Origin of the sequence: Xanthomonas sp. CFBP 8152 (assembly GCF_014199025.1) — a bacterium.
Classification (GTDB): domain Bacteria; phylum Pseudomonadota; class Gammaproteobacteria; order Xanthomonadales; family Xanthomonadaceae; genus Xanthomonas; species Xanthomonas arboricola_B.
Genome location: NZ_JACHNO010000002.1, coordinates 337,660 through 394,753 on the forward strand (window position 1 = coordinate 337,660; position 57,094 = coordinate 394,753).

Annotated in this window: 49 protein-coding genes, 1 pseudogene and 1 riboswitch (2 of these 51 running past the window's edge); of the genes and pseudogenes, 24 read left to right on the forward strand and 26 right to left on the reverse strand. The window is 66.5% G+C overall.

Features of this window, described 5'->3' with window-relative positions:
• Both FHT09_RS09175 and ubiH read right to left on the reverse strand, forming a co-directional pair.
• A protein-coding gene (locus FHT09_RS09175; protein ID WP_104604210.1) for a UbiH/UbiF family hydroxylase crosses the window boundary here: on the reverse strand, positions 1-1,095 show its 5' portion. The gene continues 87 nt to the left of window position 1, outside the view; 1,095 of the gene's 1,182 nt are visible here — the first part of the coding sequence; it begins with the start codon at positions 1,093-1,095; its stop codon lies off the left edge, out of view.
• Complete coding sequence (gene ubiH, locus FHT09_RS09180) at positions 1,092-2,300, reverse strand: 2-octaprenyl-6-methoxyphenyl hydroxylase (RefSeq protein WP_104604209.1); 1,209 nt, start codon at positions 2,298-2,300, stop codon at positions 1,092-1,094. Before ubiH ends, FHT09_RS09175 begins: the two co-directional genes overlap by 4 nt.
• Positions 2,301-2,582: 282 nt before the next feature.
• Between ubiH and FHT09_RS09185 the strand changes: the two genes are divergently transcribed.
• From FHT09_RS09185 to FHT09_RS09225, 9 genes are all read left to right on the forward strand, one after another.
• Positions 2,583-3,161 carry a hypothetical protein gene (locus FHT09_RS09185; RefSeq protein ID WP_104604208.1) on the forward strand — a complete coding sequence of 193 codons (579 nt, stop codon included), beginning with the start codon at positions 2,583-2,585 and terminating at the stop codon, positions 3,159-3,161.
• Position 3,162: 1 nt separating this feature from the next.
• On the forward strand, positions 3,163-3,720 hold the full coding sequence (locus FHT09_RS09190; protein WP_104604207.1) for a cob(I)yrinic acid a,c-diamide adenosyltransferase: 558 nt from the start codon (positions 3,163-3,165) through the stop codon (positions 3,718-3,720).
• Between the two features lie 37 nt (positions 3,721-3,757).
• On the forward strand, positions 3,758-4,666 hold the full coding sequence (locus tag FHT09_RS09195; RefSeq protein ID WP_104604206.1) for a histone deacetylase family protein: 909 nt from the start codon (positions 3,758-3,760) through the stop codon (positions 4,664-4,666).
• Positions 4,667-4,790: 124 nt separating this feature from the next.
• Positions 4,791-7,220, forward strand: a complete 2,430-nt coding sequence (lptD, locus tag FHT09_RS09200; RefSeq protein ID WP_104604205.1) for an LPS-assembly protein LptD — start codon at positions 4,791-4,793, stop codon at positions 7,218-7,220.
• A complete protein-coding gene (locus tag FHT09_RS09205) occupies positions 7,217-8,617 on the forward strand; it encodes a peptidylprolyl isomerase (protein ID WP_104604204.1) in 1,401 nt (466 codons plus the stop codon). The genes lptD and FHT09_RS09205 overlap by 4 nt, the downstream gene beginning before the upstream one ends.
• 4 nt (positions 8,618-8,621) lie before the next feature.
• On the forward strand, positions 8,622-9,590 hold the full coding sequence (gene pdxA, locus FHT09_RS09210; RefSeq protein WP_104538469.1) for a 4-hydroxythreonine-4-phosphate dehydrogenase PdxA: 969 nt from the start codon (positions 8,622-8,624) through the stop codon (positions 9,588-9,590).
• Between the two features lie 115 nt (positions 9,591-9,705).
• A complete protein-coding gene (rsmA, locus tag FHT09_RS09215; protein ID WP_104604203.1) occupies positions 9,706-10,494 on the forward strand; it encodes a 16S rRNA (adenine(1518)-N(6)/adenine(1519)-N(6))-dimethyltransferase RsmA in 789 nt (262 codons plus the stop codon).
• Positions 10,495-10,530: 36 nt separating this feature from the next.
• On the forward strand, positions 10,531-10,914 hold the full coding sequence (apaG, locus tag FHT09_RS09220; RefSeq protein ID WP_104538471.1) for a Co2+/Mg2+ efflux protein ApaG: 384 nt from the start codon (positions 10,531-10,533) through the stop codon (positions 10,912-10,914).
• Positions 10,915-10,942: 28 nt separating this feature from the next.
• Positions 10,943-11,902 (forward strand): symmetrical bis(5'-nucleosyl)-tetraphosphatase, encoded by a 960-nt coding sequence (locus FHT09_RS09225; RefSeq protein WP_104538472.1) that lies wholly within the window; start codon positions 10,943-10,945, stop codon positions 11,900-11,902.
• Positions 11,903-12,108: 206 nt separating this feature from the next.
• Here FHT09_RS09225 and FHT09_RS09230 read toward each other — a convergent pair whose 3' ends face one another.
• The 7 genes from FHT09_RS09230 to FHT09_RS09260 all read right to left on the reverse strand — a co-directional run bounded on the left by FHT09_RS09230 (position 12,109) and on the right by FHT09_RS09260 (position 17,245).
• Positions 12,109-12,603: a dihydrofolate reductase gene (locus FHT09_RS09230; protein WP_104538473.1), complete on the reverse strand. Its 495-nt coding sequence runs from the start codon at positions 12,601-12,603 to the stop codon at positions 12,109-12,111.
• A gap of 62 nt (positions 12,604-12,665) precedes the next feature.
• A complete protein-coding gene (locus tag FHT09_RS09235) occupies positions 12,666-13,460 on the reverse strand; it encodes a thymidylate synthase (protein WP_104538474.1) in 795 nt (264 codons plus the stop codon).
• On the reverse strand, positions 13,457-14,347 hold the full coding sequence (gene lgt, locus FHT09_RS09240; protein WP_104604202.1) for a prolipoprotein diacylglyceryl transferase: 891 nt from the start codon (positions 14,345-14,347) through the stop codon (positions 13,457-13,459). Before lgt ends, FHT09_RS09235 begins: the two co-directional genes overlap by 4 nt.
• Before the next feature lie 54 nt (positions 14,348-14,401).
• Entirely contained in the window at positions 14,402-14,893 is a 492-nt protein-coding gene (locus FHT09_RS09245; protein ID WP_104604201.1) for a TPM domain-containing protein, read from the reverse strand.
• Positions 14,893-15,789 carry a TPM domain-containing protein gene (locus tag FHT09_RS09250; protein WP_184416921.1) on the reverse strand — a complete coding sequence of 299 codons (897 nt, stop codon included), beginning with the start codon at positions 15,787-15,789 and terminating at the stop codon, positions 14,893-14,895. Before FHT09_RS09250 ends, FHT09_RS09245 begins: the two co-directional genes overlap by 1 nt.
• A 191-nt stretch (positions 15,790-15,980) precedes the next feature.
• Entirely contained in the window at positions 15,981-16,604 is a 624-nt protein-coding gene (locus tag FHT09_RS09255) for a LemA family protein (protein ID WP_104607381.1), read from the reverse strand.
• Between the two features lie 260 nt (positions 16,605-16,864).
• Positions 16,865-17,245: a diacylglycerol kinase gene (locus FHT09_RS09260; RefSeq protein ID WP_104607379.1), complete on the reverse strand. Its 381-nt coding sequence runs from the start codon at positions 17,243-17,245 to the stop codon at positions 16,865-16,867.
• A 318-nt stretch (positions 17,246-17,563) separates the two neighbouring features.
• Here FHT09_RS09260 and FHT09_RS09265 point away from each other — a divergent pair, with 318 nt between their 5' ends.
• Positions 17,564-18,265, forward strand: coding sequence for an SGNH/GDSL hydrolase family protein (locus FHT09_RS09265; protein WP_104607378.1), 702 nt, complete (start codon positions 17,564-17,566; stop codon positions 18,263-18,265).
• A 238-nt stretch (positions 18,266-18,503) separates the two neighbouring features.
• Here the strand turns inward: FHT09_RS09265 and FHT09_RS09270 are convergent, their stop codons facing one another.
• The 3 genes from FHT09_RS09270 to FHT09_RS09280 form a co-directional block, all read right to left on the reverse strand.
• Entirely contained in the window at positions 18,504-19,775 is a 1,272-nt protein-coding gene (locus tag FHT09_RS09270; RefSeq protein ID WP_104607377.1) for a HAMP domain-containing sensor histidine kinase, read from the reverse strand.
• Between the two features lie 144 nt (positions 19,776-19,919).
• A complete protein-coding gene (locus FHT09_RS09275) occupies positions 19,920-20,633 on the reverse strand; it encodes a response regulator transcription factor (RefSeq protein WP_002811889.1) in 714 nt (237 codons plus the stop codon).
• A gap of 104 nt (positions 20,634-20,737) precedes the next feature.
• On the reverse strand, positions 20,738-21,406 hold the full coding sequence (locus FHT09_RS09280; RefSeq protein WP_181141462.1) for an arylesterase: 669 nt from the start codon (positions 21,404-21,406) through the stop codon (positions 20,738-20,740).
• 91 nt (positions 21,407-21,497) lie between these two features.
• Here FHT09_RS09280 and FHT09_RS09285 point away from each other — a divergent pair, with 91 nt between their 5' ends.
• The 7 genes from FHT09_RS09285 (at position 21,498) to FHT09_RS09315 (ending at position 29,090) form a co-directional block, all read left to right on the forward strand.
• Positions 21,498-22,115 carry an ATP-binding cassette domain-containing protein gene (locus FHT09_RS09285; protein ID WP_258077291.1) on the forward strand — a complete coding sequence of 206 codons (618 nt, stop codon included), beginning with the start codon at positions 21,498-21,500 and terminating at the stop codon, positions 22,113-22,115.
• Entirely contained in the window at positions 22,112-24,595 is a 2,484-nt protein-coding gene (locus FHT09_RS09290; protein ID WP_104607374.1) for an FtsX-like permease family protein, read from the forward strand. Before FHT09_RS09285 ends, FHT09_RS09290 begins: the two co-directional genes overlap by 4 nt.
• Positions 24,596-24,795: 200 nt before the next feature.
• A complete protein-coding gene (locus FHT09_RS09295; RefSeq protein WP_104607373.1) occupies positions 24,796-25,713 on the forward strand; it encodes a TauD/TfdA family dioxygenase in 918 nt (305 codons plus the stop codon).
• Between the two features lie 85 nt (positions 25,714-25,798).
• On the forward strand, positions 25,799-26,842 hold the full coding sequence (locus tag FHT09_RS09300) for an ABC transporter substrate-binding protein (RefSeq protein WP_104538485.1): 1,044 nt from the start codon (positions 25,799-25,801) through the stop codon (positions 26,840-26,842).
• Positions 26,843-26,845: 3 nt separating this feature from the next.
• Entirely contained in the window at positions 26,846-27,685 is an 840-nt protein-coding gene (locus FHT09_RS09305; protein ID WP_104607372.1) for an ABC transporter ATP-binding protein, read from the forward strand.
• Positions 27,682-28,566 carry an ABC transporter permease gene (locus tag FHT09_RS09310; protein ID WP_104607371.1) on the forward strand — a complete coding sequence of 295 codons (885 nt, stop codon included), beginning with the start codon at positions 27,682-27,684 and terminating at the stop codon, positions 28,564-28,566. The genes FHT09_RS09305 and FHT09_RS09310 overlap by 4 nt, the downstream gene beginning before the upstream one ends.
• Before the next feature lie 170 nt (positions 28,567-28,736).
• Positions 28,737-29,090, forward strand: a complete 354-nt coding sequence (locus tag FHT09_RS09315) for a DMT family protein (RefSeq protein WP_039408585.1) — start codon at positions 28,737-28,739, stop codon at positions 29,088-29,090.
• A gap of 138 nt (positions 29,091-29,228) precedes the next feature.
• On the opposite strand, the gene FHT09_RS09320 is transcribed toward FHT09_RS09315, so the two are convergent.
• From FHT09_RS09320 to FHT09_RS09340, 5 genes and pseudogenes are all read right to left on the reverse strand, one after another.
• Positions 29,229-30,152, reverse strand: coding sequence for a DUF6607 family protein (locus FHT09_RS09320; protein WP_104607370.1), 924 nt, complete (start codon positions 30,150-30,152; stop codon positions 29,229-29,231).
• A 27-nt stretch (positions 30,153-30,179) separates the two neighbouring features.
• On the reverse strand, positions 30,180-30,812 hold the full coding sequence (locus FHT09_RS09325) for a Hemin transport protein (RefSeq protein WP_104607369.1): 633 nt from the start codon (positions 30,810-30,812) through the stop codon (positions 30,180-30,182).
• A gap of 14 nt (positions 30,813-30,826) precedes the next feature.
• Positions 30,827-31,294 (reverse strand): annotated as a pseudogene (locus FHT09_RS09330) (TonB-dependent receptor plug domain-containing protein); the annotation flags it as partial.
• 157 nt (positions 31,295-31,451) lie between these two features.
• Positions 31,452-31,691 carry a hemin uptake protein HemP gene (locus tag FHT09_RS09335; protein ID WP_024938306.1) on the reverse strand — a complete coding sequence of 80 codons (240 nt, stop codon included), beginning with the start codon at positions 31,689-31,691 and terminating at the stop codon, positions 31,452-31,454.
• Positions 31,692-32,009: 318 nt separating this feature from the next.
• Positions 32,010-32,978: an aldo/keto reductase gene (locus FHT09_RS09340; RefSeq protein ID WP_104607368.1), complete on the reverse strand. Its 969-nt coding sequence runs from the start codon at positions 32,976-32,978 to the stop codon at positions 32,010-32,012.
• 1,253 nt (positions 32,979-34,231) lie between these two features.
• Here FHT09_RS09340 and FHT09_RS09345 point away from each other — a divergent pair.
• The 4 genes from FHT09_RS09345 to FHT09_RS09360 all read left to right on the forward strand — a co-directional run bounded on the left by FHT09_RS09345 (position 34,232) and on the right by FHT09_RS09360 (position 38,863).
• Entirely contained in the window at positions 34,232-35,530 is a 1,299-nt protein-coding gene (locus FHT09_RS09345) for a nucleoside transporter C-terminal domain-containing protein (RefSeq protein ID WP_104607365.1), read from the forward strand.
• 78 nt (positions 35,531-35,608) lie between these two features.
• Positions 35,609-36,565 carry a ribokinase gene (locus tag FHT09_RS09350; RefSeq protein WP_016903834.1) on the forward strand — a complete coding sequence of 319 codons (957 nt, stop codon included), beginning with the start codon at positions 35,609-35,611 and terminating at the stop codon, positions 36,563-36,565.
• 443 nt (positions 36,566-37,008) lie between these two features.
• Positions 37,009-38,007, forward strand: coding sequence for a tRNA dihydrouridine synthase DusB (gene dusB / locus FHT09_RS09355; protein ID WP_104607364.1), 999 nt, complete (start codon positions 37,009-37,011; stop codon positions 38,005-38,007).
• A 28-nt stretch (positions 38,008-38,035) separates the two neighbouring features.
• Positions 38,036-38,863, forward strand: coding sequence for a class I SAM-dependent methyltransferase (locus FHT09_RS09360; protein ID WP_104607363.1), 828 nt, complete (start codon positions 38,036-38,038; stop codon positions 38,861-38,863).
• 59 nt (positions 38,864-38,922) lie between these two features.
• Here the strand turns inward: FHT09_RS09360 and FHT09_RS09365 are convergent, their stop codons facing one another.
• Entirely contained in the window at positions 38,923-40,011 is a 1,089-nt protein-coding gene (locus FHT09_RS09365) for a metal-dependent hydrolase (protein WP_104607362.1), read from the reverse strand.
• A 722-nt stretch (positions 40,012-40,733) separates the two neighbouring features.
• Here FHT09_RS09365 and metK point away from each other — a divergent pair.
• Positions 40,734-41,945, forward strand: coding sequence for a methionine adenosyltransferase (gene metK, locus FHT09_RS09370; protein ID WP_104538497.1), 1,212 nt, complete (start codon positions 40,734-40,736; stop codon positions 41,943-41,945).
• Positions 41,946-42,229: 284 nt separating this feature from the next.
• On the opposite strand, the gene FHT09_RS09375 is transcribed toward metK, so the two are convergent.
• From FHT09_RS09375 to FHT09_RS09400, 6 genes are all read right to left on the reverse strand, one after another.
• Positions 42,230-43,432, reverse strand: coding sequence for an OmpA family protein (locus FHT09_RS09375; RefSeq protein ID WP_104607361.1), 1,203 nt, complete (start codon positions 43,430-43,432; stop codon positions 42,230-42,232).
• Between the two features lie 326 nt (positions 43,433-43,758).
• Complete coding sequence (locus FHT09_RS09380; protein ID WP_184416923.1) at positions 43,759-45,783, reverse strand: alpha/beta fold hydrolase; 2,025 nt, start codon at positions 45,781-45,783, stop codon at positions 43,759-43,761.
• Complete coding sequence (locus FHT09_RS09385; RefSeq protein ID WP_104607360.1) at positions 45,780-46,817, reverse strand: DUF4105 domain-containing protein; 1,038 nt, start codon at positions 46,815-46,817, stop codon at positions 45,780-45,782. The genes FHT09_RS09380 and FHT09_RS09385 overlap by 4 nt, the downstream gene beginning before the upstream one ends.
• Positions 46,814-47,386, reverse strand: coding sequence for a TetR/AcrR family transcriptional regulator (locus tag FHT09_RS09390; RefSeq protein ID WP_016902213.1), 573 nt, complete (start codon positions 47,384-47,386; stop codon positions 46,814-46,816). The genes FHT09_RS09385 and FHT09_RS09390 overlap by 4 nt, the downstream gene beginning before the upstream one ends.
• Positions 47,387-47,518: 132 nt before the next feature.
• A complete protein-coding gene (gene ppc / locus FHT09_RS09395) occupies positions 47,519-50,233 on the reverse strand; it encodes a phosphoenolpyruvate carboxylase (protein ID WP_184416925.1) in 2,715 nt (904 codons plus the stop codon).
• 389 nt (positions 50,234-50,622) lie between these two features.
• Positions 50,623-53,148, reverse strand: a complete 2,526-nt coding sequence (locus FHT09_RS09400) for a prolyl oligopeptidase family serine peptidase (protein ID WP_146096552.1) — start codon at positions 53,146-53,148, stop codon at positions 50,623-50,625.
• 138 nt (positions 53,149-53,286) lie between these two features.
• A riboswitch (S-adenosyl-L-homocysteine riboswitch) is annotated at positions 53,287-53,400 on the forward strand.
• A gap of 31 nt (positions 53,401-53,431) precedes the next feature.
• Here FHT09_RS09400 and ahcY point away from each other — a divergent pair.
• Positions 53,432-54,874 (forward strand): adenosylhomocysteinase, encoded by a 1,443-nt coding sequence (gene ahcY / locus FHT09_RS09405; protein ID WP_104606755.1) that lies wholly within the window; start codon positions 53,432-53,434, stop codon positions 54,872-54,874.
• 399 nt (positions 54,875-55,273) lie between these two features.
• Here ahcY and FHT09_RS09410 read toward each other — a convergent pair whose 3' ends face one another.
• Positions 55,274-55,831, reverse strand: coding sequence for a DUF3228 family protein (locus tag FHT09_RS09410; RefSeq protein ID WP_104606756.1), 558 nt, complete (start codon positions 55,829-55,831; stop codon positions 55,274-55,276).
• Between the two features lie 57 nt (positions 55,832-55,888).
• Positions 55,889-56,434, reverse strand: coding sequence for a DUF2058 domain-containing protein (locus FHT09_RS09415; RefSeq protein ID WP_104606757.1), 546 nt, complete (start codon positions 56,432-56,434; stop codon positions 55,889-55,891).
• 408 nt (positions 56,435-56,842) lie between these two features.
• Between FHT09_RS09415 and FHT09_RS09420 the strand changes: the two genes are divergently transcribed.
• Positions 56,843-57,094, forward strand: partial view of an alpha-amylase family protein gene (locus FHT09_RS09420; RefSeq protein WP_181141377.1) — the start only. The gene runs 1,119 nt beyond the window's last position; the window shows 252 of its 1,371 coding nt (coding positions 1-252); its start codon is at positions 56,843-56,845; its stop codon lies beyond the right edge, outside the window.

The window sequence follows — 57,094 nt, forward strand, 5'->3', positions numbered from 1 at the left end:
GGTCAGGTGCATGTCGTCGTTGGAGAACACCGTATTGATCGCATCGAAGCCATAAGCGGCCACGGTGTTCTCGCTGCGGCGGGTGCGCGCCCAGCGCTGCAGCCGATGCGGGGCAGCCCAGTCAGCACGCCTTGCCAGCGCATCACGCACCTCGGCGCGCAACGCAGCGACATCGCGCAGGCCCAGATTGACACCCTGCCCGGCCAACGGATGCACCACATGCGCAGCATCGCCCAAGGTCAGCACGCGGCCGCGGATGTACTGCTCCACCAATTGCCGTTGCAGCGGAAACGCCGCGCGCGCGGAGACCACCCGCACCTGCCCCAGCCGCGCTGCGAAGGCCTGGGTCAGCTCGCGCGAGAAGTCGGCATCGTCCAGCGCCAGCACGCGCGCGGCCTCGGCATCCGGCAAGGTCCATACGATCGAACTGCGGCCATCGGCAAACGGCAGCAATGCCAGCGGGCCGGTGGTCAGAAAGCGCTGCCAGGCAGTGGCCTGATGCGGCTGCTCTGTCTCCACGAAGGCGACCACGCCGCGCTGCGCGTAGGCATGCCGCGACACCGGCACACCGGCGAGCTCGCGCAAGGTCGATGCGGCGCCATCGGCGGCAATCGCCATCGCCGCTTCCAGGCGGCTGCCATCGTCCAGGCGCAGGCGCACGCTGCTTGCATCCTGTTCCAGCTCGACCACGCGTGCCGGGCAATGCACCTCGATGCCGGCCGCATGCACGGCGGCCCACAAGCGATCGACCAGCACCGCGTGTTCGATGATCCAACCGAGTTGTTCGCGGCCCAATGTGTCGGCATCGAAGCTCAGTTCGCCGCCACCTGCCGCGTCCCAGACCCGCATGCGCCGGTACGGCTGCACGCGGGCAGCGCGCACCGAGGCCCATACGCCCAGGCTGTCCAGTAACGCGGCATTGTCGGCGGCGAAGGCATAGACGCGCAGATCGGGCTGGTCGGCCCGCCAGCGCGCGGGCTCGCGGCCTTCGACCAGCGCCACGCTCAGGCCGGCATCGGCCAAGGCCAACGCGCAGGCGGCACCGACCACGCCGCCACCGACGATCAACGCATCGCGGGTACCACGGCGACTCATGCGACTCCCCTGCACAATTGCGGCACATCGCCACGGAAACCCATTGCCCCGCCGACCAGCATCGACTGCAACGGCGCCGCCTGCGAGGTGGCGAGCAGGCCGAGGCTGCGCAACGGCCTCAGCAGCGGCGCCGGGTTGCCGGTGAGCCGCGCCAGCCCGCTGGAGAATCCAATGGTCTGCTCGCGGTCCACCCGTCGACGTGCCAGATACTTGGCCAACAGTGCCCCTGCACCGGCATCGCTGCGATCGTGCTCGATCAATTCGGCCAGCGTCAGTGCATCGCGCAAGCCGAGGTTGAAGCCTTGCGCGCCGATCGGATGCAGCGTCTGCGCGGCGTTGCCGAGCAGCACCACACGCTCGGCGACCAACTCATTGGCCAGCACCTGCACCAGCGGGTACGCGCTGCGCTCGCCGCTGGCGACAAAGCGCCCGGCGCGCCATCCAGCCGCCCGCTGCAACCTGGCCAGCCATCCGGTCTCGTCGAGCGCGGCCACCGCCGCGGCCTCGGCGCGCGCCACGCAGTGGATCGCGCCGTAGTGGCGATCGCCGCGCGGCAACAGCGCAGTCGGCCCGTGCTCGCCGAAGCGCTCCCAGGCGGTGCCATCCGGTGGGCGGGAGGCACGCACCCGCGCCACGAACAAGGTCTGCAGGAAGTCGTGCGCATCGCTGCCGATATGCAGCAGCTCGCGCACTGCGCTATGGGTGCCGTCGGCGCCCACCACCAGCCGGGCCTGCACGCGCTGCTCGCCATCGGCGGTGGCAATCCGCAGCGCGCGCAGACCGTCCTGTACCGGCTCGACCCCGATGCAGCGTGCCGGGCGATAGCGGCGCAACCGGGTCAGCTCGTCCAGGCGTGCCGCCAATGCCTCGCCGAAATCGCGCGCCACCACCACCTGGCCGAAGCTGTCGCGACCGTAATCGGCCGCATCCAGCTGCACCCGGCCGAAGTCGCCGGCCCGGCTGACGTGGATGCGCCGGATCGGCCCGGGGGGGCTGCGCAGCTTGGCCATCACCCCCAGCACGCTCAGCGCATTGACGGTGGCGGCGGCAAAACTCAGGTTGCGCTGGTCGAACACCGCTGGCGGCGTGCCGGCCGGGGTGGCTTCCACCAGCCCGACATCCAGGCCGATGCGGTCCAGCGCAATCGCCAGGCTGGAGCCGACCAGGCCGCCGCCGACGATCAGAACGTCATGTGGATGTGTCATTGCCACATGATAAGCCTTCGCCCATGACCCGTTGCCGCGACCGGGGGACAGCTTGCCGCGCCCGGGCTGGCGTGGTGCGGCCGGCTGCTCGCGCGGGGAGCGCTGCCCGACGCTTGCCGGTGCAGGGCGTATCCAGACGTCGAGCCGTTTGCGTCCGCAGTGTTCGGCAACGGGGGGCTAGGCGGCCGCTTGCGCCAGGCGGCTTCCGCAAGACCGCCCATGGCGCGGGCATGCCGGGTTCCACGCTACACTCGCCAGCCTGTGATCCAGCCACCTCCGCGCATGACTCCTCGCTCGCACGACACCCTGATTCTGAGCCTGCTCGCCGTCCTGATGGCGGCCACGCGGATCAATCACTTCGCGCCGGTCCCGGACGCGTCCTGGGCGGTGTTCTTCATCGGCGGCTTTCATCTGGCCGCGCGCACCAGGCTGGCATTCCCGCTGCTGATGCTGCTGGCGGTGGCGGTGGATTGGCTGGTGATCACCAACCAGGGCCTGAGCTTCTGGCAGCACTACTGCGTATCGCCGGCGTACTGGTGCCTGATCCCGGCGTACTTCGCGCTGTGGGCCGGTGGCATGTGGCTGCGGCGGCAGTACCACGGCGCGCAGTGGAGCACGCTGGCCAAGCTGGTGCCGGCGCTGTTGCTCTCCGTGGCGCTGTGCCAGTTGATCGCCCAGGGCAGCTTCTACTGGATCAGCGCCAGCGTGGCCGAGCCGACCGTGGCCGGCTGGTTCAAGAACTACACCGACTGGCTGGGGCCGTATCTGCGCAGTGCCGCGCTGTATGTCGCCGCTGCCGCGGCGGTCCAGGTGGCCGCCGAGCGCCTGACCAGCGCGCCCGGCCAGGCCCAGGCCGGCTGAGATGGGCAACCGGCTCTCGCGGATCTATACGCGCACCGGCGACGACGGTAGCACCGGGCTGGGCGACGGCAGCCGTACCGGCAAGGATGCGCTGCGTGTCAACGCCTACGGCACCGTGGACGAGGCCAATTCGGCCATCGGCGTGCTGCTGGCCGCCCCCGGCGTGCCGGAACCGATCGCCGGGCTGCTGACCACCATTCAGCACCAGTTGTTCGATCTGGGCGGCGAGCTGTGCATGCCCGGCCGTGCGGCCGTCGAGAGTGCCGATATCGATGCGCTGGAGCGCCAGCTGGACCTTTTCAACAACACGCTTCCCCCGCTGAAGGAGTTCATCCTGCCGGCCGGTGGCGAGGCCGCCGCGCGCTGCCATCTGGCCCGTACCATCGTGCGCCGGGCCGAGCGCGAGACCGTTGCGCTGTCACGCCAGGAGACCGTGCGCAGCGAAGCGATCGGCTATCTGAACCGGCTGTCCGACCTGCTGTTCGTGCTGGCGCGCGTGCTGGCGCGTGCCGATGGCCAGCAGGAAGTGCTGTGGCGGCACGACCGCCGGCGCGGCTGACCTGCACATGGCACGACGGACAGGCTAGATTTGCCCCATGTTGGTCTTTACCCATCCCGCCTGCCTCGGTCACGACACCGGCCCCGAGCATCCCGAGAGCCCCGCCCGCCTGGAAGCGGTGGTGGAGGCGCTGCGCGACGCGTTCCCGGACCTGGACTGGCGCGAGGCGCCGTTGGCCAAGCTCGGCGACCTGTGCCGGGTGCACGAGCGCGAACAGGTGGACGCGGTGCTGGAAACCGCCTTCGAAGGCCATCACCGGCTCGACGTGGACACCGTGATGTCGCCCGGCTCGCGCGCGGCGGCATTACGCGCGGCCGGTGCCGGCATCGCCGCAGTGGACGCGGTCATGCAGGATGCCACCCGCACCGCCTTTTGCGCCGTGCGCCCACCCGGGCACCACGCCACCGCGCAGGTGTCGATGGGCTTTTGCCTGTTCAACAATGTCGCAGTGGCCGCCGCGCATGCGCGCGATCGGCATGGGCTGGAACGGATCACCATCGTGGATTTCGACGTCCATCATGGCAACGGCACGCAGGCGATCTTCGAACGCGACCCGAGCGTGCAGTATCTCAGCACCCACCAGTCCGGGCTTTATCCGCACTCGGGCAGCGTTTACGAGCGCGGCATCGGCAACATCCACAATCTGCTGCTGCAACCAGGCAGCGACGGGCTGCGCTTCCGCAATGTGTGGGAGGACGAGATGCTGCCGCTGATCGATGCCTTCCGCCCGCAGCTGATCCTGATCTCCGCCGGCTTCGATGCGCATCTGCGCGATCCGCAGGCCGATCTGCTGCTCGATGCCGACGATTTCGGCTGGCTGACCGCTGCGCTGCGCACCCTGGCCGAGCGGCATGCCCGTGGCCGGGTGGTGTCCATGCTGGAAGGCGGCTATGACCTGCAGGCCTTGCGCGAAAGCAGCGTGGCGCACGTGGCCGCGCTGCGCTGAACCCCGGCGGCCGCTTGCTCGTGCCCCATTGCGATGAACCTCGCCCTCCCGACCCGGGCGCTCGTCATTGCCCCTATGCGGGGTATACGGCAAGCTAGTGGCCATTTTATTGGTTGAATCACGCGTGCGCCGAGCTCTCCGCCTGCTGCCCCTGCCTTTGAGCATCGCCATCTGCCTCCCGGCCATGGCTGCCGACAAGCCGTTGAACTGGGGGCTGTGCCCGGCGGTTGATCCGTTGCCAGGGTTCGACGGCGCGCCTGCCGCAGATGCCAAGGCCGCCGAAATGCGCCAGCAGTTGCCGACCGACATCGAAGGCGACCAGCTGTCCGGCACCAGCACCACCCCGCAGTACCAGGGCAATGTGGCGCTCAAGCGCGGCGACCAGTTCCTGGGTGCCGACAACCTGCGCATGGACACCGAGACCGGCAACTACATCGCCGAAGGCAATGTCCGCTACCAGGACACCTCCTTCCGCATGGTCGCCGACCGCGCCGAAGGCAACCAGGACACCGACGCCCACAAGGTCACCAACATTCGGTACCAGTTGGTGGACCGGCGCGGCAATGGCGCGGCCGAATCGGTGGATCTGCAGGGCCAGGTCGGGCAGATGCACCGCTCCACCTACACCACCTGCGATCCCTCGCAGCCGATCTGGCGCGTGCGCGCGCCGGAGATCGACGTCGACAACGAAGAAGGCTTCGGCACCGCCCGCAATGCCGTGCTGCAGATCGGCAAGGTGCCGGTACTGTACTTCCCCTGGTTCAAGTTCCCGATTGACGACCGTCGCCAGACCGGCCTACTGTTTCCGCAGTTCGGCCTGTCCGGCCGCAATGGCTTCGACTACCTGCAACCGATCTACCTGAACCTGGCGCCGAACTACGACGCGACCCTGCTGCCGCGCTACATGAGCAAGCGCGGTTTCATGTTCGGCACCGAGTTCCGCTACCTGTACGAAAACGGTCGCGGCGAGATTACCGCCAACTACCTGCCCAACGACAAGTTGCGCGACAAGGACCGTGGCAGCGTCTTCTACAGCGGCTACCATGACATCAACAAATACTGGCAGGCGCGCAGCAGCATTTCATGGGTCAGCGACACCCGGTATGTGGAAGACTTCACCAGCCGCCTGAACGGCATGGGCTCGGCCTCCAGCTTGCAGAGCACCGTGGGCATCTACGGGACCGGCGAGACCTGGACCGCCGGCCTGATGGCCGACCGCTGGCAGCTCACCGACTACACGCTGGACGAGCAGGCGCTGCCCTACAACCGGCAGCCGCGCGCCTATTTCACCTGGGACAAGCCATTCGGCATCTTCGAGGCGGGGGTGTACGCCGAGGCGGTACGGTTCACCCACGACGATTCGTACCAAGTGGTCTACACGCCCAACAGCGGCAACAGCGACGCCAACGGCGACGAATACGTCCGCACCAATATCCGCAACAAGGAATACGGCAGCGGCTCGCGCTTCGACATCAAGCCTTACATCTCGATGCCATTGTCCGGCGCAGCCTGGTTCTTTACGCCCACCGTGGCTTGGCGCTACACCACGTATCAGCTGGATTCGACGCTGGCCAAAACTCCGCCGCTGGCCGGCGACCGGTCTCCCTCGCGCAGCCTGCCGATCGCATCGGTGGACGCCGGTCTGTATTTCGATCGCGAGACCTCGCTGTTCGGCACCAACTATCTCAATACGCTGGAACCGCGCATGTACTACCTGTACGTGCCGTACCGCGACCAGGACGATCTGCCGGTCTTTGATACCCGCCCGTTCACTTTCAGCTACGGCCAGTTGTTCCGTGATTCGCGCTACACCGGTGCCGACCGTCAGAACGACGCCAACCAGCTGACCCTGGCGGTGACCTCGCGCTGGCTGCGCCAGGACGATGGCCGCGAGAAGTTGTCGCTGAGTGCAGGCCAGATCCTGTACTTCAACGATTCGCTGGTTACCATCAACAACAGCACCAATTCGGCCGCCGGCAGCGAACAGCCCATCGAGCAGGGCAAGTCCGCCTGGGTGGCCGACGCCAATTACATGATCAACGACCGCTGGTCGATGGGCGCCACCTATCAGTGGAACCCCAACTCGCGCAAGGAAGACCTGGCCAGCCTGCGCACGCGCTATCTGCTCAACAACGACGGCATCGTCAATCTGGCGTATCGCTACCGCCGTAACCCGACCAACAATAGCGACCAGCTCGAGCAGGCCGATTTCTCCTTCCTGTACCCGATCAACCCCAGCTGGAGTGCGGTCGGCCGTTACTACTACTCGCTCCTGGATCGCAAACCGCTGGAGATGATCGGTGGCGTGCAGTGGGACAGCTGCTGCCTGGCGGTGCGCGCATTGGTCCGCCGGTTCGTGCGCAACCGCGACGGCGAGATGGACAACTCCATCCAGGTGGAGTTCGTGCTGAAGGGCTTGAGCTCGTTCGGCCAGAACACGGACCGCACTTTGCGCCGTGCTATTCTCGGCTATTACCGCGACGACCTGTACCTGGTCCCGCCCAGCAATACCACGACTAATCCGGACGATTACGATCCGAACTTGATTCCATGACCAAGCCTTTCTCTGTTGTTCTCGCCTCGCTGCTGGTACTCACCAGCACGCTCTCGCCGTTGGCCTCGGCACAGCAATCCCAGCCGCTGGATCGCATTGCCGCCATCGTCGATGAAGACGTGGTGCTGCAGAGCGAACTCGATCGCGCCGTACGCAACGTCAAGTCGCAGTACGCCGGCAGGGAAAACCAGCTGCCGCCGGACGATGTCCTGCAGCGTCAGGTGCTCGAGCGTCTGGTTCTGGTCAAATTGCAGGTCGGCCGCGCCGATGGCAGCGGTATACGCGTCAGCGACGAGGAACTCAACCGCGCCATTGCCAGCATTGCCCAGCAGAACGGCACCACCGTGGACGGCTTGCGTCAGAAACTGGCGGCCGACGGCATGGGCTATGGCGATTTCCGCGCCTCGGTCCGCGACGAAATCATCGTGCAGCGCCTGCGGCAAAGTTTTGCGCAGAGCCGCATCAGCGTGAGCGAAGGGGAAGTGGACACTGCGCTGGCGCAGCAGGCCACCACCGGCAGTCAATATCACCTGGCGCACATCCTGGTTGGCCTGCCGGAAGGCGCGACGGCCGATCAGATCGCCACCGGCCAGAAAAAGGTCGATGGCGTGAAGGCATTGATCGACAAGGGCGAGCTGGACTTCTCGGCAGCGGCCGTGCGGTACTCCGACAGCCCCAATGCGCTGGAAGGCGGCGATCTTGGCTGGCGCAGCCTGGATGAAATCCCGAATGCATTCGCACAGCTGATCCGCGACATGCAGCCCGGCCAAGTCGCCGGCCCGCTGCGTGGTCCGAGCGGCTTCCAGTTGCTCAAGTTGGTGGAAATGCGCGACGCCAATGCCGGCGGCGAGAAGAAGCTGGTCACCGAATACAGCGCACGCCACATCCTGATGCGCGTCGGCGACAACCAGACCGAGGCGCAGGCCAAGGCCAAGATCGACACGCTACGTGCGCGCATCACTGGCGGCGCCGACTTTCAGGCCACCGCGAAGGAATCTTCCGAAGATACCAACAGCCGTGGCCAGGGTGGCGATCTGGGCTGGTTCCCGGCCGATGCGTTCGGCCCTGACTTCGGCAAGCAGGTCGAAGGCCTGGCCGACGGCGCGGTGTCCGAACCGTTCCGCACCCAGGCGGGTTGGCACATCGTGCAACGCGTGGGTAGCCGTCAGACCGACGTCAGTGCCGAAAGCCAGCGTGCGCAGATCCGTGAAACGATCGGCCGTCGCAAGCTGGAAGAAGAGTACAACCGCTATCTGCAGGAGCTGCGTGGCGAAGCGTATGTGAGCTTCCGTACCGGCGACCGCGCCGACGGCGATGCCACCGCCGCTCCAGCCAAGCCGGCCGACCCTGCGGCGCCTGCCGCACCGACACCGCCGCCGGCGCGGCCGACGCGCTGATTCGATGCTCCCGTCGCTCGCGCTGGTGCCAGGCGAGCCGGCCGGGATCGGGCCGGAGCTGTGCGTCCGGCTCGCCCAACGGCCGCGCTCGGACGCCCACCTGATCGCCTACGCCGATCCGGACACCCTGCACAGCGCCGCAAAGGCGCTGTCTTTGTCTGTGCGGCTGCTCGATCCGGACCAGCGCGCGCGCGCGCCCGGCGACTTGCCGCTGCATCCGATCCGCCAAGCCGTGCCTACCCACTTCGGGACACCTGATCCCGCCAATGCGGCAGCGGTCATTGCCGGCCTGCGTGGCGCTGCCGGCGACTGCCTGTCCGGCAAGCTGCAGGGCATCGTCACCGGCCCGGTACACAAGGCAGCGATCAATGCCGGTGGCATTCCCTACACCGGCACCACCGAGCTGCTGGCCGAACAGGCGGGCTGCCCGGTGGTGATGATGCTGGCAAATGCCGTCGTGCGCGTCGCCCTGGTGACAACCCATTTGCCATTGCGCGCAGTCGCCGATGCGATCACCGCCGACGCGGTGACGCGCTGCCTGCGCATTACCGATGCCGCGATGCGACGCGACTTCGGCCTGGAACGCCCGCGCATCGCGGTGCTTGGCCTCAACCCGCATGCCGGCGAAGACGGGCACCTGGGCCGCGAGGAACTGGACATCATCATCCCGGTACTGGAGCAGCTACGCGGCGACGGCATGCAGCTGATCGGCCCGCTACCGGCCGACACTGCATTCTTACCGCAGAAACTCACCGGCTTCGATGCGGTGGTGGCGATGTATCACGACCAGGGCCTGCCGGTGCTCAAGTACAGCGGCTTCGAACAAGCGGTCAACATCACGCTCGGCCTGCCCTACCCGCGCGTGGCGGTCGATCACGGCACTGCACTGGAGCTGGCCGGGCGCGGTATCGCCGACCCGTCCAGCCTGATGGCGGCGACCGACCTGTGCGCGCGTCTGGCAGCACGCCGCTGAGCGAGAGGCGATTGCCTGCGTTGGACGATGCGCATCGTGCACGCATCCCATCTGCCGCGTCTCCCAGGTGCAGGACCGGCACCGCGTGCAGGCGCTGCCACGTTAAACTGCGCGCATGAATCATTCTTTCAGCGCACCGGCCAAGAAGTCGCTTGGCCAGCACTTTCTTGCCGACCGGTATTACATCGACCGCATCGTGCAGGCAGTGGACCCGCGCGCCGGCCAGCACCTGGTCGAAATCGGCCCCGGCCAGGGCGCGATCACCTTTCCGCTGCTGCGCAAGCACGGCGCACTGACCGTGATCGAGTTCGACCGCGACCTGATCGCACCATTGACCGACGCCGCTGCACCGCTCGGCGCGCTGAGCATCATCCATCGCGATGTGCTTGGCGTGGATTTCACGGCGCTGGCCGATGGCACGCCGATCCGGCTGGTCGGCAACCTGCCCTACAACATCTCTTCGCCGATCCTGTTCCATGCGCTGGACCATGCCGGCGCGGTGGCCGACATGCACTTCATGCTGCAAAAGGAAGTGGTCGACCGCATGGCCGCCGGCCCCGGCAGCAAGGTATACGGGCGCCTGAGCGTGATGCTGCAGGCCTATTGCGAGGTCACCGCACTGTTCGTGGTACCGCCGGGCGCATTCCGGCCGCCGCCGAAGGTGGACTCGGCGGTGGTACGGCTGGTGCCGCGCGATCCGGCCACGGTGCTGATCAGGGACCGGCGTCGCTTTGCCGACGTGGTGCGCGCCGGTTTCGGTCAGCGCCGCAAGACCCTGCGCAATGCCTTGTCCAACGTCTGCGAGCCCGCCCATTTCGAGGCCGCGCAGGTGCGCCCGGATGCGCGCGCCGAACAACTCGAGGTCGCGGATTTTGTCCGTCTGGCCAATGTCGAGCTGGCTTGAGCGCCGCTCCCACACGGTTTTATTTAGACTTTCCGCATGCACGATGATCCGCGCTACCGGGTCGAGGTCGAGGTGTCGCCCCGCTTCCTCGCCCATCAATCGACCCCCGACGAAGGCCGCTACGCCTTCGCCTACAGCATCCGCATCCACAACGCGGGCGTCGTGCCTGCGCGCCTGATCGCACGTCATTGGCAGATCACCGACGCCAACGGACGCACCGAACGAGTGGATGGCGAAGGCGTGGTCGGCGAGCAACCCTGGCTACGCCCCGGCGAGGCATTCAGCTATACCTCTGGCGTGCTGCTTGAGACCGAGCAGGGACAGATGCAAGGTCATTACGACATGGTGGCCGACGATGGCACCGAATTCACCGCCCCGATCGCCGCCTTCGTGCTGAGCGTACCCAGGACGCTGCACTGATGGATGCTGGACTGATGGAGCGCAAGCGATGAGCGTCTGGGCGATTGGCGATCTGCAGGGGTGTTACGACATCACCCAGCGCCTGCTGGAAAAAATCAACTTCGATCCCGCGCAGGACACGTTGTGGTTCTGCGGCGACCTGGTCAACCGGGGCGGCCAGTCGCTGGAAACGCTGCGCCTGGTGCATTCGCTGCGCGCACATAGCGTGGTGGTGCTGGGCAACCACGATCTGTCGCTGCTGGCGATCGGCGCGCGTTCTGAAGAAGAGCAGCGCAAGGTCAATCCGGATCTGCTGCGCATCGTGCTGGCCGAAGACCGCGACCTGCTGCTCGACTGGCTACGGATGCAGAAGCTGGCACACCTGGACCGCGAACTGGGCTGGATGATGATCCACGCCGGGCTGGCGCCGAAGTGGACCACGCAGATGGCCGAGAAACATGCGCGCGAGGTCGAGCAGCAGCTGCAGGGCGGCGGCTATCGCAAGCTGTTGCGCAACATGTACGGCGATCAGCCGGGCTGGTCGCCGGGCCTGAGCGGGTACGACCGCAGCCGTGCGATCATCAACCTGTTCACGCGTATGCGCTATTGCACCCCACGCGGGCGCATCGCCACCGACGACAAGGGCACGCCGGGCACGCAGGCGCAGGGCCTGTATCCGTGGTTCGAAGTACCGGGCCGGGTCGAGCGCGATCTCAAGATCGTGTGCGGGCATTGGTCCGCACTCGGGCTGACCATCACCCAGGGCGTGCACGCCATCGATACCGGTGCGGTATGGGGCGGCAAACTCACCGCCCTGCAGCTGGATACCGACGAACTGCGCGTGGTGCAGGTGCCGGGAATCCCGATCACGCAGCCATCGCAGACCGCGCAACGTAGCCGGTCGCCGCGCCGTCGACAACGCCAGCGCGGCGGTGGCGGGGACAATGCGAATGCGAACGCCGGTTCCACCGCACCCGGTGCCGCTCCGCCCGCTGCCGCTGCGGACTGAATAACGGGCGCGGTCGGCGCACTGCTGCAGCATGCCGAGGCAGTGCCTCGGCGCTTGCGATCAGCCGATCGTGCATCCGCCACGCGACTGGCACGCTTGCACATTGGGCCTTCCGGCATGCGAACGCACTGATTCGCATCGCTGCCTCAAAACCGCCGGACTGCATGCACTCGGCAGCACCATCGTGCATGCGCGGCTAACTGAGTTCAGCGCCGCCGATAGTCCACGTAATCGAATGCGAAGGCATGCCGCGCATCGACCGCGTGCGACTCGCGTTGCACCGGCTCCCACACGGCCGGGTCGATCGGCGGAAAGTAGGTGTCGGCCCGTTCCACGGTGGTGTCCACTTCGGTGACGGCCAGCAGGTCCGCACGCTCCATGGTCAGGCGATAGACCTCACCGCCACCGATCACGCACAGCTCCTGTGCACCGGCCGCCTCGGCCTGCGCAATCGCCTCATCGAGCGACACCACCGCCTGCATGTCCGCGAACGGCACCTGCCCCGAACGCGTCAGCACCAGGTTCACTCGCCCCGGCAAGGCACGCCCCAGCGACTGCGCGGTCTTGCGCCCCATCAGGATCGGCTTGCCCAAGGTCAGCGCCTTGAAGCGCTTGAGATCGTCCGGCAACTTCCACGGCAATGCGTTGTCGCAGCCGATGGCATTGTTGCGGTCGAAGGCGACGATCAGGGTCAGTTTCATACGGCCGACAGTATCCCTTCGAACATCAAATCCACGTGTGGCATCACTCAGCGAAGCGACGCTTACACCGCCACCGGCGCCTTGATCGCCGGATGCGGGTCGTAACCCTCGATGGCGATGTCCTCGAAGCGGAATGCAAACAGGTCGGTCACGGCAGGATTCAGGCGCAAGGTCGGCAGCGCACGCGCGCTGCGCGCCAGTTGCTCGCGTGCCTGCGCGAAGTGATTCGAATACAGGTGCGCATCGCCCAGCGTATGCACGAAGTCGCCCACGCCCAGGCCGGTGGCCTGCGCCACCATGTGCGTCAGCAGTGCGTAGCTGGCGATATTGAACGGCACGCCGAGAAAGATGTCGCCGCTGCGCTGATACAGCTGGCAGCTGAGCTTGCCGTTCACCACATAGAACTGAAACAGGCTGTGACACGGCATCAGGGCCATCTGCGGCAGCTCGCCGACGTTCCAGGCGCTGATCACCAGCCGGCGCGAATCCGGGTTGCGCTTGATCTCGTCCACCAGCCATTGCATCTGGTCGATCTCGACGCCGTCCGGGCCGGTCCAGCGCCGCCATTGCTTGCCGTACACAGGGCCGAGATCGCCGTTGTGGTCGGCCCATTCGTCCCAGATCCGAACCTGGTGGTCCTTGAGATAGCCGATGTTGGTGTCGCCCTGCAGGAACCACAGCAGCTCGTGGATGATCGAGCGCAGGTGCAGCTTCTTGGTGGTCACCAGCGGAAAACCGTCGTTGAGGTCGAAGCGCATCTGCCAGCCGAACACGCTGCGCGTGCCGGTGCCGGTGCGATCGGACTTCTCGGCGCCATGGTCCAGCACATGCTGCAGCAGGTCCAGATAGGGCTTCACTTGGCCGCCTCCGCGCCCGCGGTCTGCACCAGTACCGGCTGCAACACCGGCGCGCGGCGCGACATCGCCAGCAACACCAGGCCGCCGATGATCAACGGCAGGCTCAGGATCTGCCCCATCGTCAGCCAGTTGAAGGCCAGGTAGCCGATCGGTGCATCCGGCACGCGCACGAATTCCACGATGAAACGGAACACGCCGTACAGCAGCGCGAACATCCCCGACACCGCATAGCGTGCGCGCGGTTTCATCGAGAACGTCCACAGCACCACGAACATCACCACCCCTTCCAGCGCCGCTTCGTAGAGCTGCGAAGGATGCCGCGCGAACCGGTTCAACGCACCGGCGGCGTACTGCGCCTGAATCTGTGCAGGCAACGTGCCGGCCAGTTCCGGCGCAAGCGGGAAGATCACGCCCCAACCGGCATCGGTGAACTTGCCCCACAACTCGCCGCCGACGAAATTGCCGAGCCTCCCGAAGCCCAGACCCAGCGGCACCAGCGGCGCCACGAAATCCATCACGTCGAAGAAGTGCAGCCGGTGCTTGCGCGCCCACAGCCCGCACGCGATCAGCACGCCCAGCAGGCCGCCGTGGAAGCTCATGCCACCCTGCCACACCTTGAACAGGATCAACGGGTTGGCCAGCAGGCTGTCGAACGCATAGAACAGCATGTAGCCGATGCGCCCGCCCAGCACCACGCCGAGCATGCCGTAGAACAACAGGTCGGAAAATCCGTCCATGTCCACACCCGGCAAGCGGCCACGCAGGATGCGCGAGCGCCCCAGCGCCCAGGCAGAGAAGAATGCGGCCAGGTACATCAACCCGTACCAGTGCACCTGCACCGGTCCAAGCGAGAAGGCGATGGGGTCGATGGCGTGCAGATAGATCATGCGGACCGCGGATCACAAAAAAGCGAGGCGTCTATTCTGACACCTCGCACGCGTTCAGCCTAAAAGATGTGGACGATCGGGCAGCTCGTCTTCATGCTGGACGCCATCAGTTGTGGGGAACTGCTCGGCCAACAGCACGGTCACCGCCTCGATCCCGGCCAGCACCGCCGCCTCGTGCTCGCCCTCGCGCAGGAACTGCTGCATGCGCCGGCACACCTCTGCCCATTGCGCCTCCGGCACCCGGCTGCGCAGCCCGCGGTCGGCGACCACTTCGATGGCGTGGTCGGCCAGCAGCAGATAGAGCAGCACCCCGTTATTGGCCTCGGTGTCCCAGGTGCGCAATTGCGCGAACGCCTGTTCGGCACGCTGGCGCGCGGTGTGCCCGCGCCATAGCGCGTCCAGCGGCAGGTCGGCTTCCACCGCCACCATGACCTGACCGGTGTGGGTGCGCTCGCTGGCGGCAACCGCCGCGGCGATCGCATTCATGCAGCCGGCAGGGAAACTGCGCTGCGCCGAGGGCGCGAAGACATGCCTGAGCCACCGCATTACCAGCTCCCCGAGGCGCCACCGCCTCCCGATGATCCACCACCGCCACCCCAGCCACCGCCGCCGAAACCGCCGCGGCCACCGCCTCCAAAGCCACCGAATCCACCACCGCCCCAGCCACCGCCACCGACAAAGCGCCCCGGCGAACCGGACGCCAGGCCTGCCAGCAGCCCGATCACCGCAGCGCCGGCGCTGGCGAACAGCAGCGAAGTAAACAGCAAGGCGGCGCCACCGGCGGCGACGCCGGTCAGCAACGCGCGCAGCGGCCGTGGCAGGGCACCGAGAATGCCGCGCGCCACCATCGCGACCACAAAACCGATGAACAAGGCCATGATCCAGCCGCCGCCACCCGAACCGTTGCCGGCGCCGCCATCGGCGTGCCCGCTGACCGGCGCTGGCAGGGCCTCGCCTTCGATCAGGCCGGCGAGCGTCGCAGTCGCAGCGCTGATGCCGCCTGCGTAGTCGCCCTCACGGAAGCGCGGCGCCAGGTACTCCTGAATGATGCGGTTGGCGGTGATGTCGGGGACCGCGCCTTCCAGCCCGTAGCCGGGCTGGATCCGCACCCGGCGATCGTCCTTGGCCACCAGCAGCAACACACCGTCGTCCACGCCCTTGCGGCCGATCTTCCACTGGTCGAACACGCGCTGGGTGTACTGCTCGATCGCCTCCGGCTGCGTGGTCGGCACGATCAGGACCTGCAACTGCGCGCCCTTGCGCTGCTGCAAGGCCAGCGCCTGCTGCTCGAGTTGCTGGACCTGCGTAGCGTCCAAGGTGCCGGTGGTGTCGACCACGGGCGAGCGCAGTGGCGGAATGGCTGCCAGATCCTGCGCCAGGAGCGAGGCCGGCAGCAGCAACAGCGCCACCATCCAGAACACCCGCATGTAGTTCTTCCGCATTCGCAACTCCTACCTGATGAGCACTGGCGCTTCATCGGCACTGGCACTTGGTTGACCCTTCTACCTGCGGGAGAAGCTGCCCCGAAGGGGCGGATGAGGGGACGAGCCAAGCCTTGTGTCATTGGACAACCCAAAGGCTTCGCCCCGTCCCCTCGCCCCAACTCCTCTCACGATGCGCAGGTTGCGATGGCTTACTGCGCAGGTTGCGGCTGCGATTGCTGCGGCGCCTGCTGATTGCCGAAATCCACCTGCGGTGCGCGCGAAATCTGCGCTTCGTTTTCCACGCTGAAATTGGGCTTGGCCTGATAGCCGAAGATCTTGGCGGTGATCACCTGCGGGAACGAACGGATGTAGGTGTTGTAGTCCTGCACCGTCTGGATGTAACGACCGCGCGCCACTGTGATGCGGTTCTCGGTGCCTTCCAGCTGCACCTGCAGATCGCGGAACGACTGGTCGGATTTGAGTTGCGGATAGTTTTCGCTGACCACCAACAGGCGCGACAGTGCGCTGCCGAGCTCGCCCTGCGCCTGCTGGAATTGCTTCAACGAGGCTTCGTCGTCGGCGTTGACCTGGATCTGCCCCACACGCGAGCGCGCATTGGTCACTTCGGTCAGCACCTGGCGCTCCTGCTGGGCGTAGCCCTGCACGGTGCGCACCAGATTGGGAATCAAATCGGCACGACGCTGATATTGGTTCAGCACCTCCGACCAACCTGCCTTGACCCCTTCTTCCTTCTGCTGGATTGCGTTGTAGCCGCAACCGGACAGCGAGACGGTCAGCATCAGCAACACCAGGGCGCGAATCAGGACGGGCATGCAGGCGATTCCGTTGAAAGAGAGCTGCAGCATGCCACGCGGCGAGTCAACCCGGCATGCACATGCGCCCGCCTGACGGACGATCCGGGCCCAGCGCGGTGGGCCTGGCAACAGAAAGAAGCAGTCGCAGCATGCTGCGTGGCCGGGGACGCGTCGCTGGTGCCTAGGTGCGGCGCATCGCCATGACCGCCGCCACGCAGCCGACAATCCAGTCGCCTACAGAAGCATGGCAGCTGCAGGTCGCGCAGACGCAGCGCTCCTCAGAACAAGCGCGGCAGCAGGATCAGTCCCCAGCACAGCAGCACATTGATCAGCAGCAGGAACACTGCCGCCGAGCCCATGTCCTTGGCGCGGCCGGCCAGTACGTGGTGCTCGGGGCCGTAACGTTCGATCACCGCCTCGATCGCCGAATTCAGCAGTTCGGCGGCCAGCACGATCAGCAGCGGCGCGATCAGCGCGATGCGTTCCAGGCCGGACTGGCCGAGCCACAGCCCCAGCGGCACCAGCACTACCGCCAGGCACACCTCCAGCCGGAACGAGGATTCGTGCAGCCATGCCGCGCGCAATCCCTGCCACGACCAGATCGCCGCCTTGAGCATGCGGCGCGGGCCGCGCGGCACGTGTCCCAGTTGATCTGCCATGCGTCAGTGCTTCCGGCCGCAAGGGCGTGTCTGGGGACGGCTCGAACGCATGGCGTGGTCACTGCTGAGGAAAGTGCGAATCTTGCACCGTCATGCAGCGCGCCGCCAGGGAGTGACCCGGTGCCGCAACAGCTGGCGTTGGGCCTGCAAGGCCGACAGATGCTGCCGCATGGCGCAATCTTTTCCACATTGTCGATGCAGGCCCGGTGGCACGCTCTGCTTCCAACCCATGACAAGCGCTGCAAGCCCACCGGTTTGCCCTACGCTTCCAGCCTGTCGCACCATGGTGGTCCGCTTCGCTGTCGCAGGTTCTTTCGCATGACCAAACATCCCTTGCGCACGCTGCTGTGCGTCCTTGCCTTGTTATCCGGCCATGTCCACGCCGCCGCACCGCACACCGCGCCACAGATACCCGCGCAGGTGTCCAATGCCGCCTGGGAAGACGACATGCGTCGCTTTTCCGACAGCGATGCGCAACAACCGCCGCCCAGGCACGGCATCGTCTTCGTCGGCAGTTCGTCGATGCGTTTCTGGGACACGCTGGCGCAGGATTTCCCCGGCATGCCGGTGATCAATCGCGGCTTCGGCGGTTCGGAAGTGCGCGACAGCACCTGGTATGCCGACCGTATCGTGGTCCCGTATGCACCGCGCCAGGTGGTGCTGTATGCCGGCGACAACGATCTCAACAGCGGCCGCACGCCGCAGCAGGTGCGCGACGATGTACTGGCATTCGTCAAGCGCGTCCGCCGTGATCTGCCCACCGCGCGCATCAGCTATCTATCGATCAAACCCAGTCCATCGCGCGCGCGTCTGCTGCCGGCGATCGTCACCGCCAATCGCCTGATCAAGGACGCACTCGCGCCGTTGCCGCACGTGGACTACGTGGATGTCTACACGCCGATGCTCGATGCCGACGGCAAACCGCGCGCCGAGCTGTTCCGCCAGGACATGCTGCACATGACCGCCGAGGGTTATGCCATCTGGCGCAAGGCGGTGGCCCCGGTGTTGGGGCAAAAGTAGCGATCGACAGGTCGCGCTGGCGACGCACTCGCCAGCGCGATCGATTGATTGATTGCGGCACCCCGATCACGCCGATACATCTGGCGCCTGCGCGTAACGGCAAGGCGGACAGCGTCAATGCCAGGTAGTGGAAAACCCCATCATCGGCAGACGCAACCGGTTCCCCAGGCGCGTGCAACGTGTTCCCCCGCCTGGGCCGAGACCAAGCAAACCACATGCCGTTAAGGCCACCACTCCCTCAGGCCACCACCACTGCAACCGATGTACCGACACCCGACTCGCTATGCAGTTCGATCCGCCAGCCGAAGCGATCGCACAGCCGGCGCACGATCGACAGACCCAGGCCGGTGCCCTGCGGGCGTGTGGGATCGGCGCGGAAAAAAGGCTCGAACGCGCGCGCGCGCGCTTCTTCGCTCATGCCGATTCCGGTATCGCGCACGATGATGCGGTCCTGGGTGACCTCCACTTCGATGCTGCCGGTGTCGGTATAGGCGCAGGCATTACGCAGCAGGTTGCTCAGCACCACGCGCATCACGCGCGGCGGGGCGAACATCTGCAGGCTGCGGTCACCGACCTTCGTCAGGGACACCGGCTTGTCGCCCAGCAATTCGCGGGCACTGTCGACCTCTTCGCTAGCTAGTTCGGCGGCATCGAAGGTTTCACTTTGCGGGTCGATCTCGGCTTCGCGCGCCAGGATCAGGAAGGCGTCAATCACCGCTTCCATGTCGCGGCCGGCGCGCTGGATCCGGCGCAGACTGCGCTGGGTGCGTTGCGACAATTCGTCGTCGGCCAGCGCCATGTCGCTGGCCACCCGAATCACCGTCAACGGTGTACGCAGTTCGTGGCTGGCATCGCGGGTGAAGTTGCGCTCGCGCGCGACGTGCTCACTGACCTTCTGCCCGAGCGTATGCAGGGCGGCGGCCAATTGCCGGGTCTCGCCCTGCAGGTCGGCAGGAAGCCGCTCCGGTGCCAGTTCGTCGACATCGGGGTTGCGCGGATCCCACTGCGACACGCGCCATGCCAGCCAGCTGATCGGCGACACCAGCCGTCTGGACGTTTGGTAGGTCACCCAGAACACGCCGTAGATCGCCAGCAGTACCAGCATCGCCGGCACCACGCCGAACCAGAGCGTCAGGTGCGCCGCACGCGAGCGTGGAAACACCAGATACAAGCGCCCTTCCGGACGTTGATCGACATACACCAGGGCGTCGGCGGCCGCCACTTCCCTGAAGCCCGGCGACAACCGCTGCAACGCTGCCGGCGCAGTGTCGCGGCCTTGCCCGGTGGGCGAAAAATAGCCCTGGATGTTGCGTGTATTTGGCGGCGGGTTGCTCGGCGCGCTCTTGCGCATCTGCCAGAAATGCACCGCCTCGTCGGCAAGCACGATCCGCACCAGGCTGTACTTGATGACAAAGGACAGCAGATAGCCGCCCAGCACGATCGCCAGGCCCGCCAGAGCGACCTGCAGAAGAAAGGCCAGACGTATTTTTCGTGAAAGCCCGTGCGGCATTGCTGCATCCAGGGGAGAGCGCCGGATTATAGGCAACGCTTCCGTAAGCCCGTCGTGCAGCCAGACGGCAGCACGCGGAAGCGACAGGCGCGTGGGCGCCTACAGGAGGTGACCGACCGCCAGAACGGCGGCCGGCAGGTGACATCAGGCCATCGGCTGAGCGATGTCGGCAATGCGGTAGCCGGCGCTCTGCACGGTATGCAGCAGCGGGCGATCGAACGGCTTGTCGATGATCTTGCGCAGGTTGTACAGATGGCTGCGCAAGGTGTCCGAATCCGGCAACCCGTTGCCCCAGATCTCGCGCTCGATTTCCTGGCGGGTGACCACGCGCGGCGACTCGCGCATCAGGATGGTGAGCAGCCGCAGGCCGATCGGGGAAAGCTGCAGCTCGGTGCCGGCGCGGGTGGCACGCATGCTGACCGGATCGAGCACCAGGTCGGCGACCTTGAGCACTTCCGAGCCCACCTGGCGACGCTCGCGACGGATCAGGGCACGCAGACGCGCTTCCAGTTCCTGGATCGCAAACGGCTTGGTCAGGTAGTCATCCGCACCGAAACCCAAGCCGGTAAGCTTGTCGTCGAGCGTGTCGCGGGCGGTCAACATCAGCACCGGGGTGGACTTGCGTGCATCGTTACGCAGGCGACGACACACTTCGATGCCGTCCAGACGTGGCAGCATGAGATCCAGCACGACCACGTCGTAGCTGTTCTCGGCGGCCAGACGATAGCCGTCGAGTCCGTCCTGTGCATAGTCGACCTCGAAGCCACGGCCTTCTAGGTACTCGCCGATCATTTCAGAAATATTGCGGTTGTCTTCGACGACCAGCACGAGGCCGGACGTTTCCTTGGTCTGACGCATGGACTTTCCTCGGTCTTCAGCTTTGTGAAACATGCCGGATCGGCAGTGGAAAGGGCGTGAAGATCAAATAACGCTTTGTAACGGCATGCGGGCCCTGCCGGCCGTCAACGCCCGAGCAAGGGGCGTAGCGCCGGCCACATCGTTTCCAGCACCTTGGGCTGGGCTGCGGCAGTGGGATGCAGGCCGTCGGCCTGCATCAGGCCTGGCTGCAGTGCGACCTTTTCGAGGAAGAACGGCACCAGCGCCGTCTTGTACTGCCCGGACAGATCGGCGTAGGCCGCCTTCAGGCGCTCGCGGTAGGCGGGGCCGTAATTCGGCGGCACGTCGATGCCGAGCAACAGCACCTTCGCGCCGGCCTGCTGGCTGAGCCGGATCATCTTTTCCAGATTACCCTTGAGCTGGGCCGGGGTCAGGCCGCGCAGCGCATCGTTGCCGCCGAGTTCGATCACTATCACACCGGGGCGATGCTTCTGCAGCAGGCCGGGCAGCCGCGTCAACGCACCGGATGTGGTTTCGCCGCTGATGCTGGCATTGACGACCGCCGGTGGCGTCGCCATGTCACGCTTGAGACGTTGGTCCAGCAAGTTGACCCAACCGGACTGCACCGGGATGTTGTGTGCAGCGCTCAGGCTGTCGCCGACCACCAGGATCGGTGCAGTCGCCACCGGACTTTTGGCAGAGGCAATTCCTGGCGCAAGCAGGGACAGTGTCAGCAGCCACAGGACTAGCGCGCCATATCGCAGTGTTCTTTCACGCATTCGGAGATTCCTCATCGACAGTCTGGCCCCCCGCTCCAGCACCCGCACCGCCATCGACGTCCGCGAGGTCGGTAAATCCGTCAATGGACCGGAGGGAACGCTCCACATCCTCGACAACGTCAGCTTGACGGTCGGTGAAGGCGACAGTATCGCCATCGTTGGCGCGTCCGGTTCGGGCAAGACCACCCTGCTCGGACTGCTTGCCGGCCTGGACCTGCCCAGCCGCGGCAGCATCGCGTTGTCCGGGCAGGATCTGGGCCAGCTGGACGAGGAAGCCCGCGCCGCCTTGCGCGCGCGCGAGGTGGGCTTCGTGTTCCAGAGCTTCCATCTGCTGCCGGCGCTCACCGCCGAAGAAAACATCGCGCTGCCGCTGGAACTGGCCGGACGCGAGGATGCGGCGCGGGTGCGCGAGGTGCTGGAAGCGGTCGGCCTGAGCGCGCGCGCGCGCCACTACCCGCGCCAGCTGTCCGGCGGCGAGCAGCAACGTGTGGCGCTGGCACGCGCGTTCGTGGCCAAACCGCGCATCCTGTTTGCGGACGAGCCCACCGGCAGCCTGGACCAGACCACCGGTGCGCAGATCAGCGACCTGCTGTTCGCGCTCAATGCCACCAGCGACACCACGCTGGTGCTGGTGACTCACGACATGACGCTGGCGCAACGCTGCAATCACGTCTACCGCATCGACAGCGGCCGACTGCACGCCCAGCCCGGTTCGGCCGCATGAACGTACTGCGTCAAGCCGCGCGCGCCGTGCGCCGCGAATTCCTGGCCGGCGACCTGCTGACCGTGTTCGCCGCGCTGGTGCTGGGCGTGGCGGTGATGACGGCGGTCGGCACGCTGGTTGATCGGGTGACCCTGGCGCTGACCTCCAGCGCGGCCGAAGTGCTCGGTGGCGATCTGGGCGTGACCGGCCGCCAGGAGATCCCGGCCGACTTCGCCGAAGAAGCGCAGCGGCGTGGCTTGCGGAGCACGCGCATGGTCAGCTTCCCCAGCGTCCTGTTTCATGGCGACGCCAGCCAGATGGCCAATATCCGCGGTGTCGGCGCGGGCTACCCGTTGCGTGGGCAATTGCTGGTGTCCACGGACAGTGCCGGCATGCAGGGCAAGCCTGCGGGCGCACCACCGCCGGGCCAGGCCTATGCCGACCCTCGTCTGCTGGAGGCCCTGGGCCTGCGCGTGGGCGAACAGCTGGAATTCGGCGCTGGCCATCTCACCATCACCGGCGTGCTGCGTGCCGAGCCGGATGCGTCCGGTGAGCTGATGCAGTTGTCGCCGCCGCTGCTGGTCAATCGCGCCGATATCGATGGTGCCGGCCTGCTTGGCCCCGGCAGTCGCGCCTCGTACCGGCTGATGTTTTCCGGTGCGCCCGATGCCATTGCCGATTTGCGCGCCTGGCTGAAACCGCGCGCCAGCGAATACCGCCTGGTCGGCATCGAGGACACCCAGCGCGGCATGCGCGCGGCGTTCGATCGCGCGGGGCGCTTTTTGGCCTTGTCGGCGTTGCTGGCGGTGCTGTTGTCCGGTGTGGCCACTGCGTTGGCGGCGAACCGCTTTGCGATGCGCCGGATCGACACGGTGGCGGTGTTGCGCTGCCTGGGCGCACGCCAGCGCGACATCCTGGCGATGCTGTCGCTGCAACTGCTGCTGACCGCGATTCCGGCCTGCCTGGTCGGGATCGGGCTGGGCATGCTGGCCCAGGAAGGCCTGGTGCAGGCGCTGGGTAGCCTGATCCCGAACCGGCTGCCGTTGCCGCAGGCCACCCCTGCGCTGGCCGGTGCAGGCATCGGCCTGGTGCTGTTGCTGGGCTTCGGCCTACCGCCGTTGCTGCGGCTGCGCAACGTGCCGCCGATGCGCGTGCTCAACCGCAGCTTTGCCGCGGTGCCGCCGAGTTCCTTGCTGGTTTACGCCGCGGCGCTGGCGGCCACGCTGGCGCTGACCGTGTACGCGACCGGCAACCTGGTGCTGGCCGGCTGGGTGCTGGGCGGCCTGGCCGCACTGGCGCTGGTGGCGATGGCGCTGGGACTGGGCCTGCTGGCCTTGCTGCGGCCGATTCAGCACCGCCTGCGCGGCGCCTGGAAGCTGGGCCTGGCCTCGCTCACGCGGCGACGCGGGCTGAGCGTGGTGCAGTTGGTCGGGCTGTCGCTGTCGTTGTGCGCGCTGCTGCTGCTGGCGGTGGTCGGCCCCGGCCTGCTCGGGCAGTGGCGCGATCGGCTGCCGGCGGACACGCCCAACTATTTCCTGATGAACATCCAGCCCGAGCAGACCGAACCGGTGCTGCAGACGCTGCGCGGCCTGGGCGTGGAGGATGCGGCCGTGGAGCCGTTTTCGACCGGGCGCCTGGTGGCGATCAACGACAGGCCGCCACTACGCGGCGACCGCGATCCGGCCGACGATGGCGATGGCGACAACCGCCCGGTCAATTTCTCCTGGCGGCATGCATTTCCGCCGGCAAACACCTTGCTGGAAGGCAGATTCTGGGCGGCCGACAGCACTGCGCCGGAGGCCTCGGTGGAAGAAGGCTGGGCGCAGCGATACCAGCTCAAACTGGGCGACCGCATCACCCTGCTGCTGGGCGAGCAGCAGCGCAGCTTCACCGTCACCAGCATCCGCAAGGCCGACTGGGATTCGTTCCGGGTCAATTTCTTCCTGCTGCTCAATCAGGGCTCGGTCGGCGATGCGCCGTACAACCTGATTTCCAGCTTCCATCTGCCGCCCGGCAACGCGCCCAGGCTGGCGTCGCTGAGCCGCGACTACCCCAACATTTCGGTGCTGGACATCGATGCGATCCTCGGCCGCGTGCGCGAGGTGATCGACCAGGTGGCGCAGGCGGTGCAACTGGTGATGGGTTTCAGCCTGCTGGCCGGCGTGCTGGTGCTGCTGGCGGCCTTGCAGGCCACCGCAGGCGAGCGTCGCTATGACAGCGCGGTGCTGCGCACGTTGGGCGCGCGTCGCGGGCAGTTGCGTGGCGCGGTGCTGGTGGAATTCGGCGCGCTCGGCCTGTTGGCGGCAACGCTGGCGGTGACCGCCGCCGCGGTGATCGGAGCGGTGGTCGGGCAAAAAGCCTTCGAGATCGCGTTGACGCCGGATTGGCCGCGCCTGCTGATCGGTGGCACGTTTGGCCTGGTGTTGAGTCTGCTGGCCGGCTGGTCGGGCACGCGACGCATCCTGTCCACGCCGCCGGCGTTGGCGCTTCGGACCGAGTAAGGCCCGATCCCGATCGGTTCAACCCGCGAACGGGCGGCGCGCAGGCGTCGCCCGTTCGCGTTCCGTCGCGCTGCCGCATATACCGGCAGCGCATAAGCACCTTGCCAATCGTACGTTCGCAGCCGCGACCGGACTGCCTACAGTGATATGTCCGGCTGCCGGCCAAGGCGGCCATTCGTTGCCGTCGAGGTGCCACCGTCATGGCCAGCGTCACTTCCGCTGCGCGTGCGCAACCGCCGCGCGATGCGATTTCCACAGAGCACCCTTCCGGTGTCCGGATCGTGCCGTTCGATGCCCCGCTGGGCGCCGAAGTGATCGGTCTGGATCTGTCGCAGCCTCTGGATGCGGATACCTTTGCGCGCATCCATCAGGCGCATCTGGACCACCACGTGCTCGTGTTCCGCGAGCAACGCATCACGCCGGCGCAGCAGGTCGCTTTCAGCCGTCGCTTCGGCCCGCTGCAGATCCATGTGCTGCGTAACTTCCAGCTGCGCGGACATCCGGAAGTGCTGGTGGTGTCCAACATCAAGGAGCACGGCGAGCCGATCGGTCTGGGCGATGCCGGGCACTACTGGCATTCGGACCTGTCGTACAAGGACACGCCCAGCCTGGGATCGTTGCTGCATGCGCAGGAACTGCCCAGCGAGGGCGGCGACACCTTGTTCGCCAATCAGCACCTGGCCTGGCAGACCCTGCCCGACGCGCTCAAGCACACGGTGCAGGATCTACGTGCCGAGCACAGCTATCTGGCCAAGTACGAAGAACTGCGTGCGCGCAATCCGTGGCGCCCGGCGCTGACGCCTGAACAGATCGCCGAAGTGAAACCCGTGCAGCATCCGATCGTGCGCACGCACCCGGAAAACGGGCAGAAAGCGTTGTTCGTCAGCGAGCATTTCACCACCCGTATCGTCGGCTTGCCCGACGACGAAAGTGATGCACTGCTGCAGGCCCTGTTCGCACACAGCACCGGCAGTGCCCTGGTGTATCGGCACCGCTGGCAGCCGCACGACATGGTGTTCTGGGACAACCGCTCGGTCATGCATCTGGCCGCCGGCACGCCCGATCACCTGCGCCGTCGGCTCAACCGCACCACCATCGAAGGCGATGCGCCGTTCTAGCCAAGGTGCTGCCTTGCGCGCGTCTGGCAGCACGTAGTGCGCTGGGAAACGCGCCCTCTTCCTCCCCCCTCGACTGGAGCGCCGCATGCGTTTGACCGTCACCTCTCACGCACGTCCGCGCGGACGTTTTTCCCGACGTGTCGCGCTGCTGCTCCTGGCCGCATTGCCGTTGCTGCACAGCGCGCATGCGCAGGCCGAAGGAAAGCTGCGCGTCGCCAAGCAGTTCGGCATCGTCTATCTGTTGCTGGACGTGGCACAGGATCAGAAGCTGATCGAGCAGCAGGGCAAGGCGGCCGGTGTGGACATCGACGTGCAGTTTCTGCAGTTGTCCGGTGGCGCGGCAGTCAACGATGCCCTGCTGACCGGTTCGATCGATATCGCCGGCGCCGGTGTCGGGCCGTTGTTCACCATCTGGGACCGTACGCATGGCCGCCAGAATGTGCGCGGCGTGGCGTCGCTGGGCAACTTCCCGTACTACCTGATCAGCAACAATCCGCGCATCAAGAGCATCGGCGATTTCACTCCGCAGGACCGCATTGCGGTGCCGGCCACCGGCGTGTCGGTGCAGTCGCGTTTCCTGCAGCATGCTTCGCAACAACGCTGGGGCGACAAGGGCACCCATCAACTGGATCCACTGCAGGTCGCGTTACCGCACCCGGACGCGGCCGCCGCAATCATCCGTGGCCGCACCGAGATCACCGCGCATTTCGCCAGCCCGCCATTCCAGGAGCAGGAACTGGCGCGCAATCCGGCCGCACACATCGTGACCAGCTCCTACGAGATCGAAGGCGGCCCCTCGTCGGCCACCGTGCTGTATGCCACCGAGACATTCCGCCGCGACAATCCCAAGACCTATCGCGCCTTCGTCGCGGCGCTGGATCAGGCCGCACGCTTCGTCACCGCGCATCCGGAACAGGCGGCGGATATCTTTCTGCGTCGCAATGGCTCGAGCATCGATCGCGCACTGGTGTTGCAGATCCTCAAGGACCCGAAAGTGCAGTTCACCGTGGTACCGCAGAACACGCTGGGGCTGGGCAAGTTCATGCAGCACAGCGGCGCGATCAAGCAGACCCCGAGCAAGCTGAGCGACTACTTCTTCGACGATCCGCTGATTGCCGGTGGGAGCTGAGCGATGAGTCCGTCCACACCATTGCTGCAGGTCGATCACGTCAGCCTGGAATATGCCTCCGCGCAACGCGTGGTGCGCGCCACCCACCGCGTGCGCTTCGATGTGCACGAAGCCGATCGCTTCGTGCTGCTGGGGCCGTCGGGTTGCGGCAAATCCACCCTGCTCAAGGCGGTGGCCGGCTTCGTCACCCCGCGCGAGGGGCAGATCCGTCTGGATGGCAACGCGGTCACCGGGCCGGGGCCGGACCGGGTGGTCGTCTTCCAGGAATTCGACCAGCTGGCGCCGTGGAAGACCGTGCGCGAGAACGTGGTGTTCGGCCTGCGCGCAGCCCGCAAGCTGTCGCGTGCCGAGGCGCACGAACGTGCCGACGATAGCCTGGCCCAGGTCGGGCTGAGCGCGTTCGCCGGGGCTTACCCGCACACCTTGTCCGGCGGCATGAAACAACGCGTGGCGATTGCGCGTGCATTGGCGATGCGCCCACGCGTGTTGTTGATGGACGAACCGTTCGCCGCACTCGATGCATTGACGCGTTCGCGCATGCAGGAGCAGGTGCTGGAGTTGTGGGAGCAATTGCGCTTCACCTTGTTGTTCGTCACTCATTCGATCGAGGAGGCGCTGGTGGTCGGTAATCGCGTGCTGCTGTTGTCGCCGCATCCGGGCCAGGTGCGCGCCGAACTCAACGCGCATGCGTTCGGCCCGCACAGCGCCGGCAGCGTGGCGTTCCAGCAGACCGCGCAGCGGATTCATCGGCTGCTGTTCGACCTGCCCGACGACGCCCTGGATGACGCCAAGGTGGCGCCATTGCGTCGCCCGGCCGAGCGCCAGCGCGAGGCGCTGCCATGAGCCGCGCCAACGCCCCCGCGCTGCCGCCACTGCCACCAGTGCGGGCCGAGTACGAAGTCGCCCTGCAGCCGCTCGATCCCGCGTTGATTGCAGCCGCCGTACCGCTGCGCTGGCGAGCACCGCCATGGCTGCGCAAGGCGCTGGTGCTGGTGGTGCTGGTCGCGGTGTGGGAGATCGCCGCACGCGTGGTTGGCGACGACCTGATGCTACCCAGCGCGCTGCAGACCGCACGCGCGTTCTACGATGGGCTGCTGTCGGGCGAATTGCTGCGCCGCGTGGGCGCTTCGCTGCGTGTGCTGGCGCAGGGTTACGCGCTCGGCGTGGTGCTGGCCTTCGTACTGACCGCGTTGGCCGCCTCCACGCGCTGGGGCCGAGACGTGCTCGGCACGCTGACGGCCATGTTCAATCCGCTGCCGGCGATCGCGCTGCTGCCGCTGGCCTTGCTGTGGTTCGGCCTGGGCACCGGCAGCCTGGTGTTCGTGCTGGTGCATTCGGTGCTGTGGCCGCTGGCGCTGACCACCTATGCCGGCTTCCAGGCGGTGCCGGAGACCCTGCGCATGGCCGGGCGCAATTACGGGCTGCGTGGGCCGCGCTACGTGGCGCAACTGCTGATTCCCGCCGCGCTGCCGGCGATCCTGTCCGGGCTGAAGATCGGCTGGGCCTTCGCCTGGCGCACCTTGATCGCCGCCGAGCTGGTATTCGGCGCCACCTCCGGCCAGGGCGGTCTGGGCTGGTACATCTTCCAGAACCGCAACGAGCTCTATACCGACCGCGTGTTCGCCGGCCTGGCGATGGTGATCGTGCTGGGCCTGCTGGTGGAGGGCGTGGTGTTCCAGGCCATCGAGCGGCTGACCGTGCGCCGCTGGGGCATGCAGCGCTAGCGGGGTGACCGCAGGCGCGGCACACGGCCGGGCGTTCTGCCTGGCCGTACTGCAGGCGGCCTTTCGCACCGGCCTCCAGCGGCCTGAGCTGCGTGCCGGACTCATCGGCACGGTCGCGTGCGCTTAACGGGACTGGCTTATGCTGCCGGCCCCTAGCTGCCACTGCCGTCATGCCTACCGCGTCCTTCACTGCCTATCTGTATCCGGTGCTGCTGCTGCTCGCCAGCAACGTGTTCATGACCTTCGCCTGGTACGGGCATCTGAAGTACAAGAGCACGCCGCTGATGATCGCGATCCTGGTCAGCTGGGGCATCGCGTTCTTCGAATACTGCCTGCAGGTACCGGGCAACCGCCTGGGCAGCGCGGTGTACTCGGCGCCGCAGCTCAAGGGCATGCAGGAAGTGATCACACTGCTGGTGTTCGCTGGCTTCTCCACGTTTTACCTGGGCCAGTCGTTGAAGTGGAATCACTGGGCCGCGTTCGGCTTGATTCTGGTGGCGGCGTTCCTGATGTTCAAGGAGTAACGGCTTTTGAACGACCAACCGCCGTCTCGCTCGTAGGAGCGCACCCGGGCGCGACCTCGCAAGAGCGCACCGCGGCGCGATGGGCGTTCTCGGGAATGCCCGATCGCGCCCGGGTGCGCTCCTACGGCATCCGGATGACTAGTTCGCCGGTTCGACCCACTGCGCGAACACCGCGTCGATCTGCGCGTCCTTGACCCGTTTGCCGTTCTGCACCATCTCTGCCTGCTCGAACATCGGCATGATCATCGCCATGCCGTCCGGCTTGGTCTTCAGATGCAGGCCCGGCGGGGTATCGAGCAACCTGGCCCAGCGCGTGCGCACCTTGGCCCAGTAGTCTTGGGTACCTTTCCAGTAGGCATAGGCCGGGGCGAAGTCGACCTCGGTGGTCTTGCGGTAATCGTTGAAGCCAAATTCGCGCGCGATCGCTTCCTGGCTGCCGTCGGGCTTGCGCAATACCTTGGTATTGAACTGCTCGTGGGTCCAGCCGTTGGGCGTAAGCGTGTGGCGATTGATCACCGCGAGCGCGTTGTAGTCGCTGCGCCTGGTGTACTCGCGGCGCGGCAACGGGCGCCAGCTCAGATCGCTGGTCCAGGTGGGATGGCCATCGGCGTAGTCCCAGCGACCGGTGCCGCAATAGCGCGGCGCGTCGCTGACCTCGTAGACGCACTGGGTCCAGGCGCCGGTGGTGACTGCCGGCGGCAGCGCATGCACCGTCCAGGTCTGATCGGCGCTGAATTCGAAACGCTGCGGCGCCTCGTAGATCCAGTCCTGCCGCCAATGCTTGGTCACGTGCTTGCTCTTTTCGTCGACCAGCAAATGCTGCAGCACCAGCTTGCGCGGCGAGTCCTCCACCACGATCACCACTTCGCTGGCGCCGCTGCGCATGGCCGAGGCACGCTCGTAACCGGGTTTGAGCAACACGGTCTCGTCGAAGGCAAAGTCCACGGCGTACTCGCCCTGCATCGCCAGGATGCTCTGGCGATCGCGCTGGGCATCGGCAGCGGCGATCAACGGCAACAGGCTCAATGTCAGTGCGATACAACGGGAAAACGTTCGACTCATCGGAACTCTCGGGAGTGGTTGGAGACGTCAGCGGCGCAGGCGCACCAGCGACGTCGTCATATCGGACGGGGTGATGTTGCTGGACGTGATGGAGCTGGTACGCAAGGCGGCAGCGCGCGCGCAGCAGCAATCGTCCACCGCCACACGTCCGTCGATGCCCTCCTCGCGCGCAAGACGTGCGGCAACTTCTGCACCCAGCGCCGACACGGTCGCCAGGCTGGCGACCAACGGCTGCTCGCGAGTTGCAGCAGTCTGCAGGCGCAGCGCGCTCAATCGCCACGCTTCGCCGCGCATGCGCCCGGCCAGACGACGCCACAACCGCTCGCCGACGCCCAGCTCATGGCTTTCCATCGGCAGTGGCGGCAGACGCGAAACCAGGCGATCCCAGATCAGAAAGTCGCTGTCGGGCAATAGACAGATCCGCCAGCAGCACTGCCCCTCGGCATCGAAGAACCAGATGCTCTCACGCACGCCATCGCTGTCGACCTGCCGGCACGCCGCCGCATCCACCGCGTGTTGCCAGCCATCCAGTTCGTTGCCCAATGCGGGCCGATACAGGCACAGCACCGTGCCCAGCGCCGCCAACTGCTGCGGCCGCGGCAACGTAGCGCGGGTGGCACGTGCATGCGACAACGACGGCAGCGGGCGGGCGATGGGCATGGCAGCTACCAGCTCAGGGCGCTGGCCGGCCCGCGCACCACTTCGACGCGCTTGAGCGTTTCCAGATCGACGAAGTTGCGGTTGGCGTTGAGGTAGCTGCCGAAGCTGAAGGTGTCCGACACCGGCACGTTGTCGACCAGGGTCGCCATGCGGTTGCCGTCCAGCCCGCGGATGCGGATGCCGCTGGCGCCGGTGAAACGGCCGCTGGTGCTGGTCACCGACACGCCCGGCGTGTAGCGGAACAGATCCTTGAGCTCGCGCACCAGTTGGTTGTCCAGTTGTTCGCGATCAATCACATCCACCATGCTCGGCACATCGGCCAGGGCGCGCTGGGTACGCGTGGCGGTGACCTGCAGCCGGTCGAAGTCGTGGGCCTCACGCGCGGCATCACCACTGGCGGCGAGGTCGGCAGCGTGAGCACTCAACGGAAGAGCAGGCAGCGCCAGCGACAGCGCGACCACCAGCGGATGCAGGCGCATCATCGGGAACCTTTGGACGGAAGTTCCCGGCAGCGTGTGCTGCAGCCTAGGCCGCGACCGGCCGCCGGGAGAGAACGTGGGGGTGCGCGGACGGCGGCGGCAACGCCCGCGACAAACGACCCGATCCCCTGCGCCAATGCGCGGAATCGGAGGGTAGGCCTTACTTGGTCAGGATGAGCTTGTCGTTGCTGGTATGGCGCAGGCGATAGACGCGGTCGCCATGCTGGATCAGCACTTCGCGACGGCCTTTGAGCAGCGCCTCGCTGCTGATGAGGTCTTCTGCGGGGACGGCACGCGGGGCAGCGCGGTCGCGCAGGTTGACCGGTTCGGAGCGGAGCAGCACGGGATGAGCGGTCATGATCTGGATCTCCAGTCGGTTGGCCAGACAAATAATAACCATTCTCATTTAATGATCAAGAGCCATTCTCATCTTATCGGCATGACCTTTACATGGATTGGGCCATTCCGATTCACCAGTCCTATTGAAAACATCCGGCCACGTTTTCCGCCGGTGTTTTTTAGTTGGGAGATCGTTGTCTTGCTGATGAGGACTGCATTGGGCAAGCGAGAGGACTGACTGAACGGCGGAACATTGCGATGAGAGATTTGGCCGGCGTGCAGGACCGGCCAGATGCGGCCTCTCGTTTGCGTTGAAGAGCCCGACGAACCAACACCGCGCAGTCGACCGTCCGCACTCACGCCCACCGCACGGCTGTCCTCAGCGCGTCGCCGCCTCTACCCGTGCCCAACCGTCGGCTTCGACCTGGGTCAAGGTCTCCAGCGCGCCGAGATTTTCTTCCAGCTGCGCCACCCGACTGGCACCCAGGATCACCGTGGACACGTGCGGGTTGCGCAGGCACCAGGCGATGGCCAGGCGCGCGGGCGACTGGCCCAGCGCGGCGGCCAAGGCGCAGAACGCGCGGGCGCGTTCCAGGCGGCGCGCTTCCGGCGCGCCTAGCACTTCGTCCTGCAACCATTGATTGCCCGGCTGGCCGAGGCGGCTGTCGGCGTCCACCCCGGCGTTGTACTTACCGGTCAGCAGGCCCGAGGCCAGCGGCGACCAGATCGTGATGCCCAGCCCGCTCTCGCACAGCGGCGCGTATTCGCGCTCCAGCCGGTCGCGGTGCAGCAGGTTGTACTGCGGTTGCTCCATCGCCGGAGCGTGCAGGTGCTCCTGCTCGGCGATGCGGATGGCCTCGCGCAACTGCTCGGCGCTCCACTCGGAGGTGCCCCAGTACAGCACCTTGCCCTGGCGGATCAGGGCATCCATGCTGCGCACGGTTTCGCGGATCGGCGTGTCCGGGTCGGGCCGGTGACAGAAGTACAGGTCCAGATAGTCCACGCGCAGGCGCTTGAGCGCGGCATGGCAGGCGTCGGTGACATGCTTGCGCGAGAGTCCGCGCTGGGTCGGCCGCGGGCTGTCCACCGCGCCGAAGAACACCTTGCTCGACACGCAGTAACCATCGCGCGGCAGGCGCAGATCGGCGATCACATCGCCCATCACCTCTTCGGCGCGGCCGCGTGCGTAGACCTCGGCATTGTCGAAGAAATTGATGCCGTTGTCCCAGGCGGCGGCAATCAGGTTGCGCGCTTCGCTGCGCCCGATCTGCTTGCCGAAAGTGACCCAGGCCCCGAACGACAAGGCCGACAGCTGCAGCCCGGTGGCCCCCAGACGACGGTATTGCATTGGCAGACTCCAACAACCTCCGCGGCGCCCTGCCCCGGATCGGCGTGCGCAGTGTAGGACGTGGTGCTGCCAGGGCGACAGGGTGGGGCGCCTTGGCACCGCACAGATCGGTCCCGCATGCACGTCTGCTGGTGTGGCGCATTGCGTTCAACGATGACGTGGCAATGCAGGAGTTGCTTGCCGATCAGCAGTAGCACTCTTGGGAGCGTGGTGTCGCGTCCGGGGGCGGGACCGTGTGGCGGCATGGATGCCGCCACCGAGCCTCCACGAACGGATTCACGGCGTGTCCCGCCACTGGATGCGGCGCCGCGCTGCCGACCAACTCCGCACACCGATCCATCTGTGCACGACATCTATCTTTTCAATGCGAATGCTTCGGTCTGCCGAGGGCGCTTGCACGCGTACCGGTGTGGGACACGCCGCAAGTACGTCCGTGTAGGCTCTGGCGCGGCATCCATGCCGCTCAAGGTCCCACGCCGGCACCCGCGCAAGCACCACCGGTTGTTGTCGGTTGCGGAAAGAAATGCGGAGGGCCTGGTGATCTGCAGGTCTTTCGGAGCGTTACCGTCGCTGGCGACATGACAGCAGATGGATGCCTTACCGATTTGCATTGGCCACAGACTGCATAGGCATCCGCACGTGCTTTGAAAGCATTGCTTGCCGATCAGCTGTAGCACTTTGGGAGCGTGGTGCTGCGTCCGGGGGCGGGACCGTGTGGCGGCATGGATGCCGCCACCGAGCCTCCACGGACGGATTCACGGCGTGTCCCGACACCGGATGCGGCGCCGCGCTGCCGACCAACTCCGCACACCGATCCATCTGTGCACGACATCTATCTTTTCAATGCGAACGCTTCGGTCTGCCGAGGGCGCTTGCACGCGTACCGGTGTGGGACACGCCGCAAGTACGTCCCTGTAGGCTCTGGCGCGGCATCCATGCCGCTCAAGGTCCCACGCCGGCACGCGCGCAAGCACCACCGGTTGTTGTCGACGGCTGAAGGGAAAAGCGGCATCCGGTCGGGTGATCGTGCTTCGGGGCGCGGTCTGTGGGGGCGACGCACGGGCAGCGAATCGACGCCCCCGCCCCATCACCTTGCGCAAGCGTGGCTCGTCTGCCCCCGCGCAGGGAACTGCCCGCGCCCGACCTGGCTCGCCTGCGGGCCAACGGGCGGGCCCTGAATGCTGCTCGCCTTGCCCACGGTCACCCCCTGCTCTAGGCTTCTCGTTTTGCCGTCAGCAGCCCCGGGGATTGGAATGGTCGAAGGTTTGGGAAGGATCGGTTTCGGCCTGTTCGGTCTGGCGGTGCTCATCGGCATCACCTGGCTGTTTTCGAGCAACCGCCGCGCGATCGACTGGAAGCTGGTCGCCACCGGTCTGGCGCTGCAGATTTCGTTCGCCGCACTGGTGCTGCTGGTGCCGGGCGGACGCGATGTGTTCGATTCGCTGGGCAAGGGCTTCGTCAAGGTGCTGAGCTTCGTCAATGAGGGGTCGACCTTCATTTTCGGCAACCTGATGAACATCGACAGCTACGGCTTCATCTTCGCGTTTCAGGTGCTGCCCACCATCATCTTCTTCTCGGCGCTGATGGGCGTGCTCTACCATCTGGGCGTGATGCAGGTCGTTGTACGTGCGATGGCGTGGGCGATCACCAAGGTGATGCGCGTCTCCGGTGCGGAAACCACCAGCGTATGCGCCAGCGTGTTCATCGGCCAGACCGAGGCGCCGCTGACGGTGCGCCCGTACATCCCCAAGATGACCCAGTCCGAGCTGCTGACGATGATGATCGGCGGCATGGCGCATATCGCCGGCGGCGTGCTTGCCGCCTACGTCGGCATGCTCGGCGGCAGCGATCCCGCGCAGCAGGCGTTCTACGCCAAGCATCTGCTCGCCGCCAGCATCATGGCCGCACCCGCCACGCTGGTGGTCGCCAAACTGCTGGTGCCGGAAACCGGCACCCCGCTGACCCGCGGCACGGTCAAGATGGAAGTGGAAAAGACCACCAGCAACATCATCGATGCGGCAGCGGCCGGCGCCGGCGATGGCCTGCGGTTGGCGCTCAACATCGGCGCGATGCTACTGGCCTTCATTGCGCTGATTGCCCTGATCAATGCACCACTGACCTGGCTGGGCGAAATCACCGGCGCCGCCGCGCTGCTGGGCCGCCCGACCAACCTGTCGACGATCTTCGGCTACGTGCTGGCGCCGATTGCCTGGGTGATCGGCACCCCGTGGGTGGACGCGACCACGGTCGGTTCGCTGATCGGGCAGAAGGTGGTGATCAACGAGTTTGTCGCCTACAGCGAGCTGTCGCGTATCGTGAAGGGCGAAGTGCCGGGCGTGGGCCTGAGCGCGGAAGGTCGGCTGATTGCCACGTATGCGCTGTGCGGCTTTGCCAATTTCAGCTCGATTGCGATCCAGATCGGTGGCATCGGCGGGCTGGCACCGGAACGCCGTCACGATCTGGCCAAATTCGGCCTGCGCGCAGTGCTGGGCGGTTCGATCGCCACGTTCATGACCGCTACCATTGCCGGTGTGCTCTCGCATTTCGGTTGAGGCGGCGCGGGTTCATCGGTATGACGGTCTAATCGCCGCACGCCACGTTTCATTCAGTCATTCAAGTCAAGGGTATTTATGAGTTCGGTCGTCGTTGTCGGGTCCTTCAATGTCGATCACGTGTGGCGCTGTGATGTCCTGCCTGCGCCGGGCGCCACCATTGCCGGTCGCTACAGCACCGGCCCGGGTGGAAAGGGCTTCAACCAGGCGGTCGCGGCCGCACGTGCCGGTGCCAGGACGCACTTTCTGTGCGCATTGGGCGACGACGCCGGCGGCGCGTTGGCGCGCTCGCTGGCTGCGCATGACGGGTTCGCGCTGATCGCCGAGCCCAGCAATGAGCCGACCGGCACCGGCGGTATCTATGTCGACGCGCACGGCCGCAATACCATCGTGATCGGGGCCGGTGCCAACTCGGTACTCAGTGCAGCGTTCGTGGACAACCAGCGCGCGCTGGTGGCCTCGTCCGGCGTGCTGCTGGCGCAGTTGGAATCGCCGGCGGAAACCATCGAGTCGGCGCTGGCGCTGGCACGCGAATGCGGCGTACTGACCGTACTCAACGCCGCTCCGGCCAATGCGCCGACCTCGATCGGCCTGCTCAAGCTGTCGGATGTGCTGACGCCCAACGAAACCGAATTTGCCGCCCTGCTCGGCCGCCACGTCGGTGAACGCATCAATGCAGACGATGTGGCGGCGCTGGACGGCAACACGCTGCATTCGCTGTGCCGCAAGTTGCTACCGGGCGGTACGGTGGTGGTGACGCTGGGATCGGTGGGCGCCTTCATCTCGCACGCGGAAGAACAGCTGCGCGGCGACACGGCTGCGCATTACCGTGTGGGCGCGGAGAGCGCGCAGACGGTGGACACCACCGGCGCCGGCGATGCCTTCAACGGCGCACTGGTCGCCTCGCTGGCGCAGGCGCCCACTGCCAGCTTCATCACCCACGTGCGCTTTGCCACCCGCTACGCCGCGCGCTCCACCGAAGTGGAAGGCGCTGCCACCTCGATGCCGCGCATGGTGCCCGAACCGGCCGTGTGATCCGCGCGCACTTCAAACAGACCACGAAGGCGACCGCAGCAATGCGGTCGCCTTCTGCGTTCAGGGCGTCGGCATACCCATGAGACTGCGTCGCTCCGCAAACGACATGTCGAGGCCTGCGCGTCGACGGACGCTACGAACCCGGCTGCGCCGGAACTTCGATCTTCTTTATCGGATAACAATCTGGGCGGCGGTACCTGGCGTGATGCCGCGTCGGGCACCCGTACCCTCATCCGGCGCTGACGCGCCACCACCTCCCGACGGGAGAAGTAAAAAAAGCCCCTCTCCCGTCGGGAGAGGGGTTGGGGTGAGGGTACGGTCAGCCAGCAATCTCGCCGCTGCCCTCGCTCTACTGGTCACCTGACCCACACAGCAACCGCACAAGACCGAAGGCCGGAACTGCTCTCCCGATTCCCAATTCCCTACCCAGCTACAATGCCGCCATGCAGATCGGCCCCTACTCCATCGACCCGAAGGTGATCCTCGCCCCGATGGCCGGCGTCACCGACAAGCCGTTCCGGCTGTTGTGCAAGCGGCTGGGCGCCGGGCTGGCGGTGTCGGAGATGACCATCTCCGATCCGCGCTTCTGGGGCACGCGCAAATCGCTGCACCGCATGGATCATGCCGGCGAGCCGGATCCGGTCAGCGTGCAGATCGCCGGCACCGAACCGCAGCAACTGGCCGAGGCGGCGCGCTACAACGTCGACCACGGTGCGCAGCTGATCGACATCAACATGGGTTGCCCGGCCAAGAAGGTCTGCAACGCCTGGGCCGGCTCGGCGCTGATGCGCGACGAGGGCCTGGTGGCACGCATCCTCAGCGCGGTGGTGCAGGCGGTGGATGTGCCGGTGACCCTGAAGATCCGCACCGGGTGGGACTGCGATCACCGCAACGGCCCGGCCATCGCGCGCATCGCGCAGGACTGCGGGATCGCCGCGCTGGCCGTGCACGGGCGCACCCGCGATCAGCATTACAGCGGCACCGCCGAGTACGCCACGATTGCGCAGATCAAGGCGGCGCTGCAGATTCCGGTGATCGCCAATGGCGATATCGACTCGCCGCAGAAGGCGGCGCAGGTGCTGCGCGAGACCGGTGTGGATGCGGTGATGATCGGGCGCGCCGCGCAGGGACGCCCATGGATCTTCGGCGAGGTGGCGCACTATCTGTCCAGCGGCGAGCTGTTGCCGCCGCCGACGCTGGCGTTCGTGCGCGACACGCTGCTCGGCCATCTGGAAGCGCTGCACGCCTTCTACGGCCAGCCGCAGGGCGTGCGCATCGCGCGCAAGCATCTGGGCTGGTACGCCAAGGACCACCCGCAGAGCGCCGACTTCCGTGCGGTGGTCAATCGCGCCGAAACGCCGGAAGCGCAGCTGGAACTGACCCGCGCGTATTTCGATGCCTTGATCGCCGGCGTGCCGCCAGCGCTGGCGGCGGCTGCCTGAGTTTTCCTGCTTTGCTGGAGCTGCAGCGATGAACGCACCAAACGACACCCCGACCTATCTGCATGGGTTTTCGTCCACCGAACAGGCACGCCTGCTCAAGCAGGCGCGCCTGCTGGAAGCCACGCTGTTCAACCAGATCGACTACAGCGGCACACGCCGGCTGCTGGAAGTGGGCAGCGGCGTGGGTGCGCAGACCGAAGTCCTGCTGCGCCGTTTTCCCGACCTGCATGTCACCGGCGTGGATCTGAGCGAGGCGCAGTTGGGCGCGGCACGCGCCAATCTGGAACGGCTGGCATGGTGCCGCGAGCGCTACACGCTGCAGCAGGCCGATGCGAGCGATCTTCCGTTCGAGGCGCGTCAGTTCGATGCGGCGTTCCTGTGCTGGGTGCTCGAGCATGTGCCCTCGCCTGCGCGCGTGCTCAACGAGGTGCGGCGCGTGCTGCTGCCGGGCTCGCCGGTGTATGTCACCGAGGTGATGAACGCCTCGTTCCTGCTGCATCCGTATTCGCCCAACCTGTGGCGCTACTGGATGGCCTTCAACGATTTCCAGCACGACCAGGGCGGCGACCCGTTCGTCGGCGCCAAGCTAGGCAACCTGCTGCTGGCCGGCGGCTTTCGCGATGTGCACACCGAGATCAAGACGCTGCATCTGGACAACCGCGAGCCGGGCCGGCGCAAGACCATGATCGGGTTCTGGGAAGAAGTGCTGCTGTCGGCGGCCGACCAGTTGCGCGAGGCCGGCGCGGTCAACGCAGACACCGTGGATGGCATGCGCCGCGAACTGGCGCAGGTGCACAGCGACCCGAATGCGGTGTTCTTCTACTCGTTCGTGCAAGCGCGCGCGACGGTGTATTGAGTCGGCGGGCTGCTCGGGCTTACTACGTACGCATTGCCGTGCGCCCCCGCCAAGCGGGCCTACCGAGCTGCCGGCGCAGGCGTGGTGGCATGTTCCAGGTCGCCGGTCAGCACCGTGCCGGTCGGCTCGTGCCAGATGCGTCGCCACATCTGCGCCAGCACCTCGCCGATCTGATCGCGCGCCACCGGCGCGCGGTAGGCCGCCTGGATCTGTCGTGGCGTGATCGGTTGCCACTGCCCGTCTTGGCGATGGGCCACCACGAAGTTGAAGTTGTAGTCCGGTTCCAGGCCCATGCGCAGATCGCTGAGCATCAGCTCGTCGTCGACCAGGCGTGCGCGCATGAAACCGCGATTGAACCAGGTCAACCGGCGCACCGCATCGAAACTGGTCACTTCGCCCAGCGCCTGGGTGTTGCTGGAATAACCGCGAAACTGCATCGGGCCCTTGTCGGCCACCAGCGAGCGCTCGCCGATCACATAGCCGTTGGGCGTCATCGCCACCACGCGCCACAGCAAGGTGTTGAGCGGCATCGGCACCGAGAAGCGCGGCGCATCCTTCAAGCCGAGCGCGGCCAGCGCACGGTCCGCTTCCTGGTCGACCAGGTGCTTGGCCAGCAACGACCAGCCCAGATAGGCGGAGCTGAGCGCCAGCCCGATCACCAGCGCGTGCTGCGCGATCGGGCGTGCGCGCGCAAACCACCCTACCGCGCAGGCAAGCAGTAACCACAGCGTGTAGGCCGGGTCGATGATGAAGACGCTCGACCACATCGCCGGATGCGGCTGCAGCGGCCACCACAGCTGGGTACCGTAGACGGTGAAGGCATCCAGCAGCGGATGCGTGATCAAGGCCAGCTGGATCGCCCAGAACCAGCGCTTGGGCGCAGCGGCCACGCGCCCATTGCCGTAACGGCGAAACAGCCACCAGATCAACCCGCCCAGCAACGGCAGCACGAACAACGAATGGCTGGCGCTGCGATGCACCGTCATCAGCGTGACCGGATCGTCGGTCAGCGGCAGCAACACCAGCGCATCGAGATCGGGCAAGGTGCCCAGCGCGGCGCCGGCCAACAGGGCTGCACGGCGCTGTCCTGCCGGTGCGATGGCGGCAGCGATGGCGCCGCCAAGAACGATCTGGGTCAATGAATCCATCGGCCGATGCTAGCAGGCCGGACACCGTCCAATGCCATCGCGTGCGTTCTGGCCGGCGGGCAGTCAGCCAGCAGGCACGTTGCTCGCATCGCGCCGTGGTTGCGGGCCAAAAAACGACGCCGCGGCCTACGTCCGCATTTCCTGTCCCCGGACGGCGAACGCTGCACGCCGCGCACGTCCGATGGCAGCACCCGGCAGCTGCGGGCTGCCGGCATCTGCCGCGCATGGCAAGCGGATAGGAACAAGGCGCGGACAGGAGGATGCAACGTGGACAAGTGCATGCGGACGTCTCCAGGACAAAAACTCGGCGCCGTGGTCGGGCGTTGCGCTGGCAGGTTGCGTGTGCCGCCCGCAGGCGTCGGCAGCGCGCTCGCGCAAATGCGCCCACTGCAAGGCGCGGCGGAGCGCTGCGATCGGACAAGCGCAGGTCGTGGTCGCCAGAGCAGCCATGCGCCTTGGCCCCGGCACGCTGGCCAACGACATCGCTTACTCCCCTCCAGCGGGGTGGCTGCACGCAGCCATGCCGCCAGGCACGCGCGCATGCTGGCCGGTCAATACGACCACCGCATGGCAAGCTGACGGCGCCCGGATGACCGTGCAAAGCCGCGCCAGGACACGGGTTTAACGCCACACCGGGCTGTTCAGGCGCACAATGCACGGGCTTGTCGGACGGTGTATCATCCGCACCCATCTTTTCATCCGAATTAAGGGATATAAGCCTGATGTCCAGCTACCTGTTCACCTCCGAATCGGTCTCCGAAGGCCATCCGGACAAGATCGCCGACCAGATCTCCGACGCAGTGCTGGATGCCATCCTGGCCCAGGACAAGCGCGCCCGCGTGGCATGCGAGACGATGGTCAAGACGGGCGTGGCGATCGTTGCCGGCGAAGTGACCACCAGTGCCTGGATCGACCTGGAAGCGCTGACCCGCAAGGTCATTCTGGACATCGGTTACAACAGCTCCGACGTCGGTTTCGACGGCGAGACCTGTGGCGTGCTCAACCTGATCGGCAAGCAGTCGCCGGACATCAACCAGGGCGTGGATCGCAAGAACCCGGAACAGCAGGGCGCCGGCGACCAGGGCCTGATGTTCGGCTATGCGACCAACGAGACCGACAGCCACATGCCGGCCGCGATCCATCTGGCGCACCGCCTGGTCGAGCAGCAGGCCAAGATCCGCAAGAAGAAGAACTCGGCGCTGTCCTGGCTGCGTCCGGACGCCAAGTCGCAGGTCACCCTGCGTTATGAAGACGGCGTGGCGACTGCGATCGACGCGGTGGTGCTGTCGACCCAGCACGATCCGGGCATCAAGCAGAAGGATCTGGTCGAAGCCGTGCGCGAGGAAATCCTCAAGCCGGTGCTGCCGGCCAAGTGGCTGCACAAGGGCACCAAGTTCCACATCAACCCGACCGGCAAGTTCGTGATCGGCGGGCCGGTGGGCGATTGTGGCCTGACCGGCCGCAAGATCATCGTCGACACCTACGGCGGTTGGGCGCGTCACGGTGGCGGTGCGTTCTCCGGCAAGGATCCGTCCAAGGTCGATCGCTCGGCAGCCTATGCCGCGCGCTATGTGGCCAAGAACGTGGTGGCTGCAGGCCTTGCCGACCGTTGCGAAGTGCAGGTCTCCTACGCCATCGGCGTGGCCGAGCCGACCTCGATTTCGGTCACCACCTTCGGCACCGGCAAGATCGCCGACGAGCAGATCGAAAAGCTGATCCGCAAGCACTTCGACCTGCGTCCGTTCGGCATCATCCAGATGCTGGACCTGATCCACCCGATGTATCAGCAGACCGCGTCCTACGGTCACTTCGGCCGCAAGCCGAAGGAGTTCTCCTACACCGACGCGACCGGCGCGCAGCACAACGCCACCGCGTTCTCGTGGGAGAAGACCGACCGCGCCGATGCCCTGCGCGCCGACGCCAAGCTGAAGTAAGCCAGTCGCTCCTGCGGGAGCGGCGCTGGCGCGAAGTGCGAATGGGCCGCGTCTGCGGCCCATTTGCGTTCTGGCCGAACGCCTGTCCGAAGGCAGCGGGCAGGGCTGGACACACCGGCCGTCAGTACGCACTGCACAAGGCCGCGGCGCGATGACATGCAGAAGACCGGCCGGCATCATCCACCGACACACCTGGCCGAACCACGTGCTTGGTACGTCACCTGTCAGGGATCGTGTTGGTCCTGCGTCTGCATGCGAGCAATGCCGCGCAGATCGGCCCGCGCTCAGGTGCGCAGAAAGATTTCCACGCGCCGATTGAGTTGTCGCCCGCCGGGGTTGTCCTGTCCATCCAGCGTGTCGGGTGCCACCGGTTGCGATTCGCCATAGCCTTTCGCGCCGGCCGATCGTGCGGTACCGCGTGTACGTAATGCGGCCAGCACCGCATCGGCGCGGCGCTCGGACAGCGCCTGGTTGTAGGCGTCGCTGCCCTTGGCATCGGTGTGCCCGCGCACTTCCATCTCCCTGGCGCTGACCTTGGCGAGCGCGGCCGCCAGCACGTCGATCACGCGCGCAGCATCGGGGCGGATCTCGGCCTTGTCGAAGTCGAACAGGATGCGCTCGTTCAAGGTGATCAGATAGCCGCACGGCGCGCCGGGGGGCGCGAACTTCTGCAGCAGCGGAAAACGACCGGCCGGTGGCACCTTCGGCAGGGGTGGCATGCGCGCTTCGCGCGGCGGCGTGCCGACCGTACCGGTGCCGTTGCCGCGGTTCTGCACCAGCCCGTCCGGGCCGTTCCAGATTCCCGAGCCATCGGCGTTGATGGTGATCAGACCGCGCGGGCCGTTCCAGGTGCCGCTGCCATCGCCGTGGTTGTCGACCAACCCGCTCTTGCGGCTGTTCCAGGTACCTGCCCCCTTGCCATCCAGACTGATCAGACCGGCCGGGCCATTGTAGGTACCGGCGCCGCTGGCCTGGACCTGGATGATCGCGTCGTCGCCACCGGCGCCACTGGCATTGATGGTGCCGCTGCCGTCGGCATTGACGCGGATCAGGCCGCCGTCGAAGTTGGCGGTGCCGCTGCCATCGGCCTTGAGGTCGAACAGCCCGCCGTCGCCGTTGCGCAGCAGATTGCCATGGGCATCGACACTGGTGATGCCGGCGTCGTTGATCAGGGTGCCGCCGTCGCCACAGCGTGCCGGCGTCACGCTGACGCCTTCGATCGGGTCGAGAATGTCCTGCAGCGAGGCTTCCAGCGCGCGCTGCGCCGGGGTGACACCGGCAATCTCCGGCACCACGATCGACGGGATGGCCGGGAACTCGGGTACCGCTTCATCGGCGACCGGTGGCGCTGCGGATGCACGCGCTGCGGGCTGCACTGCCGGCGGCGTCGCGCCCGCAGGGTCGGCTGCCTCGCGTTGACCTTCACCGCGGCTGCAACCGGCCAGCAGCAAGGGCACCCAGATCACTGCCGACAGCGTCTTGCGCATTGCGTCTTCCCTGGTTCGAGCGTGTTCGAGAACCGCCTGATAGCACGGGCCAGGTAAACAACGCGCTAAAAGCGGCCAACATAACTACTTCGCGCCGTCAGGCAGGGCGGTCGGTGCTCGGTATCGGCATGGCTCGTGCACTCCCGCTCCTGCGCGTCGTCCGCACCCACCGGATGACCGCGCGTTGCCTAGGTTGGCCGGTCTAGGCGTGAGCGATCGCAACGCCGGGACCCGTACCGGACAATGGTGCGCATTGGCAACGGGGAAATTCCACACCCCGCGGTGCGTGACTAGCAGCCACGCTTTCCACCGATGGTGCAGCGCACTCAGAACGTCGCAGGCGCCGCAGCCGGGGGCGCGGCCTGCGCCTGGTTTGTATTTGCCGCTTCCGCTTGCAGTTGCTCGTGCAGGATGCGGCGGATCTCCAGAATCGCCTGCGGGGTTTCCTGCACGCTGTGCCAGGAGGTCACCACCAGTTCGGACGCGGCGCCGTCCAGATGCGCGCTGCGATACGGCACCAGGCCATCGCCGGAATCGGCCAGCGGCACCTGCGGTTTTTCGCGCCCGACGATGGTGTGGTAGCGCACCTGCGGGGAGATCGGCAGGTCCATGCTGGCGCGCACGAACGGGTCGCTATCGCGCAGGTTGTCGATGCTGGTCGGCGGCAGCAGGCGCCCGTTGCGTCGCAGGTCGCCGCCCTGCCCGCCACGCGCGCTGCTGGCCAGCTCCTGAAACACATCGCCGAAGCGATCCAGCAAGGCGATCGGCAAACGCACCAGGCGGCCGACAAAACGCCCGAGCCCACCCTCGGCCAAGGGCGTACCGCGATGCGGCGCGGCGATGAAGATGGCGCGATCGATCTGCGACATTGGCGAAAAATGCAGCAACGGCGACAACTTCGCACGCACGCGTGCGCCGCGCTCGCCGTCCAGCCGGTAATTTTCCAGCAAGGAATTCCATAAGCGATCGCCCGACGAAGACACCAGCAGACGCCCGATCACTCCGCCCATGCTGTGGCCGATCAACACCATGTCGTGCGACGCGACCGCCGTGCCGGACGGATCGAAATGCTGCAGGCTGCGCTCCACCAGGGCCTGGATTTCCGCGCGGTTGACCGCCACCGGCGCATTGGTGGGGTAATACACCTGCCAGATCTGGTAGCGCTGGCGCAGTGCTTCATCGCCCATGACTTCGTTGGCAACATTGACCCAGGCTTCCGGGCTGCTGGCCAGCCCGTGCAGCATCAGCAGCACGCGTCGGTCCGGGTCGTAGGGCTGCATCAGATACAGATGCGGGCGGTCGATGCCGCGCGCGCTGCCCAGCATCGACCGCAGCGACTGCGCGGCAAAACCGGATCTGGCCAGCCACAGGCCATACGCGGCGGTGAAGTTGGCCGCCAGCGGCACGCGCTGGCCATGCAGCACCACCTCGTTCTGCCGATACGGGTCGTATGGCACCACGGTGGCGGCATGACCGCGCAGCACCGCGTCCAGCGTATCGCCATCGAAGCGCAGCAGCAGCGTTGCCGGCGCGTACGGCATCTCGCTGAAGGTAGGCAGCGGACGCTGCGGTGGCGCGACGGCGGCGGCAGATTGTTGCAAGGCCAGTCCGGCAGGGTCGCCGACCACCTGCGGGTCCACCTCGGCCACCAGCTCCGCACCGAAGCCGTCGCGTCGGTACGTGCTGCGCAGTCCATCGAAGCGCAATGCCGAGGCGGCGAAGATCGCGCGCGGCGTGTTGCCGCCGCCCGGCAACCGATACGCAGACATGTCGATACCGACCTGCCAGCGGCCTATGGCGGTCGGCTCGCGCTCGGTCTGGCCGGTCTGCTGCGCGCGTGCGAACAAGCGTTCGATCACCTGCTGCACCGCGTAGTTGTAGTAGTCGCGCACCTGGGTCTGGCGATTTTCGAACGCACGCGCACTGGGCGCCCGATCGGTGAAGAACAGGTACGCGTACGCATGCCGCGCGGCCTCCAGCCAGGCATCGACTGCGGCGTCGCTCATCGTTGTCGGGTCGCGCCCGCCCAGCGCGATCGCATACGCGGTCCACAGCTCGGCCTGCGTTGCCAGCCGGCGCTCATCGCCGATGCCAGCGACGCTGGCAAGTTGCTGCAGGCAGGGCAGCGGGTCGCTGCGGCAGGCCTTGGATTGCAGACCGGCCACCTGCACCGTCTCGCCGCTGGCCTGGCTCAACGCGCCGGTACTGAGCACATCGCCACGCGTGCGCGCGATGTAGTCGCCGCTGCTGCGCGATTGCACCGTGACCATCGCGCAGCCGCTCAGCCACAGGCTCGCCAGCACGCCCGCCAGCACTGCAGCGGTGCGGCATCCACGCCGGCGCGGCATCACCGGGCCACGCTCGCGGCGACGGCAGGCGCCGGTGCTTGCGGCATGCCGGCACGGATGCGCTCGGAAAAGTCCGCCGCCCTGTCGGCGGCGATCGCACGTGCGGTGAAATGCCCGCGCTGCTTCAGTGTCGCGAAGTCGTAGCCGGGCAGCAGCCCATCGTGATCGTAGGCGTATTCGTCGGCGTAGCCGGACAACAGCAGGCGATGATCCATCGGCAATGTGGGCTGCAACTGCCGCGCCAACGCGAACACGATCGTGGTGCAGTTGCTGGTGAGCGTGTTGTAGAACGCCGGCGCGCGATTCAGCTTGTTGGCCAGCCCCACGTAGCCCATGAACATGCGGCGTAGCCCGACCTTGGAAATCGCCAACCGATACAGATACATGTCTTCGCCGCGCACATTGGTGCGCACGCGCAGGATGTCGCGCTCGTCCGCGGCCACCAGGGTCTCTTCGAAACTGCGGAAAAATCCGCCCAATGCCGAGAACGACTCGTCGCGCTCCTTGCGGATTTCCAGCGAGAACACCACGTGCGAGCCGTCGTCGAAACCGAACGACACCAGGGTGTGTGCGATCGCCGGGCCCATCCAGTACGACAGCGCCAGATCGGCGCTGACCAGACGGTCCAGATCGTACTGGCGGGTTTCCCAGCGCGGCTGGTAGTCGGTTTCGCTATGCCAGTCGAAATTGCGCACGTTGTGCAGCGTGACGATGTTGCCGTGCACCTCGGGCTGCAGCCGTTGGGCGACATCGTCGGCCCAATCGCGGTCCTGGCTGGGCTGCATCATCCACCACGATGCCGCCAGCACCGCAAACGCCGCACTGAAGATGCCTACCAGGGCCCAGTTCTCGCGGCCACGGCGCAAGCCCCACAACGCCGCGATTGCCATCGCGCACCACGAGCCCACCCACGCCGCGCGTACGAACGCATTGCCGCTCAGCGCGAAGTAGATCGCCAGCCCGCCCCAGAGCGCGGCCAGCACCAGCGCCGCGCGCAGTGACCAGCGCCCGATGCGCGAACGCGTGGCCGGTTTCATCGGGTGCCGCCTTCCGGCACCTGCATGCCCAATGCGTGCATCAACAGATCGGCCGAACGATGGGCAAGCCGTTTGCGTTCGGATTCGTCATTGCCGCGCAGGCAACTGCCCAGCATGTCGATCACCAGCAGCAGCTGCTCGTCGTCGACATCGGCGCGGCACAGGCCGGCGTCGCGGGCGCGATGCACGAACGGCAGAAAGATGCTCACCACACGCCGGTCGGCGGTTTCCACCGCCGGGTGCGCGCGTTCGATGGACCGCCAGAAATCCACCAGCGGCGCGGACTGGGCGATGTGCTCGGCCACGTCGTGCAACAGCACGGCCAGTCCGTCCGGGCGCTCGGCCAGATCGGCGGCCAGCCGCTCCAGGCCGTCCAGGCCGCGGGTCATCAGCGCGGTCATCAGCGCGAGCCGGTCGGGGAAATTGCGGTACAGCGTGGCGCGGCCAAGGCCGGCACGCTCGACCACCAGTTCCAGCGGGGCATTGACGCCGTGTTCGCTGAACACTTCGTCGGCGGCATCGAGTATCTGCCGGCGGCGCAGCGCGGCATCAGGGCGGGAAGTCGTCATCGCGGCATTATCGGACAGATTTGTCCGGTTACACCAGAGTCCGCTTGCCGATTCCACGCCCTCTCCGACCAACGGTCGGATCAGGTGGTCGGATTCAACCGTCTGATGCGACGGTCGCAGCGACGAAGCGGATCAACCGGTGTTCTGCACGCCTTGCGAAACGCCATTCACGCAGGCGACCAGCGCGCGCAGCAGCTCGTCGTCTTCGCCATCGGTGGCACGCCAGCGTTGCAGCAGATCCACCTGCAGCACGCTGATCGGATCGATGTAGGGATTGCGCAGGCGGATCGACAAGGCCAGCCGTGGGTCGTGCTGCAGCAGCGACTGCTGGCCGGTCAACGCCTTCACCCAGCCCTTGGTCAGCGCAAGTTCGGCGCCGATGCCCGGGAAGAACCGCTCGTGCAGTTCGCCCGACAACCGCGAAAACAGTTCGGCAATGGTGAGATCGCCCTTGGACAGCACCATCGCCACGTCGTCGAGAAAGGTGCGGAAGAACGGCCAGTCCTGCGCCATCTCGCGCAAGGTGGCTTCGTGCCCGGCATCCACCGCCGCCTGCAGGCCGCTGCCCACGCCGTACCAGCCCGGGATCACCGCACGCGCCTGGCTCCAGGCGAACACCCACGGAATCGCGCGCAGGTTGGACAAGGCCGCGTCCTGGCCAAGCCTGCGCGACGGGCGCGAGCCCAGCGTCATGCGTTCGATCACATCGATCGGCGTCGCACGACGGAAGTACTGCATGAAATCCGGCGCACCGACGAAGGCGCGATACGCCACGGTGCTGCGTTCGGCGACCAGATCCATCACCGGCCGCCAGCGATCCTCGCGCGGTTCGGGCGCACGCGGGCGCAGGCTGGACAACAGCACCGCGCCGGTCATCTGTTCCAGCGAGCGCAGCGCCAGGGCACGGATGCCGTACTTGCGGTGGATCACCTCGCCCTGCTCGGTCACGCGCAGCCGGCCATCGACACTGCCGCGCGGTGCGGCGTCCAGCGCGCGGCTGGTCTTGCCGCCGCCACGTGCGATCGAGCCGCCGCGGCCGTGGAAGAAGGTCAGCCGCACACCCAGCTCGGCGGCGGCCTCGAGCAACTCCACCTGCGCGCGCTGCAGCCCCCAGCGCGAGGCGGTGATGCCGCCGTCCTTGCCGCTGTCCGAATACCCCAGCATCACCATCTGCGTATCGCCGCGCGCGGCCAGATGCTGGCGGTAGACCGGGTCGGCCAGCAGATCCTGCACGGTGCCGGTACCGCCGCGCAGATCGTCCACGGTTTCGAACAGCGGCACGATATCCAGCGGCACCGCGCCGGCGGCGTCGACCAGGCCGCCGCGGCGCGCCAGCGCCAGTACGGTGAGCACGTCGGCGCGGTTGTGCGCCATCGAGATGATGTAGCTGCCCAGCGCATCGGCGCCGTGGCGGCTGCGCGCATCGGCAAGCGCGGCGAACACCGCATCCAGCCGCGCATTGCCTTCGTCATCCACGCGCGGCAACGCCTGCTCGCCGGACGCATACGGACCGAGCAATGCAGCGCGTTGCTTGGGTTCGTGTTCGTCCCAATCCGCCTGGCCGAGTGCATCGGCTACCGCACGCGCATGCACGCTCGATTCCTGGCGCACATCCAGGCGCGCCAGATGGAAGCCGAAGGTGCGCACGCGCCACAACAGGCGGCGCACCGCGAACCAACCGGCGTGCAGGCCCTTGTTGGCCTGCAGGCTGTCCAGGATCAATTGCAGGTCGTGTTCCAGCTCGGACGGGGTGGTGTAGGCACCCTCGGTATCGTCCAGCGTGGCCTGCAGGCGCGCACGCATCAGATCGTTGAGCAGCCGGTACGGCATGTCGCCGTGGCGCGGACGCGAGCGTGCGGCGTCTTCCGGCAACAACGCGCGGTAGCGCTGCAGTTGCTCGCTCAGTGCCGTGCTTACCGCCACGAGCGTGGTCGACTGGCTGAGCAGGCTGGCCAGTTGCCAGAGTTCCTTCTGATACCGGTCCAGCACCGCACGCCGTTGCGCATCCAGCGTGCCGGCGATGGTGACGGCATCCACGTTGGGATTGCCGTCCATGTCGCCGCCGACCCAGGTGCCGAAGCGCAGCAGCCGCGGCAGGGTCGGCACGCTGCCGTAGGTTTCTTCGATGGCGTGTTCGAGGGTTTCGTACATCACCGGGACCACGCGATAGAGCACCTGGGTGAGGTAGAAGCCCACGTGCTCGCGCTCGTCCTCCACGGTGGGGCGCACCGGCGAGGAGTCGGCGGTCTGCCAGGACGCGGTCAAGGCCATACGGAAACGCGCCGCGTCGGTGGTGCGCTCGTTGGGCGTGCGCATGCCATCCAGGTTGTCGACCAGGCTGGCGACCATCAGCTGCTCTTTTTCCAGCAGCGCGCGGCGCACCGCTTCGGTGGGATGCGCGGTGAACACCGGCTCCACGTCGATACGCGGCAACCACTCGCTGAGTTCGTCCAGCGTCACGCCCTGCGCCTTGAGCCGGCGCAGGGCATCGTGCAACCCGTCCGGCTGCGGCGTGTCGGTGCCGCTGCGCTGGTATTCGCGGCGGCGGCGGATGCGGTGCACGCGCTCGGCGATGTTGACCACCTGGAAATAGGTGCTGAAGGCACGCACCAGCGACTCGGCCTCGCGCGGCTCGCGCCCGGCCAGTTGTTCGCTCAGCGTAGACGGTGGTGCATCGCTCTCGCGCCGCGCAATCGCCGTGGTGCGGACACGTTCGATTTCATCGAGGAATTCCGCAGAGACCTGCTCGGCGAGCAGGTCACCGACCAGTGCACCGAGCCGACGTACATCGTCGCGCAAGGCAAGATCGGGGGTGGCGAACACAAGACTGCTGCGGTACTCGTTCATCGGAAACGCACACCCTCTTCAAGCGCAAAGTCGTCGAAGACTAACCCAAAAGGATTAGATGATCGCGGCCGGCACGACGGTTTCAACACTAACCATCATGTGCTGGCGCGTTCTACCGATGGCGCTCGTAGGAGCGCGATGGGCTTTCACGGTGATGCCCCATCGCGGGCAGGCCGCTCCTACGCGATGTGGCTGTCCTGGTCATGCCCTATCGCGCCCGGGTGCGCTCCTACCGCTGATCGCGGCAATCGTGTGGACGGCGCAGCGAATCTTTCCGGGACGCGAGGCGGACGCACTCACCGTAGGAGCGCACCTGGGCGCGACGAAGCTTCGTCGATAACGCCGCATCGCGCGCAAGCGCGCTCCTACCGGTGCCAGCGCACCATCGCTCAATGCGTGCGCGTAGCGCCGGTCTCGGTCACCGGCTCGCCGAGATTGGTCTTCAACCACTGCTCGCTCTCGGCCAGCATCTGCAGGATCGACTGCCGCGCACGATACGCATGCGATTCATTGGGCAGCAGTACCAGCCGCGCGGTGCCGCCCAGGCCCTTGATCGCGGCGAACATGCGCTCGCTCTGGATCGGGAAGGTGCCGGTGTTGTTGTCGTCCTGGCCGTGGATCAACAGCAGCGGATCCTTGATCTTGTCGGCGTAGTTGAACGGCGACATCGCCTGATACACCGATTGCGCCTGCCAGTAGTTGCGCTCCTCGGCCTGGAAGCCGAACGGAGTGAGCGTGCGGTTGTAGGCGCCGCTACGCGCGATGCCGGCCTTGAACAGCCGCGTATGCGCGAGCAGGTTGGCGGTCATGAAGGCGCCATAGGAATGCCCGCCGATGGCGATGTGTTCGCGGTCGGTGACTCCGCGCCGCACCACTTCGTCCACCGCAGCCTGCGCATCGGCGACCAGCTGCGGCACGTAGGTGTCGTTGGGCTCGGCATCGCCCTCGCCGACGATCGGCATGGTCGGGTTGTTGAGCACCACATAGCCGATCGCCAGAAACGCCTGCGGTCCCCAATAGCTGATCGCATTGAAGCGATAGGGCGAGTCGGTGACCTGGCTGGCGGTGTCGACACTCTTGAACTCGCCCGGATAGGCCCACATCAGCAGCGGCCGCGGGCCGTCGCGCCTGGGATCGTAACCGGGCGGCAGCAGCAGCGTGGCGGTGAGGTCCACGCCATCGGCGCGCTTGTAGCGGATCTGCTCCTTCTGCACGCCGCGCAACTGCGGCAGCGGATGGGCGAAATGCGTCAACGCCCGCGGCGCAGGCGCTGCATCGCCCAGCGCCTGCACGACATAGTTGGCCGGCTCCTCGGGCGATTCGCGGCTGAGCAGCAATTGCGTGCCCTGCGCATCCAGTAATGCCAGCGGCGCGGAATAGGTCGGCGCCTGCGAATGGAACAAACGCGTGGCGCGCTTGCTCTGCAGATCGAAGCGATCCACGAACGGGCGGTCGCCTTCCGGCGAGGCGCCCTTGCCGAGCAGGAACAAGCTGTTGCCATCGGCACCGGTCTGCAGCAGCGCGCGGCCCTTGCCGTCGGCCACGGTCGCCGGCATGCCGGGATCGTTGTAGCGGTCCTGCGAGGAGCGCTCCCAGAGCAATTCGGGCGCGCGTTGCGGTTGATCCGGTGCGATGCGCCACTGTTTTATGCGGCGGGTCTTCCACCAACTCTCGCTGAGGATGGCCAGATCGCCACGGCCCCACTGGATGCCTTCGAACCGGCTACTCAACTGCGCCAGCGTGACCGGCGCGCGCGCGAACGGCGCGGCCTGCATCAGCACCGCATCGCGGATTTTGCTCTCGCGTGCCGGGTCGCCGCCGTCCTGCGCCTCGGCCCAGACCAATGTGGCAGGTGCATCATCCCGCCAGGCGATGTCGCGCACGCCGGTGGGCACGGCGTCGTTGCCGGTCGGCAGGCCTTCCACCAGCGGCAGCCTGGCGATCTGCCGCACCAGCTTGCCCTGCAGGTCTAGCACCTCGATGCGACGCGCGAAATTGTCTACCGGCACCACGTACGAAAACGGCCGCTCGCTGCGTTCGCTCAGGATGTAACGGCCATCCGGCGACACCGACAGGTTGAGATAGATGCCGGGCGCGGCGATCGGGCGCACCTGGCCGCTCACGCTGACGATGATCGGCTGGCCGGTGGCGTAGTACTCGAACACGCGCGCATCGGCCTCGTTGCGCAGCAGGTCCTGATAGGTCGGCAGCGAACGCACGCCGGCAGCGGCGCTGGTCTGCTGAATCGCCGGGCCGCCCGGGGTCGCGTCGCGCACCGGTGGCGCGCCCTGCCCGGCCACTTGCTGCTGCACCAGCAGCCCGCTGCCATCGGGCAACCAGCGCAGATCGTCGTTGACGCTGGTGTTCAAACCCGTGAGCAAGCGCTTGGCCTGCCCGGCCGCCACGTCCACCAGCCACAGTTCGTTGGCGCCGCTGGCCGCATCCTCGCGGCGGAACGCCAGGTAGCGCTGATCCGGCGACCAGCTCAACGTGGCCAGCGACAGTGGTGACGGCAGCCCGGCGATCTGCCGCTCGCTGCCGTCGGCCACCGACAGCAGCCACAGCTTGTCGGCAAAGGAAAACCGGCTGCCGGCAAACGTCTTGGGATGGATGCGCAGGCCGGCCAGCTTGAGCTCGGGCTGGGCCACCTCGGCGATATCCGGCAGCGTCGGCAACTGCAGCATCGCGGCCAGGTCGCGTTTGGGCGACAGCTGCAGCAGCGGCGCACGTGGGGCATCCACCACCGCCTGCAACGCCTTGGAGGGCAGTTGGTAGCCAGTGCGCGCCGCAGTGGCCGGCGGGCCAGCCGGTGCGACGGCTGCCGCCGCAGCCAGTGGTGCGCTCAGCGCCAGTACCCCTGCCAGGGCCCATCGCCGCTGCCGCCTGCGGTGCCGTGCATCGGGTGTCGCCTGCATTGTCCGTCCCCAGTGTCGATCGACTCCGGACCATAGCAGCCATGCGTTCCGCCGCTCCCCTGCCGTTGGTTGGGGGTCGTGCCGATTCAAGCCGGCCAATTCATGCCGGAGGGGGGTGCTGCCGATATAATCGATGCTCTCGTCGAGGGGCGCTGCGACCGGTATGGCGGACTGATCCGCCAACTGCACGAAAAGTGCAGGAAATACGGCCAGGCTCGACAAGCATTCATCGTTCAACGGCGCCCCGAATTGCAGACATTGATCTGCTTACCGGAGCTATTGCATGAACGCTGTCACGAAAATCGCCCCACATACCGATTACAAGATCGCCGACCTCACGCTGGCCGATTGGGGCCGTAAGGAGCTGGACATCGCCGAGCACGAGATGCCGGGCCTGATGTCGATCCGCCGCAAGCATGCGCAGACCAAGCCGCTGAAGGACGTGCGCATCACCGGCTCGCTGCACATGACCATCCAGACCGCAGTGCTGATCGAAACGCTCAAGGACATTGGCGCCAATGTGCGTTGGGCCTCGTGCAACATCTTCTCCACCCAGGACCACGCGGCCGCCGCCATCGCCGCCTCCGGCACGCCGGTGTTCGCCTGGAAGGGCGAGACACTGGAAGAGTACTGGGATTGCACCCTGGACGCGCTGACCTTCACCCTGCCCGACGGCACCCAGACCGGCCCGGAGCTGGTGGTGGACGACGGCGGCGACGTCACCCTGCTGATCCACAAGGGCTATGAGCTCGAAAACGGCGGCACCTGGGTCGACGAGCCGGCCTCCTCGCACGAGGAAGGCGTGATCAAGGCGCTGCTCAAGCGCGTGGCCGTCGAGCGTCCGGGTTACTGGACCCGCGTGGTCAAGGACTGGAAGGGCGTCTCCGAAGAGACCACCACCGGCGTGCACCGCCTGTACCAGATCGCCGAAGCCGGCAAGCTGCTGATCCCGGCGATCAACGTCAACGACTCGGTCACCAAGAGCAAGTTCGACAACCTCTACGGCTGCCGCGAGTCGCTGGCCGACGGCCTCAAGCGCGCGATGGACGTGATGCTGGCCGGCAAGGTCGCGGTGGTCTGCGGCTACGGCGACGTCGGCAAGGGCAGCGCCGCCTCGCTGCGTGCCTACGGTGCCCGCGTGATCGTCACCGAGATCGACCCGATCTGCGCGCTGCAGGCGTCGATGGAAGGCTTCGAGGTCAACACCATCGAATCCACCCTGGGCCGCGGCGACATCTACGTCACCACCACCGGCAACAAGGACATCATCACCGTCGAGCACCTGCAGGCGATGAAGGATCAGGCCATCGTCTGCAACATCGGGCACTTCGACAACGAGATCCAGGTCGACGCACTGAACGCGCTGAAGGGCGTGGAAAAGATCAACATCAAGCCGCAGGTCGACAAGTACGTGTTCGGCAACGGCAATGCGATCTTCCTGCTGGCCGACGGCCGCCTGGTCAACCTGGGCTGCGCCACCGGCCACCCGAGCTTCGTGATGTCCAACTCGTTCGCCAACCAGACCCTGGCGCAGATCGACCTGTGGGAAAAGCGCGACAGCTACGAGAAGAAGGTCTACATCCTGCCCAAGCACCTGGACGAAGAAGTCGCGCGTCTGCATCTGGAAAAGATCGGCGTCAAGCTGACCACCCTGACCAAGGATCAGGCCGAGTACCTCGGCGTTGACGTGGCCGGCCCGTACAAGCCGGATCATTACCGTTACTGAGTGATCGGGCGAGTGTCGCCCGTGCAATGACGTGTGAAAAACGGGCGCCGCAAGGCGCCCGTTTTCCTTGCAGGATGCCGGATGACCACGCGTGCAAGCGGACCCGCATGGCGATCAATCTGTGTTCGCGGCATGCGGCATCGACATCGACATGCATCGCGTGGATGCAACGCCTCGAGCAATACACCATGGAATCCAGCATGCCGGACAGCTTTGTCGTGGGCGTGTCAGCTGTTGCCGTGTGCGATACTCGCTCAAGGCTTGCGGCATACCCTGCGTGCCGGCAAGCAACCAAAGGATGCGCCCGCGGCGGCGAAGCGACACCGCGCCGCCTGAGCTCAAGAGCAGCGCTGCTTTCCCTGCGAAAGAATTGCACGACACGTCGCGGCTATCTGCCCGCTACGGCCGCCAGTTCGCATTGCGTTCCCAAAACGCAACGCTGCGCCGGTAGGCATCGCGGTCCAGTGCCACGCCGGAGCCGCCCTCTTCCACGCCCAGTGCATTGCGCAGCATGGTGATGGGCGCCATCGGAATTTCTTCCGGCTCGCTGGTGTAGAGGCAACCGACCACACCCCAGTCGGCGTCGATCGGCGCGCCCTCCTTGGCCAGCTGATCGCGGCTATAGAGGATCGGCAGCAGATACGTCGCTACCGGTGGCTCCGCACCTTCGAACCAGCGCACCAGCACCGGCAACTCCTGCGTGCTGCGTGCCTCGTAGCCGGAGCGCAGCTGGTGGCGGTTGTCGTCGGTGATCGGCGCAGTGAGGCAGCGCGTCGAGGTCCAGTTGCGGTGCACATGCAGCTGGCAGAACGGCGCATAGCCTTCGATCACGCGCACCGGCGTCTGTTCATTGAGCCGCTGGATGAACTGTTCGGGCGTGCAATCGCGGATGGCGTTGCGACGACCATCGCGGGGAAACAGACGGGTGCGGGCGAACGGTGTTAGGACGATGGACATGACGGTGGCGGGTGACAAAGAACGCCAGGGTAGCCTGCAGCCCTGCGGTGCGAACACTTACCAGATCAGATCGTCCGGCACCTTGAACTGGCTGTAATAGTCGTCGTCGCTGTCCGGCGCCGATGGCGTGCTGCTACGGCCGTGATCCAGCACCACGCTGTCCGCATCGCGGCTGTAGACCTTGTCGGCGGCGGCGCGCGGAATCAGCTCAAAGCCATCGCCATGCCGCACGATCACCAGCGCCCCGCTGGCCAGCTGACTGCGCAGCGCGGGGTTGACCAGCACGCTGCGGATGACGCTGCCGTCGTTGAAGCGGTAGTCGATCTCGCCATCGCGCTTGACCTTGTTGGTTTCCACGATCTGCCGGACCTGGGCCAGCACTTCCTGTCGCCGCAGCTGCAGCTTGCGTTCTTCGGCCAGCGCGCGATCGCGCTCGGCGCGCTCGGCCTGTAGCCGCGCCGCGTCCACCTTGTCGACGTCGGCCGGTGCCACGGCCGCGCCCTTGGCATGACGCTGCTTGTTCTGCTCGCGCGCGACCTTGTCCACCTGGGCCTTCTTGACCAGGCCGGCCTTGAGCAGTTGTTCTTGCAGCGGATTGCGCATGGGAAGGGAACCGGTGAATGTGCGCCCAGTTTACCGCGCCCCGCGCCACCCAGCCTGACTGCCCGAGCCTGCCACCGGCAGCAGCGGCCGATTCTGCCGGGCCCTTCTTCGCATGCGCGAACTCCCAAGTTCTGCGACGACGCACTACGCAAAGCGCGACCTGCACCGGGGTTTTCGCACCCCCCTGCATTGAATACGTATGCACAACAGCGATGTTGCGCCGCGATGCACGCTTAGCATCACCGCGCGCTGCACGCCGTGCGCGCGCCTTCCGGAACAGGGGCCGGAGGCCTCGATGCGGGCATCGTGCAGCATGCGTGTGCTCGCGCCTACCGACTGGAGATCCATCCGATGCGCGACGCATACGCTCCACCCCCGCCCTCGCGGCTTCAACGCAGCTCGCGGCTGCTGCTTGCCGCGCTGGTGCTGCTGCTGACCACAGCCAATGTGCAGGCCGATGTGATCCTGCATGCCTTCAATTGGCCGTATGCCACCGTAGAGGCACGCGCCAGGCAGATTGCCGACGCCGGTTATCGCAAGGTATTGGTCGCTCCCGCCTATCGCTCGCAAGGCAGCGCATGGTGGGCGCGCTACCAACCGCAGGATCTGCGCGTGATCGATGGCCCGCTGGGCGACACCGCTGCGTTCTCGCGCATGGTG

What these genes read in the sequence shown, in the direction of transcription:
- ubiH (WP_104604209.1), bottom strand. Translation starts at nt 2,300, where the DNA reads ATGACACATCCACATGACGTTCTGATCGTCGGCGGCGGCCTGGTCGGC.
- FHT09_RS09185 (WP_104604208.1), top strand. Translation starts at nt 2,583, where the DNA reads ATGACTCCTCGCTCGCACGACACCCTGATTCTGAGCCTGCTCGCCGTC.
- FHT09_RS09190 (WP_104604207.1), top strand. Translation starts at nt 3,163, where the DNA reads ATGGGCAACCGGCTCTCGCGGATCTATACGCGCACCGGCGACGACGGT.
- FHT09_RS09195 (WP_104604206.1), top strand. Translation starts at nt 3,758, where the DNA reads ATGTTGGTCTTTACCCATCCCGCCTGCCTCGGTCACGACACCGGCCCC.
- FHT09_RS09205 (WP_104604204.1), top strand. Translation starts at nt 7,217, where the DNA reads ATGACCAAGCCTTTCTCTGTTGTTCTCGCCTCGCTGCTGGTACTCACC.
- pdxA (WP_104538469.1), top strand. Translation starts at nt 8,622, where the DNA reads ATGCTCCCGTCGCTCGCGCTGGTGCCAGGCGAGCCGGCCGGGATCGGG.
- rsmA (WP_104604203.1), top strand. Translation starts at nt 9,706, where the DNA reads ATGAATCATTCTTTCAGCGCACCGGCCAAGAAGTCGCTTGGCCAGCAC.
- apaG (WP_104538471.1), top strand. Translation starts at nt 10,531, where the DNA reads ATGCACGATGATCCGCGCTACCGGGTCGAGGTCGAGGTGTCGCCCCGC.
- FHT09_RS09225 (WP_104538472.1), top strand. Translation starts at nt 10,943, where the DNA reads ATGAGCGTCTGGGCGATTGGCGATCTGCAGGGGTGTTACGACATCACC.
- FHT09_RS09230 (WP_104538473.1), bottom strand. Translation starts at nt 12,603, where the DNA reads ATGAAACTGACCCTGATCGTCGCCTTCGACCGCAACAATGCCATCGGC.
- lgt (WP_104604202.1), bottom strand. Translation starts at nt 14,347, where the DNA reads ATGATCTATCTGCACGCCATCGACCCCATCGCCTTCTCGCTTGGACCG.
- FHT09_RS09245 (WP_104604201.1), bottom strand. Translation starts at nt 14,893, where the DNA reads ATGCGGTGGCTCAGGCATGTCTTCGCGCCCTCGGCGCAGCGCAGTTTC.
- FHT09_RS09250 (WP_184416921.1), bottom strand. Translation starts at nt 15,789, where the DNA reads ATGCGGAAGAACTACATGCGGGTGTTCTGGATGGTGGCGCTGTTGCTG.
- FHT09_RS09255 (WP_104607381.1), bottom strand. Translation starts at nt 16,604, where the DNA reads ATGCCCGTCCTGATTCGCGCCCTGGTGTTGCTGATGCTGACCGTCTCG.
- FHT09_RS09260 (WP_104607379.1), bottom strand. Translation starts at nt 17,245, where the DNA reads ATGGCAGATCAACTGGGACACGTGCCGCGCGGCCCGCGCCGCATGCTC.
- FHT09_RS09265 (WP_104607378.1), top strand. Translation starts at nt 17,564, where the DNA reads ATGACCAAACATCCCTTGCGCACGCTGCTGTGCGTCCTTGCCTTGTTA.
- FHT09_RS09270 (WP_104607377.1), bottom strand. Translation starts at nt 19,775, where the DNA reads ATGCCGCACGGGCTTTCACGAAAAATACGTCTGGCCTTTCTTCTGCAG.
- FHT09_RS09275 (WP_002811889.1), bottom strand. Translation starts at nt 20,633, where the DNA reads ATGCGTCAGACCAAGGAAACGTCCGGCCTCGTGCTGGTCGTCGAAGAC.
- FHT09_RS09280 (WP_181141462.1), bottom strand. Translation starts at nt 21,406, where the DNA reads ATGAGGAATCTCCGAATGCGTGAAAGAACACTGCGATATGGCGCGCTA.
- FHT09_RS09290 (WP_104607374.1), top strand. Translation starts at nt 22,112, where the DNA reads ATGAACGTACTGCGTCAAGCCGCGCGCGCCGTGCGCCGCGAATTCCTG.
- FHT09_RS09295 (WP_104607373.1), top strand. Translation starts at nt 24,796, where the DNA reads ATGGCCAGCGTCACTTCCGCTGCGCGTGCGCAACCGCCGCGCGATGCG.
- FHT09_RS09300 (WP_104538485.1), top strand. Translation starts at nt 25,799, where the DNA reads ATGCGTTTGACCGTCACCTCTCACGCACGTCCGCGCGGACGTTTTTCC.
- FHT09_RS09305 (WP_104607372.1), top strand. Translation starts at nt 26,846, where the DNA reads ATGAGTCCGTCCACACCATTGCTGCAGGTCGATCACGTCAGCCTGGAA.
- FHT09_RS09310 (WP_104607371.1), top strand. Translation starts at nt 27,682, where the DNA reads ATGAGCCGCGCCAACGCCCCCGCGCTGCCGCCACTGCCACCAGTGCGG.
- FHT09_RS09315 (WP_039408585.1), top strand. Translation starts at nt 28,737, where the DNA reads ATGCCTACCGCGTCCTTCACTGCCTATCTGTATCCGGTGCTGCTGCTG.
- FHT09_RS09320 (WP_104607370.1), bottom strand. Translation starts at nt 30,152, where the DNA reads ATGAGTCGAACGTTTTCCCGTTGTATCGCACTGACATTGAGCCTGTTG.
- FHT09_RS09325 (WP_104607369.1), bottom strand. Translation starts at nt 30,812, where the DNA reads ATGCCCATCGCCCGCCCGCTGCCGTCGTTGTCGCATGCACGTGCCACC.
- FHT09_RS09335 (WP_024938306.1), bottom strand. Translation starts at nt 31,691, where the DNA reads ATGGTTATTATTTGTCTGGCCAACCGACTGGAGATCCAGATCATGACC.
- FHT09_RS09340 (WP_104607368.1), bottom strand. Translation starts at nt 32,978, where the DNA reads ATGCAATACCGTCGTCTGGGGGCCACCGGGCTGCAGCTGTCGGCCTTG.
- FHT09_RS09345 (WP_104607365.1), top strand. Translation starts at nt 34,232, where the DNA reads ATGGTCGAAGGTTTGGGAAGGATCGGTTTCGGCCTGTTCGGTCTGGCG.
- FHT09_RS09350 (WP_016903834.1), top strand. Translation starts at nt 35,609, where the DNA reads ATGAGTTCGGTCGTCGTTGTCGGGTCCTTCAATGTCGATCACGTGTGG.
- dusB (WP_104607364.1), top strand. Translation starts at nt 37,009, where the DNA reads ATGCAGATCGGCCCCTACTCCATCGACCCGAAGGTGATCCTCGCCCCG.
- FHT09_RS09360 (WP_104607363.1), top strand. Translation starts at nt 38,036, where the DNA reads ATGAACGCACCAAACGACACCCCGACCTATCTGCATGGGTTTTCGTCC.
- FHT09_RS09365 (WP_104607362.1), bottom strand. Translation starts at nt 40,011, where the DNA reads ATGGATTCATTGACCCAGATCGTTCTTGGCGGCGCCATCGCTGCCGCC.
- metK (WP_104538497.1), top strand. Translation starts at nt 40,734, where the DNA reads ATGTCCAGCTACCTGTTCACCTCCGAATCGGTCTCCGAAGGCCATCCG.
- FHT09_RS09375 (WP_104607361.1), bottom strand. Translation starts at nt 43,432, where the DNA reads ATGCGCAAGACGCTGTCGGCAGTGATCTGGGTGCCCTTGCTGCTGGCC.
- FHT09_RS09385 (WP_104607360.1), bottom strand. Translation starts at nt 46,817, where the DNA reads ATGAAACCGGCCACGCGTTCGCGCATCGGGCGCTGGTCACTGCGCGCG.
- FHT09_RS09390 (WP_016902213.1), bottom strand. Translation starts at nt 47,386, where the DNA reads ATGACGACTTCCCGCCCTGATGCCGCGCTGCGCCGCCGGCAGATACTC.
- ppc (WP_184416925.1), bottom strand. Translation starts at nt 50,233, where the DNA reads ATGAACGAGTACCGCAGCAGTCTTGTGTTCGCCACCCCCGATCTTGCC.
- FHT09_RS09400 (WP_146096552.1), bottom strand. Translation starts at nt 53,148, where the DNA reads ATGCAGGCGACACCCGATGCACGGCACCGCAGGCGGCAGCGGCGATGG.
- ahcY (WP_104606755.1), top strand. Translation starts at nt 53,432, where the DNA reads ATGAACGCTGTCACGAAAATCGCCCCACATACCGATTACAAGATCGCC.
- FHT09_RS09410 (WP_104606756.1), bottom strand. Translation starts at nt 55,831, where the DNA reads ATGTCCATCGTCCTAACACCGTTCGCCCGCACCCGTCTGTTTCCCCGC.
- FHT09_RS09415 (WP_104606757.1), bottom strand. Translation starts at nt 56,434, where the DNA reads ATGCGCAATCCGCTGCAAGAACAACTGCTCAAGGCCGGCCTGGTCAAG.